Annotated in this window: 48 protein-coding genes, 1 tRNA gene and 3 pseudogenes (1 of these 52 running past the window's edge); 20 read left to right on the forward strand and 32 right to left on the reverse strand. The window is 57.3% G+C overall.

What is annotated here, in order from left to right; all coding sequences use genetic code 11:
- Positions 1–123 precede the first annotated feature (123 nt).
- Both ACJ8MK_RS20585 and ACJ8MK_RS20590 read right to left on the reverse strand, forming a co-directional pair.
- Positions 124–270 (reverse strand): annotated as a pseudogene (locus tag ACJ8MK_RS20585) (helix-turn-helix domain-containing protein); the annotation flags it as partial.
- A 61-nt stretch (positions 271–331) separates the two neighbouring features.
- A pseudogene (locus tag ACJ8MK_RS20590) lies at positions 332–589 on the reverse strand (transposase); the annotation flags it as partial.
- A gap of 229 nt (positions 590–818) precedes the next feature.
- Here ACJ8MK_RS20590 and ACJ8MK_RS20595 point away from each other — a divergent pair.
- Positions 819–1,829: pseudogene (locus ACJ8MK_RS20595) on the forward strand (DUF3362 domain-containing protein); the annotation flags it as partial.
- A gap of 63 nt (positions 1,830–1,892) precedes the next feature.
- Here the strand turns inward: ACJ8MK_RS20595 and ACJ8MK_RS20600 are convergent.
- The 3 genes from ACJ8MK_RS20600 to yqhD all read right to left on the reverse strand — a co-directional run bounded on the left by ACJ8MK_RS20600 (position 1,893) and on the right by yqhD (position 4,916).
- Entirely contained in the window at positions 1,893–2,498 is a 606-nt protein-coding gene (locus ACJ8MK_RS20600; protein ID WP_442518022.1) for a transglycosylase SLT domain-containing protein, read from the reverse strand.
- 142 nt (positions 2,499–2,640) lie between these two features.
- The gene (gene dkgA, locus ACJ8MK_RS20605) at positions 2,641–3,465 is read right to left on the reverse strand and encodes a 2,5-didehydrogluconate reductase DkgA (RefSeq protein WP_033654835.1); all 825 of its coding nucleotides are present in this window, start codon (positions 3,463–3,465) and stop codon (positions 2,641–2,643) included.
- Between the two features lie 287 nt (positions 3,466–3,752).
- The gene (gene yqhD, locus ACJ8MK_RS20610; RefSeq protein WP_033654836.1) at positions 3,753–4,916 is read right to left on the reverse strand and encodes an alcohol dehydrogenase; all 1,164 of its coding nucleotides are present in this window, start codon (positions 4,914–4,916) and stop codon (positions 3,753–3,755) included.
- Positions 4,917–5,142: 226 nt separating this feature from the next.
- Between yqhD and ACJ8MK_RS20615 the strand changes: the two genes are divergently transcribed.
- Complete coding sequence (locus tag ACJ8MK_RS20615; RefSeq protein ID WP_194243347.1) at positions 5,143–6,030, forward strand: AraC family transcriptional regulator; 888 nt, start codon at positions 5,143–5,145, stop codon at positions 6,028–6,030.
- A gap of 67 nt (positions 6,031–6,097) precedes the next feature.
- On the opposite strand, the gene ACJ8MK_RS20620 is transcribed toward ACJ8MK_RS20615, so the two are convergent.
- On the reverse strand, positions 6,098–6,760 hold the full coding sequence (locus ACJ8MK_RS20620; protein WP_033636044.1) for a DedA family protein: 663 nt from the start codon (positions 6,758–6,760) through the stop codon (positions 6,098–6,100).
- 130 nt (positions 6,761–6,890) lie between these two features.
- Positions 6,891–8,102: a cystathionine beta-lyase gene (gene metC, locus ACJ8MK_RS20625; protein ID WP_033654838.1), complete on the reverse strand. Its 1,212-nt coding sequence runs from the start codon at positions 8,100–8,102 to the stop codon at positions 6,891–6,893.
- A gap of 431 nt (positions 8,103–8,533) precedes the next feature.
- Between metC and exbB the strand changes: the two genes are divergently transcribed.
- Complete coding sequence (gene exbB / locus ACJ8MK_RS20630) at positions 8,534–9,511, forward strand: tol-pal system-associated acyl-CoA thioesterase (protein ID WP_080289921.1); 978 nt, start codon at positions 8,534–8,536, stop codon at positions 9,509–9,511.
- 3 nt (positions 9,512–9,514) lie between these two features.
- Positions 9,515–9,937 carry a TonB system transport protein ExbD gene (gene exbD / locus ACJ8MK_RS20635; protein WP_004937307.1) on the forward strand — a complete coding sequence of 141 codons (423 nt, stop codon included), beginning with the start codon at positions 9,515–9,517 and terminating at the stop codon, positions 9,935–9,937.
- 55 nt (positions 9,938–9,992) lie between these two features.
- Here exbD and ACJ8MK_RS20640 read toward each other — a convergent pair whose 3' ends face one another.
- From ACJ8MK_RS20640 to ACJ8MK_RS20675, 8 genes are all read right to left on the reverse strand, one after another.
- A complete protein-coding gene (locus ACJ8MK_RS20640) occupies positions 9,993–11,027 on the reverse strand; it encodes a LacI family DNA-binding transcriptional regulator (RefSeq protein ID WP_041036713.1) in 1,035 nt (344 codons plus the stop codon).
- Between the two features lie 30 nt (positions 11,028–11,057).
- Positions 11,058–12,467 (reverse strand): glycoside hydrolase family 32 protein, encoded by a 1,410-nt coding sequence (locus ACJ8MK_RS20645; RefSeq protein ID WP_442518043.1) that lies wholly within the window; start codon positions 12,465–12,467, stop codon positions 11,058–11,060.
- Positions 12,467–13,837, reverse strand: a complete 1,371-nt coding sequence (locus ACJ8MK_RS20650) for a sucrose-specific PTS transporter subunit IIBC (protein ID WP_033636041.1) — start codon at positions 13,835–13,837, stop codon at positions 12,467–12,469. Before ACJ8MK_RS20650 ends, ACJ8MK_RS20645 begins: the two co-directional genes overlap by 1 nt.
- A 63-nt stretch (positions 13,838–13,900) precedes the next feature.
- Positions 13,901–15,310, reverse strand: coding sequence for a carbohydrate porin (locus ACJ8MK_RS20655; RefSeq protein WP_439066147.1), 1,410 nt, complete (start codon positions 15,308–15,310; stop codon positions 13,901–13,903).
- Positions 15,311–15,505: 195 nt separating this feature from the next.
- Positions 15,506–16,432 (reverse strand): aminoimidazole riboside kinase, encoded by a 927-nt coding sequence (locus tag ACJ8MK_RS20660; RefSeq protein ID WP_442518023.1) that lies wholly within the window; start codon positions 16,430–16,432, stop codon positions 15,506–15,508.
- 179 nt (positions 16,433–16,611) lie between these two features.
- Positions 16,612–18,138 (reverse strand): p-aminobenzoyl-glutamate transporter, encoded by a 1,527-nt coding sequence (gene abgT, locus ACJ8MK_RS20665; protein WP_028127596.1) that lies wholly within the window; start codon positions 18,136–18,138, stop codon positions 16,612–16,614.
- 100 nt (positions 18,139–18,238) lie between these two features.
- Positions 18,239–19,690 (reverse strand): M20 family metallopeptidase, encoded by a 1,452-nt coding sequence (locus tag ACJ8MK_RS20670; RefSeq protein WP_126191993.1) that lies wholly within the window; start codon positions 19,688–19,690, stop codon positions 18,239–18,241.
- Entirely contained in the window at positions 19,687–21,003 is a 1,317-nt protein-coding gene (locus tag ACJ8MK_RS20675; RefSeq protein ID WP_103774276.1) for a M20 family metallo-hydrolase, read from the reverse strand. The genes ACJ8MK_RS20670 and ACJ8MK_RS20675 overlap by 4 nt, the downstream gene beginning before the upstream one ends.
- A gap of 272 nt (positions 21,004–21,275) precedes the next feature.
- Between ACJ8MK_RS20675 and ACJ8MK_RS20680 the strand changes: the two genes are divergently transcribed.
- On the forward strand, positions 21,276–22,172 hold the full coding sequence (locus ACJ8MK_RS20680) for a LysR family transcriptional regulator (RefSeq protein ID WP_025304273.1): 897 nt from the start codon (positions 21,276–21,278) through the stop codon (positions 22,170–22,172).
- Between the two features lie 27 nt (positions 22,173–22,199).
- Here ACJ8MK_RS20680 and ACJ8MK_RS20685 read toward each other — a convergent pair whose 3' ends face one another.
- From ACJ8MK_RS20685 to ACJ8MK_RS20740, 12 genes are all read right to left on the reverse strand, one after another.
- A complete protein-coding gene (locus ACJ8MK_RS20685) occupies positions 22,200–24,323 on the reverse strand; it encodes a TonB-dependent receptor family protein (RefSeq protein ID WP_103774277.1) in 2,124 nt (707 codons plus the stop codon).
- A 160-nt stretch (positions 24,324–24,483) separates the two neighbouring features.
- On the reverse strand, positions 24,484–25,620 hold the full coding sequence (locus ACJ8MK_RS20690) for an ABC transporter substrate-binding protein (RefSeq protein WP_033655227.1): 1,137 nt from the start codon (positions 25,618–25,620) through the stop codon (positions 24,484–24,486).
- A gap of 86 nt (positions 25,621–25,706) precedes the next feature.
- Positions 25,707–27,854 (reverse strand): phosphocholine-specific phospholipase C, encoded by a 2,148-nt coding sequence (locus tag ACJ8MK_RS20695; protein WP_442518024.1) that lies wholly within the window; start codon positions 27,852–27,854, stop codon positions 25,707–25,709.
- 123 nt (positions 27,855–27,977) lie between these two features.
- Positions 27,978–28,817 (reverse strand): NADPH-dependent 7-cyano-7-deazaguanine reductase QueF, encoded by an 840-nt coding sequence (gene queF / locus ACJ8MK_RS20700; protein WP_033649092.1) that lies wholly within the window; start codon positions 28,815–28,817, stop codon positions 27,978–27,980.
- A complete protein-coding gene (locus ACJ8MK_RS20705) occupies positions 28,795–29,691 on the reverse strand; it encodes a queuosine precursor transporter (protein ID WP_004937338.1) in 897 nt (298 codons plus the stop codon). The genes queF and ACJ8MK_RS20705 overlap by 23 nt, the downstream gene beginning before the upstream one ends.
- A complete protein-coding gene (locus tag ACJ8MK_RS20710) occupies positions 29,692–30,306 on the reverse strand; it encodes a helix-turn-helix domain-containing protein (RefSeq protein ID WP_033636033.1) in 615 nt (204 codons plus the stop codon).
- Between the two features lie 529 nt (positions 30,307–30,835).
- The gene (locus tag ACJ8MK_RS20715) at positions 30,836–32,137 is read right to left on the reverse strand and encodes a cytosine permease (RefSeq protein ID WP_033649111.1); all 1,302 of its coding nucleotides are present in this window, start codon (positions 32,135–32,137) and stop codon (positions 30,836–30,838) included.
- Between the two features lie 20 nt (positions 32,138–32,157).
- Positions 32,158–32,847 (reverse strand): helix-turn-helix transcriptional regulator, encoded by a 690-nt coding sequence (locus ACJ8MK_RS20720; protein WP_060422946.1) that lies wholly within the window; start codon positions 32,845–32,847, stop codon positions 32,158–32,160.
- A gap of 27 nt (positions 32,848–32,874) precedes the next feature.
- Complete coding sequence (locus tag ACJ8MK_RS20725; protein WP_004937348.1) at positions 32,875–33,285, reverse strand: GNAT family N-acetyltransferase; 411 nt, start codon at positions 33,283–33,285, stop codon at positions 32,875–32,877.
- 426 nt (positions 33,286–33,711) lie between these two features.
- The gene (locus ACJ8MK_RS20730; protein ID WP_442518025.1) at positions 33,712–34,626 is read right to left on the reverse strand and encodes an alpha/beta hydrolase; all 915 of its coding nucleotides are present in this window, start codon (positions 34,624–34,626) and stop codon (positions 33,712–33,714) included.
- A 603-nt stretch (positions 34,627–35,229) separates the two neighbouring features.
- A complete protein-coding gene (locus tag ACJ8MK_RS20735; RefSeq protein WP_060426977.1) occupies positions 35,230–36,114 on the reverse strand; it encodes an ATP-grasp fold amidoligase family protein in 885 nt (294 codons plus the stop codon).
- A 50-nt stretch (positions 36,115–36,164) separates the two neighbouring features.
- A complete protein-coding gene (locus ACJ8MK_RS20740) occupies positions 36,165–37,460 on the reverse strand; it encodes a lysine N(6)-hydroxylase/L-ornithine N(5)-oxygenase family protein (RefSeq protein ID WP_442518026.1) in 1,296 nt (431 codons plus the stop codon).
- 885 nt (positions 37,461–38,345) lie between these two features.
- Between ACJ8MK_RS20740 and ACJ8MK_RS20745 the strand changes: the two genes are divergently transcribed.
- Positions 38,346–39,104, forward strand: coding sequence for a winged helix-turn-helix domain-containing protein (locus ACJ8MK_RS20745; protein WP_033636029.1), 759 nt, complete (start codon positions 38,346–38,348; stop codon positions 39,102–39,104).
- On the forward strand, positions 39,094–39,579 hold the full coding sequence (locus ACJ8MK_RS20750; RefSeq protein WP_033636027.1) for a hypothetical protein: 486 nt from the start codon (positions 39,094–39,096) through the stop codon (positions 39,577–39,579). Before ACJ8MK_RS20745 ends, ACJ8MK_RS20750 begins: the two co-directional genes overlap by 11 nt.
- Before the next feature lie 136 nt (positions 39,580–39,715).
- On the opposite strand, the gene ACJ8MK_RS20755 is transcribed toward ACJ8MK_RS20750, so the two are convergent.
- On the reverse strand, positions 39,716–40,492 hold the full coding sequence (locus tag ACJ8MK_RS20755) for a transcriptional regulator (protein WP_060422954.1): 777 nt from the start codon (positions 40,490–40,492) through the stop codon (positions 39,716–39,718).
- Positions 40,493–40,999: 507 nt separating this feature from the next.
- Between ACJ8MK_RS20755 and ACJ8MK_RS20760 the strand changes: the two genes are divergently transcribed.
- The 11 genes from ACJ8MK_RS20760 (at position 41,000) to ACJ8MK_RS20810 (ending at position 50,774) form a co-directional block, all read left to right on the forward strand.
- Complete coding sequence (locus ACJ8MK_RS20760) at positions 41,000–41,545, forward strand: fimbrial protein (RefSeq protein WP_033655232.1); 546 nt, start codon at positions 41,000–41,002, stop codon at positions 41,543–41,545.
- A gap of 91 nt (positions 41,546–41,636) precedes the next feature.
- Positions 41,637–42,179: a fimbrial protein gene (locus ACJ8MK_RS20765; protein ID WP_230204736.1), complete on the forward strand. Its 543-nt coding sequence runs from the start codon at positions 41,637–41,639 to the stop codon at positions 42,177–42,179.
- Positions 42,180–42,223: 44 nt separating this feature from the next.
- Positions 42,224–44,764, forward strand: a complete 2,541-nt coding sequence (locus ACJ8MK_RS20770) for an outer membrane usher protein (protein ID WP_442518027.1) — start codon at positions 42,224–42,226, stop codon at positions 44,762–44,764.
- A gap of 14 nt (positions 44,765–44,778) precedes the next feature.
- On the forward strand, positions 44,779–45,534 hold the full coding sequence (locus ACJ8MK_RS20775) for a fimbria/pilus periplasmic chaperone (protein ID WP_193146635.1): 756 nt from the start codon (positions 44,779–44,781) through the stop codon (positions 45,532–45,534).
- A gap of 56 nt (positions 45,535–45,590) precedes the next feature.
- On the forward strand, positions 45,591–46,124 hold the full coding sequence (locus ACJ8MK_RS20780) for a fimbrial protein (protein ID WP_077791485.1): 534 nt from the start codon (positions 45,591–45,593) through the stop codon (positions 46,122–46,124).
- A 35-nt stretch (positions 46,125–46,159) separates the two neighbouring features.
- On the forward strand, positions 46,160–46,822 hold the full coding sequence (locus tag ACJ8MK_RS20785; RefSeq protein WP_442518028.1) for a fimbrial protein: 663 nt from the start codon (positions 46,160–46,162) through the stop codon (positions 46,820–46,822).
- 13 nt (positions 46,823–46,835) lie between these two features.
- The gene (locus ACJ8MK_RS20790; RefSeq protein WP_442518029.1) at positions 46,836–47,339 is read left to right on the forward strand and encodes a fimbrial protein; all 504 of its coding nucleotides are present in this window, start codon (positions 46,836–46,838) and stop codon (positions 47,337–47,339) included.
- A gap of 46 nt (positions 47,340–47,385) precedes the next feature.
- On the forward strand, positions 47,386–47,898 hold the full coding sequence (locus ACJ8MK_RS20795) for a fimbrial protein (protein ID WP_033655236.1): 513 nt from the start codon (positions 47,386–47,388) through the stop codon (positions 47,896–47,898).
- A 62-nt stretch (positions 47,899–47,960) separates the two neighbouring features.
- A complete protein-coding gene (locus ACJ8MK_RS20800) occupies positions 47,961–48,944 on the forward strand; it encodes a fimbrial protein (RefSeq protein ID WP_442518030.1) in 984 nt (327 codons plus the stop codon).
- 224 nt (positions 48,945–49,168) lie between these two features.
- Complete coding sequence (locus tag ACJ8MK_RS20805; RefSeq protein WP_080441624.1) at positions 49,169–50,137, forward strand: fimbrial protein; 969 nt, start codon at positions 49,169–49,171, stop codon at positions 50,135–50,137.
- Between the two features lie 94 nt (positions 50,138–50,231).
- Positions 50,232–50,774 (forward strand): helix-turn-helix transcriptional regulator, encoded by a 543-nt coding sequence (locus ACJ8MK_RS20810; protein WP_442518031.1) that lies wholly within the window; start codon positions 50,232–50,234, stop codon positions 50,772–50,774.
- A gap of 702 nt (positions 50,775–51,476) precedes the next feature.
- Here the strand turns inward: ACJ8MK_RS20810 and ACJ8MK_RS20815 are convergent.
- Positions 51,477–51,552: transfer RNA gene (locus ACJ8MK_RS20815), tRNA-Phe, on the reverse strand.
- A gap of 705 nt (positions 51,553–52,257) precedes the next feature.
- Between ACJ8MK_RS20815 and speF the strand changes: the two genes are divergently transcribed.
- Positions 52,258–54,423: an ornithine decarboxylase SpeF gene (gene speF, locus ACJ8MK_RS20820; protein WP_101455849.1), complete on the forward strand. Its 2,166-nt coding sequence runs from the start codon at positions 52,258–52,260 to the stop codon at positions 54,421–54,423.
- Between the two features lie 50 nt (positions 54,424–54,473).
- Here speF and mltC read toward each other — a convergent pair whose 3' ends face one another.
- The 3 genes from mltC to mutY all read right to left on the reverse strand — a co-directional run bounded on the left by mltC (position 54,474) and on the right by mutY (position 56,983).
- A complete protein-coding gene (mltC, locus tag ACJ8MK_RS20825) occupies positions 54,474–55,550 on the reverse strand; it encodes a membrane-bound lytic murein transglycosylase MltC (RefSeq protein ID WP_033649581.1) in 1,077 nt (358 codons plus the stop codon).
- A 63-nt stretch (positions 55,551–55,613) separates the two neighbouring features.
- Positions 55,614–55,886: an oxidative damage protection protein gene (locus ACJ8MK_RS20830; protein ID WP_004937404.1), complete on the reverse strand. Its 273-nt coding sequence runs from the start codon at positions 55,884–55,886 to the stop codon at positions 55,614–55,616.
- On the reverse strand, positions 55,883–56,983 hold the full coding sequence (gene mutY / locus ACJ8MK_RS20835) for an A/G-specific adenine glycosylase (protein ID WP_223182207.1): 1,101 nt from the start codon (positions 56,981–56,983) through the stop codon (positions 55,883–55,885). Before mutY ends, ACJ8MK_RS20830 begins: the two co-directional genes overlap by 4 nt.
- A 177-nt stretch (positions 56,984–57,160) precedes the next feature.
- Between mutY and trmB the strand changes: the two genes are divergently transcribed.
- Positions 57,161–57,671: the 5' portion of a tRNA (guanosine(46)-N7)-methyltransferase TrmB gene (gene trmB / locus ACJ8MK_RS20840; protein WP_033654659.1), read on the forward strand. 209 nt of this gene lie beyond the right edge of the window; 511 of the gene's 720 nt are visible here — the first part of the coding sequence; it begins with the start codon at positions 57,161–57,163; its stop codon lies beyond the right edge, outside the window.

A 57,671-nucleotide genomic window follows, 5' to 3' on the forward strand; every position in this document is an offset into this window, starting at 1 on the left:
CGTACGGCCCACAGAATGATGTCACGCTGAAAATGCCGGCCTTTGAATGGGTTCATGTGCAGCTCCATCAGCAAAAGGGGATGATAAGTTTATCACCACCGACTATTTGCAACAGTGCCCATTGGGTTTTATGCCGCCGGTGTCCCTCAACATGGTGAAAATAGTTCCGGGTTTTGAATCCAGAATCTTAGCTATTTCACTAAATCCTGTCCCACTCTTCCACAAGTCGAAAACGAGCGATTTTTCTTTTGCTGTAAATGTACGTTTCATCAAACGATCCTCCGCAACCACATGTTTTCACATGGTTGTTGCGTTGACCAATTGAATCTACAGCGGCCTTTTTCAGGATATCCCGTTCTTCTTCGGTACGTTTTAGCTGTGCCCGTAGTTTCAGGATCTCGCTTTTGGCTTCCAGTAAATCCCGGGCATGCTGCTCGCTGTTATCCGGTTTGATAGCCCGTAGCCACTTGTAGAGGCTGTGGGCAGAAACGCCCAGACGGTCAGATACTTCGGCAACGGAATAACCGCGTTCCGTTATCTGTCGGACGGCTTCTTCCTTAAATTCAGGTGTAAATCGTGGTGTGCCCATATGCTCCCCCTATGCTCAAACTATAGGGCAGGATCGTCTACCGGGGTGGGGTCAGTCCAACTATAGGGCAGATTTGTCTACGGGCTCGGGGGCACTCCACACCTTTAATCAGGTGGCCAAATTTACTGTGCCACTACAGTTTTCATCTGTTTTATCAGACTTAGAAAAATGAAATCTTTCAATTCATTGATTTTAAACGCAAAAAAATTTCTAAATGATCAGAATTATAGGGTGCTCGCTCTGTTCGATCACCGAGCATGAAGGGCGCATCATCCAGAGCCGTTCGGAAGATTCGATCGTTCGTGAAATCGAAGAGATCCGCGACAAGGTGCCGGGCTTCACCGGCGTGATCTCCGATCTCGGCGGCCCGACCGCCAACATGTATATGCTGCGCTGCACCAACCCGCGCGCCGAGCAGACCTGCCGCCGCGCCTCGTGCGTGTATCCGGAGATCTGCACCTACATGGACACCAACCACGAGCCGACCATCAAGCTGTATCGCCGCGCGCGTTCGCTGGAGGGCATCAAGAAGATCCTGATCGCTTCCGGGGTTCGTTACGATCTGGCGGTGGAAGATCCGCGTTATATCAAGGAGCTGGCGACCCACCACGTCGGCGGCTACCTGAAGATCGCGCCGGAGCACACCGAAGAAGGGCCGCTATCGAAGATGATGAAGCCGGGCATGGGCAGCTACGATCGCTTCAAGCAGCTGTTTGATCACTATTCGAAGCAGGCGGGCAAAGAGCAGTACCTGATCCCGTACTTCATCTCGTCGCACCCGGGCACCCGCGATGAAGACATGGTGAACCTGGCGCTGTGGCTGAAGAAGAACCGTTTCCGCCTCGATCAGGTGCAGAACTTCTATCCTTCGCCGATGGCCAACTCCACCACCATGTATTACAGCGGCAAAAACCCGCTGAGCAAGGTGGGGTACAAGAGCGAAGACGTGGTGGTGCCGCGCGGCGATCGCCAGCGCCGCCTGCACAAGGCGCTGCTGCGTTACCACGATCCGGCCAACTGGGCGCTGATCCGCGCCGCGCTGGAAGAGATGGGGCTGAAGCACCTGATCGGCAGCCGCCGCGAGTGTCTGGTGCCGGCGCCGAGCATCGACGAGCAGCGCGAAGCGAAACGCCTGCAGCGCCATACCCGGCCGGCGCTGACCAAACATACCGATATCAATCGGCAGCGCACGCCGTCCAACCGGCCGCCACGCAAACCGATTCGCAAAGCCAAGCCGTAACGGCCACGCCGCGGGCGCAAACAAAAAGGAGAACCCTCGGGTTCTCCTTTTAACTTTTACTCATCACAGCCGATCGTAGGCGGCTTCCACTTTCATCAAATGGCGCGGCGCCTGCGGAGCGGGGTGGTATTTGCGCACGTGCCAGTTAAAGGCTTCCGGCGACAGGTTGTTGATCATCGCGATGGCCTGCTGGCGGTTGCTGGAGAAGGTGCGCAGCAGCGCGCCGGTGCCGTTGACGTAGGCGATGATGGTGGCGTAGCGCAGCGTAACTGGATTGGCGATCCCTTTAAGTTGTTGTTTTTGCAAGGTGGCCAGATAGGCGGCGCCGAGATCGATATTGGTGTCGGGATCCAGCAGATCGTCATCGTCCGGGCAACCGCGTTTGCCTTTGTAACGATAGGCGTCGCAGCCGGCGGTATCGGCTTTCAGCTGCATCAGGCCGATCGCATTGGATCTGCTCACTGCGGCGGGGTTGAAACCGGACTCCACCTGGATCATGGCGGTGATCAGCTTGGCGTCTACGCCGTATTCGCTGGCGGCGTCTTTAATGGCGCTGTCGAAGGCGTGGCGATCGTAGCTGACGCGCTGTTTCTTGCCGGCGCAACCCGCCAGCACCAGCATGATGCAAAGCACGCCCAGCCGTGATCCGTGTGAGAAAGAGAATTTCATGGTGCTCCGTGCTTGTCTGTTTTTTAACGGTATTAACCGGCGGGCGGAGCCTCCGGCGTCGTCATCATAACGTCAGGCGGCGCAAGGGAGCAATGTGCGGAAAGGAAAAGCCCCCTCCGGCGGGAGAGGGCTTGGGGAGGAATTACAGGGTATCCGGATCCGGCCCGAGGCGGTTGCCGATGTCCAGCTTGGCGATCTCGCCCAGTTCGTCCTTATCGAGTTTGAAATCAAACACCTCGAAGTTTTCGCGGATGCGCGACGGCGTGACCGATTTCGGGATCACGATCAGGCCGCTGTCCAGGTGCCAGCGCACCACGATCTGCGCCGGGGTTTTCTCGTATTTTTCGGCCAGCGCCTTGATCAGCGGCTGGTCGAACACCCCTTCACCGCCCTGCGCCAGCGGGCTCCAGGATTCGGTGGCGATGTGGTGCGTGGCGTTCCAGGCGCGCAGCTGGCGCTGTTGCAGCAGCGGGTGCAGCTCTATCTGGTTGACGACCGGCGCCACGTTGGTTTCATCCAGCAGGCGCTGCAGGTGCGGCGTATGGAAGTTGCATACGCCGATGCTTTTCACCAGGCCTTGATCGCGCAGTTTGATCAGTTCGCGCCAGGCGGAGACGTATTGATCCTGCTGCGGGCGCGGCCAGTGGATCAGGTACAGATCCACATAATCCAGCTTGAGTTTTTCCAAACTGGTTTCCAGCGCCGCCAGCGGATCGCCCTGATCGTCGTTCCACAGCTTGGTGGTGATGAACAGGTCGCTGCGCGGCAGCGAGCTGGACTGCAGCGCGGCGCCGACGCCTTCCTCGTTCTTGTAGATCGCGGCGGTGTCGATGGAGCGGTAGCCGATCTCCAGCGCTTTGCTCACCGCGCGGGTGGTCTCTTCAATACTCGCCTGCCAAACGCCGAGACCCAACTGCGGCATCAGATTACCATCGTGGAGTTTGATGATGGGTTGTTGCGTTGTCATGCGCATCTCCTTGTGTACGGATTGCGGCGCCTGCGGCACCGAAACGGCTATAGATAAATTCTAGTTGGCAAAGTGGGCGGTTGCCGGGTTTGCCAGCCTAATTTCAGCGGTGGCGGGAGGGCGATTTTCTCGCCGCTCTCCCTGCGAATGAGCGGTAAGACGGGTGGTGCGAAACGATCGGCGGCGCGCTGAGGCCCCTGACAACGCCCGGTGATCGGCCGGGCGCCGGATGCGGCGAAAAATGGCTGGCGGAGACTAAAGCCTAGCAAAAAATCGCCGTTTTGCGATTAACGCGCCGCTTCATAAATGCGGCGGCTGACGTCCAGGGTGATGTCCTGATGCTCGCCCAGGGCGGTCATGCCGTGCTGATGCAGCTTGTCGAGCAGCGCCGGAATGCTGCTGCCGTCGAGCTGATAATCCGCCATGCGGGTCGGTACGCCCATCTGCTCGAAGAAGGCGCGAGTGGCGGCGATGGCGCCGTCGATGCGGCTGTCTTCGCTGCCTTCGCGCAGGCCCCAAACGCGGTCAGCGTACTGCAGCAGTTTTGCGCGCTTCTGCGCTTTCTTCTCGTGCAGCAGCGCCGGCAGCACGATGGCCAGCGTTTGCGCGTGGTCGAGATCGTGCATGGCGGTCAGCTCGTGGCCCAGCATGTGGGTTGCCCAGTCCTGCGGCACCCCGGCGCCGATCAGGCCGTTCAGCGCCATGGTGGCGCTCCACATCACGTTGGCGCGCACCGCATAGTTTTCCGGTTCGGCCAGCGCGCGCGGGCCGTCTTCCAGCAGGGTCAGCAGCAGGCCTTCGGCGAAGCGATCCTGCACCTTGGCGTCGACCGGGTAGGTCAGATACTGCTCCAGGGTGTGCACGAAGGCGTCGACCACGCCATTGGCGATTTGGCGCGGCGGCAGCGAATAGGTCACCACCGGATCCAGCACGGCGAAGCGCGGCTGCACCAGCGGCGAGAAGAAGTGCTGCTTGTCGCCGCTGCTTTTACGGGTGATCACCGCGCCGCTGTTGGATTCGGAGCCGGTGGCCGGCAGCGTCAGCACGCAGCCCATCGGCACCGCGTCGGCGATGTGGCTGCCGACGGTCTGCAGGATATGCCAGGCGTCGCCGTTGGCGGTATAACGGGCGGCGGCGGCGATGAACTTGGTGCCGTCAACCACCGACCCGCCGCCGACCGCCAGCAGGAAATCGATGTTTTCCGCCTTCACCACCTCGACCGCTTTCATCAGAGTTTCGTAGGTTGGGTTCGGCTCGATGCCGGAGAACTCCCGCACGTCGCGGCCGGCCAGCGCGCTATACACCTGATCCAGCACGCCGTTTTTCTTCACGCTGCCGCCACCGTAGGTGATCAGGATGCGTGCGTCCGCCGGGATCTGGCCGGCCACTTCGGCAATTTGGTCCTTGCCGAACAGGATTTTGGTTGGGGTATGCAGAATGAAGTTTTGCATGGTTGATTTCTCTCTTGCTGTCAGGCGGGCGCCAACGCGGCGCAAAGGTTTCTGGCCCGTATTGTCAGCAACCTGCCGGCAGCGCACAATGCACATTCCTGTTTGGTTCTTGCCTATTTCTACAATCCTCTGTAGGAATGGTGAATTCTAAATTATGATTTATGCCGAATCGTTCTGACTGTAAGAGGGTGTTTCCGTGATTGAAATCGATGCGCAGCGCAGCCGCATGGCGCGCCAGGCGATGGCTATCGCCACCGGCAACGGCTACACGCCGTCGCCGGTGCCGCGGGTGAAGATCCTGTATGTCGATCGCCACTGCCCGCGCCAACCGGTGATGTACGAACCGGGGATCGTCATCATCTTTCAGGGGCACAAGGTCGGCTATTGCGGCAGTAAGGTGTTCCAGTACGATCCGCGCAACTACCTGCTGATGACGGTGCCGCTGCCGTTCGAATGCGAAACCTTCGCCAGCCCGGAACTGCCGCTGGTTGGATTGGCGGTCAATATCGATACCCAAATGCTGCAGGATTTGCTGATCGACATCGGCGACGACGACTACCTGATGCAACCGCGGGCGGAGAGCAACGGGGTGAACCTGGCCGAGTTGACGGAAGCGCTGCTGTGCGCCACCGAACGCCTGCTGGACGTGATGGCCAAGCCGCTCGACGCCCGGGTGCTGGGGCCGCAGATCGTGCGCGAGATCCTTTACTACGTGCTGCGCGGCACCTGCGGCGCGTCGCTGCAGGAGTTGGTCAATCGCCATACCCACTTCAGCCAGATCGCCAAGGCGCTGCGGCGCATCGAACATCAGTATGCCGACAACCTCAACGTCGAGCAGTTGGCCGGCGAGGTCAACATGAGCGTCTCGGCGTTCCACCACAATTTCAAGGCGGTGACCAACACCTCGCCGCTGCAATACGTGAAGTCGTACCGGCTGCATAAGGCGCGCCTGCTGATGGTGCATGACGGCCTGAAGGCCAGCACCGCGGCGATCCGCGTCGGCTACGAGAGCGCGTCGCAGTTCAGCCGTGAATTCAAGCGGCTGTTCGGCATGACGCCGAGCGATGAAGTCGCCCGGCTGCGCGAGGCCAACCCGCTGCTGCTGGAGGGCTGAGCCGCGTTTACGGGGGCAGTGCGATCTTGCCGGGCGCTGGTCGAGAAGGCGCTGTAGCGCGCCGGATTTAGGAAGAGGAAGCGCGCTTTTTGCGCCAGATCACCAGCATGGCGCCCAGCAGGCCGACGAACAGCAGCAGCAGCGGCAGCAGCATCAGGCCGGTCATCACCTGGCTTTCGTAGCGTTTTACCAGAGGGATTTGACTGAAAGCGTAGCCGAGGCCCACCAGCGCACAGACCCAGATCGCCGCGCTCAGCCAGTTGAACACCTGGAAGCGCGAGCTGTTGAGCCCGGAAATGCCGGCCATGGTCGGCAGCAGCGTGCGCACGAAGCCGAGGAAGCGGCCGATCAGCAGCGCCGTCAGCCCGTGGCGATTGAACAGGTTGTGCGCGCGCTGGTGGTACTGCGCCGGCAGCTGCAGCAGCCAGCTCTTCACCAGGCCGGTGTGGCCCAGCCAGCGGCCCTGGATATAGCTCAGCCAGCAGCCGAGGCCGGCGGCGGCGGTCAGAATCAGCAGGGTGGGGGCAAAGCCCATCACGCCTTTGGCGATCAGCGCGCCCGACAGCAGCAGCAGGCTGTCGCCGGGGAGGAAGGAGGCGGGCAGCAGTCCGTTTTCCAAAAACAGGGTGGTGAAAAGTACGGCGTAAACCACCCAAATTACGCTTGGATCGGCGAGGGCGATAAAGTCCTGCTGCCAAAGCGCATGAATAATCTCTCGTAATACATCCATTTTATGTCCTGTTGCATGCCGGTTGCGCCCGGGGTCACGTTCTCCAGGATGCGGCGGTTACCGTATCTGACAGTTACCCGATTAGTGTACCGCTAATAGCTTAAGCCGACATTAAACAAGGCGAAGAAAATTACCGGAATCCGTCTTGGCGCACGCCGTTGAGGCGATCGAAGCCGGCCGCCAGATCGGCGATCAGGTCTTCGACGTTCTCCAGGCCGATGTGCAGGCGCACCAGCGTGCCGGAGAAATCGACGCCGCCCGCCGGACGGATAGCTTCCAGCTCTTCCGGCTGGTTGGCCAGGATCAGCGACTCGAAGCCGCCCCAGGAGTAGGCCATGCTGAAATGGCTGAAGTTGTCCAGGTAGGCGGCCAGCTGCGCATCATCCAGCCGCTCTTTCAGCACGAAGGAGAACAGCCCGTTGCAGCCGCTGAAGTCGCGGCGGTAGAACTCGTGGCCCTTGCAGCTGGGCAGGGCCGGGTGATTGACCGTCGCCACCTCCGGCCGTGCCGCCAGCCAGTTGGCGACTTCGATGCTGCTGCGCTCGTGCTGCTTCAGGCGCACGCTCAGGGTGCGCAGGCCGCGGCTCGCCATGTAGGCGGTGTCGGCATCCACCATCTGCCCCATCAGGTAGGAGTACTCGCGCAGCCGATCCCAACAGCGCGCGTTGGCGACGGCGGTGCCGAGCATGTAATCGGAATGGCCGATCAGGTATTTGGTGCCGGCCTGAATCGAAATGTCGATGTCGAAATCCAGCGCCTTGAACAGCACGCCCGCCGCCCAGGTGTTGTCGATCATGATCACCACCTCCGGCGCCACGGCGCGGATGGCCTGCACCATCGCCGGGATATCCTGCACTTCCAGGGTGATGGAGCCGGGGGATTCCAGGAACACCACGCGGGTATTGGGCTGGATCAGCGTGGCGATATCGGCGCCAATTAATGGATCGAAATAGGTGGTGCTGACGTTCATGCGGCCGAGGATATGGGTGCAGAAATCCTGGGTCGGTTCGTACGCCGAGCCGGTGACCAGCAGGTGATCGCCGGCGCCGACGAACGACAGGATCGCATTGGCTACCGCCGCCGCGCCGCAGGGGTACAGCACGCAGCCGGCGCCGCCCTCCAGCTCCACCATCGCATCCTGCAGCGCGAAGTGGGTCAGGGTGCCGCGTCGGCCGTAAAACAGCTCGCCGTGGGCGCGCTGCGCGGTGGCGTGTTTTTTGGCGGCGACGGAGTCGAAGACCAAAGAAGAGGCGCGTTGCGTGACGGGATTGACGGAGCCCTGGGTGTAGCGCTTGCCGCGGCCGGCGCCGATCAGCGTGGTTTCGATATGTTTTGACGTCATGGTACCTGGCTCACCTCTGGTTGCTCTGCACGTGCCCGTTTGCGATAGCCCTTACGTTATCATGAGTTAATATAGCCATCCAGACGTTTTAACTTCCAGATACAGAAACGGCTATAATTGGCTGCCGACTGCGCATTTCTCGCCTCATCCTTCTGCCGAGCGGCGAGAGAGAAGCCCATTCATCGGTCGAGATGCCGTTCGGCAGCGTGGCCTTGTTGCGCCGTTGTGGGGGAAAAGTAACGAAATAACCCCATAAAAGGGGCGTTTGGCGGTGAACGGACGTGGATTGGCGCTTTGCCGCGGGGTTGGCTAAAATTTTCTCGTTTATTTGGTAAATAATAATGAGAACTACTATCAATCCCCGGTTGGTTTGATATGATCGCACGCTGAATTATTCCTTAATTTTGATCGGTAATGGGTGGAGGCACAGCGTGAAAACGGCTGGCAAGAATTTAAATCAAGGATCGTTCGGCCAGGGCCGGGCGCAGTGGGGCAAGGCCTTTGGCCGCAGCCTGATGGCTTCAATGGTGTTGGTCGTGGGGCTGGCCGGCAGCGCGCAGGCGGCGCCGGCGGCCAATCCGGCCGTTACCGAAAGCGTTGCGCCGACCACCGCGCCTGCACCTGCAGCCGCCGCGCCGGAAAGCATCACGCCGGTGAACCCGGCGCCAATGATCCAGCCACCGGAAACCCGCGGCATGGATCTGTCCGTTTGGGGCATGTATCAGCACGCCGACGCGGTGGTGAAAGCGGTAATGATCGGCCTGGTGCTGGCCTCGATCGTGACCTGGACCATTCTGTTCTCCAAAGGCAGTGAATTGCTGCGCGCCAAACGCCGCCTGCGCCGCGAACAGCTGGCGCTGGCCGACGCGCGCTCGCTGGATGAAGCTTCCGAGCTGGCGCAAAACTTCGGCTCGCAGAGCGTCAGCGCTGTCTTGCTGAACGACGCGCAAAATGAGCTGGAGCTGTCCGCAGAGTCCAGCGACAACAACGGCATCAAAGAGCGTACCGGCTTCCGCCTCGAGCGCCGCGTGGCGGCCTACAGCCGCAACATGGGCCGCGGCAACGGTTTCCTGGCCACCATCGGCGCCATCTCGCCGTTCGTCGGCCTGTTCGGCACCGTGTGGGGCATCATGAACAGCTTCATCGGCATCGCCCATTCGCAGACCACCAACCTGGCGGTCGTGGCGCCGGGCATCGCGGAAGCGCTGCTGGCGACCGCGCTGGGCCTGGTCGCGGCGATCCCTGCCGTCGTTATCTACAACATCTTTGCCCGCGTCATCAGCGGCCATCGCGCCCAGGTAGGCGACGTGGCGGCGCAGGTCTTGCTGCTGCAGGGCCGCGATCTGGATCTGGCCGCGACGGCGGAAGCCAAGCGCTCACAGCACGCACACCAACTGCGGGCGGGGTGAGTCATGGCGATGCGCTTAAATGAAGATCTGGACGACAGCGGCGAACTGCATGAAATCAACGTGACGCCGTTTATCGACGTCATGTTGGTGCTGTTGATCATCTTTATGGTGGCCGCGCCGCTGGCAACGGTAGATATCCGCGTCGATCTGCCGGCTTCTTCCGCCAAACCGCAGCCGCGGCCGGAAAAACCGGTGTTCCTGTCGGTGAAGGCCGACAAGCAGCTCTACGTTGGCGATCAGCCGGTGAATGCCGATCAGCTGACTTCGGTGCTGGATCAACGCACTCAGGCCAACAAAGAAACCACCATCTTCTTCCAGGCGGACAAGAGCGTGGACTATGAAACGCTGATGAGCGTGATGGACACCCTGCGTAAAGCCGGCTACCTGAAAGTGGGGCTGGTGGGCATGGAAGGCGCCGCCAAGTAGCGGCAGCAAAACGATAAAGGGCGCTCAGGCGCCCTTTTTTATAGATTCAGAAATATCACTCCCCGGCCAACAACGCCCGCGAACCGGCATGGCGCCAGTGGATACGGCCCGGCAGATAAAGCGCGTTCTGTTCCAGCGGCCGCTCGTCGATGAGCGCGGTGACCTGGCTGAAGCTATGTTGCGCCAGCGCCCGGCAGTCCTGCGCCACCGTGTCTATCTTCAACGTCATGCAGTCGAACAGGTAGTGATCGTCGAAGCTGCACAGGTGGATGTCGCTTTCCATCAGCTGATGCTGAGTCAGATAACGCAATACCCCTTCCAACAGGCCGCAGGCGGCGGTGAACAGCGCTTTAGGCGGACGCCCCAGTTGGGCGCACAGCTGAGCGAACATCTCGTAACCCGAGCTGGGGTGATAGCTGCCGTTGATGATCCATTCCGGTTTGCACGATACGCCGGCGCGCTCCAGGCCAAGCTGGAAGCCGGCCAGCCGATCGCGAGTCGGTGAAATGCGCGGCTGCCCGCCGAGAAAATAGATCTCATCCGGATGCTGGCGCGCGACCTTCTCCACCAGGTCGGCGGTCGAATTGACCGAGTCGGTGATCACCAGCGGCAGTTCGGAACCGGCGATCAGGCGATCCATCTGCACCACCGGCAGCCCGGCGTTGATCTTCTGGTATTCCGCGTCGTTCAACTGGCTGGAAGCGACGATCAGGCCGTCGACCTGCCGCTGCACCAGACTGTTCACCGCCATCATCTCCTGCGCCGGGTTTTCATCGGTACAGGCGATCAACAGCTGCAGACCGGCCTCGCGGCACAGCGTTTCCAGCTCGCGCGAGATCACCGCAAAGCCGTAGTTGGTCATCTCCGGCACCACCAGCCCCAGCGTGTGGCTGCGGTTGGAGCGCAAAGAGCGGGCGTGGATGCTGGGCTGATAATGGTGTTCGTGCGCCAGCGCCAGAATGCGATCGCGGGTGTCGTCGGACACCCGGTATTCCTTGCTGCGGCCGTTCAGCACCAGGCTGGCGGTCGATTTCGACACCCCGGCCAGCGTGGCGATGTCACTGATGGTAATGCGTTTATTTTTTTTCACTGACGCCGTCTGAAGTCATCGGAGGATGCGTCATTCTAGCATGCATGGCGTCAGCGGCCAGTATTCCAACGCCAGCGGCGCGCTCCCGTTCAGCCGCAATTGCGGTTCAGCTGCCGGGAAGTAGCGCGCGCTCATCACCGCCTCGCCGTGGTTGATGAAAATCTCCACGCTGGAACGATCGAACAGCAGCTGCAGATGCGTGACCGGGCCGCGCCAGTAACGGTGCTCCGGCCTACCGTCGGCCAGGGAAGCACGCGTCAGCTGCAGCCGTTCGCCGTCCCAGCTCAGCGTCATGGCGTCGCCAAAGGCGGCGCTGAACGCGCCCTGCGGCGTCAGCTGCAGCTCCGCGGCGCCCAGCGCATAGGTGGGGGCGTCATCGGCGCGGCCTTGCCAGTCTTCTCGCTCGCCGCGCAGCTGTTGCAGCTCGCGCGCCGGGCGTTGGTGGAGGCGGCCATGCCGCAGCGACAGCTCGCGTGGGCAGGTCATGGTGTGGATCCAGCCGTAACGGCGCGTCGGATGGGCTTCTTCATCTTGCTCGGGCACGCCCATCCAGCCGAACAGCAGGCGGCGGCCATCTTCCGCCAGCGTCGTCTGGGGCGCGTAGAACTCGAAGCCGGCGTCCAGCTCGCGAAATTCGCCGTGGCTGAAGGCCGCCTGCCGGTAATCCAGCTTACCGAGCAGATAGCCGGCCTGATAACGGTTGAGATAGCGTTCCGGCTGCGGCGCCAGCCCCTGCGGGCAGCAGATCAACACGTCGTCGCCGTCCAGCGAGAACAGGTCCGGGCACTCCCACATGTAGCCGAATTCACCCAGGTCGTTCAGGCCGGAACCGGCGATCTCCCCCAGCGCTTGCCAGTCGCGCAGATCGCAGGAACGCAGCAGCAGCACCTTGCCGCGATCCTGCAAGTCACGCGCGCCGAGCACCATGTACCAGGCATCCTGATGACGCCACACTTTCGGATCGCGTACGTGGCCGCTGTAGCCCTCCGGCAGCGGCAGCACCGGCCCGAGTTTGCGGTATTCGCCCCGATCGCTTTCCTGAGCCAGGCATTGGTAAGCGGTGCGCGAGCCGTCGGGGAATTTCACGTTGCCGGTGTAGATCAGCGTGATTTTGTCTTCCGCCACCACCGCCGAGCCGGAGTAACAGCCGTGGCTGTCGTAACAGGCGCCCGGCGCCAGGGCGATCGGCTGATGTTCCCAACGCAATAAATCGGTCGATTGCCAGTGTCCCCAGCACTTGTTGCGATGATCGCAGCCCAGCGGGTTCCACTGATAGAACAGGTGATAAACGCCGTTGTGCTGGATAAAGCCGTTGGGATCGTTCAGCAAGCCAACGCTGGGCGCCAGATGCCAGGCCGGGCGGTGCGGATCGCGCAGTGCGCGTGTCTGGCCGTTCATTACCGCCCGCAGCGCCTGTTTGATTAAGCTGAGTTTTTCCATCATTGCGCGTCCGTTTTATATTTCAGCAGCAGGGAGAGCACGAAGGCGCTGCCAAAAGCGATCGCCAGGCCGATGATATAGCTGACCAGCGAACTGGCCTGCACGATCGCCATGCCGGGGATCGCCGTCAGCCCGACCGCGTTCATGCCGACGTGGTTGGCCACCACCCAGGCGCCGCCGAGCGCGCCGCCCGCCAGCGCCGCCAGGAACGGTTTCACGAAGCGCAGGTTGATGCCGAACAGCGCCGCTTCGGTGATGCCGAGCATGGCGGAAAAGGCCGACGGCACCGCGATGGCTTTGATTTTGGCGTCGCGGGTTTTGAAATACACCGCCAGGCAAGCGCCGCCCTGCGCGATGTTGGCCATCGACCAGATCGGCAGCAGGAAGTTGACGCCGATATTGGGATTGCCGAGCAGCCCGGCCTCTACCGCATGGAAACTGTGGTGAATGCCGGTGATGACGATAGCGGAATAGAGGCCGCCGAACAGCAGCCCGGCGAACCAGCCCGCATGGGCAATCAGCGTGCTGAGCACGAAGGAGATGCCGTCGCCCAGCGCGCGGCCGGCGGGGCCGATAAACAGCAGGGCGACAAAGCCTGAGATGACCACCGTCAGGAACGGCGTCAGGATCAGATCGAGCGCGTTGGGGATCACCTTGCGCAGCCGCTTTTCCAGCACGCTCATGAACCACACCGTCAGCAGCACCGGGAACACGGTGCCCTGATAGCCAATCATGGCGATCTCCAGACCGAAGAAGTTCATGGTGTGGAACCCCTCGGCGACGCCCCAGGCGTTGGTCAGCGCCGGATGCGTCAAAATGCCGCCGAGCGTGGCGCCCAGATAGGGGTTGCCGCCGAATTCGCGTGCGGCGGTGAAGCCGATCAGAATCGGCAGGATAATGAACGCCGCCGAGCTGAACATATCCAGCATGATGAACAGCGCGCTGTTGGCATCGGCCCAGCCGTAGGTTTTCACCATGCCGAGCAGCCCCATCAGCAGGCCGGAAGCGACGATCGCCGGAATGATCGGCACGAAGATGTTCGACAGCAGGCGGGCGATGCGCTGCAGCGGGTTGAGCTTTTTCGCCGCGATATCGGCGGCTTCAGCCTTGCTGGATTCGCTGACGCCCGCCGCCTTGATGAATTCCGCATGCACCTTGTTCACCAGCCCGGTGCCGAAGATCACCTGGATTTGACCGGCGTTGCTGAAGCAGCCTTTGACGCCGTCCAGTTTGCCGATGGCCTCTTTGTCCACTTTGCTGTCGTCCACCAGCACCAGGCGCAGGCGCGTGGCGCAGTGGGCGGCGCTGGCGATATTCTCTTTACCGCCAAGCAGCGGCAACAGCGCGTTGGCGGTTGCGGTAATGTCCATGTTGTCCCCTTGCTAAATAAAAATGCCGCCGCGCCGTTTGCGGCGCAGCGCCGTGAATCGATGTCAGAAGAAATACTTGAATCTGGCGCGCATGCCGTAACGCTGGTCGTTGTCGCCGTTGGCGATCTTGTTGTCGGCGTTGGCCTCCAGCAGCGACACATAGGCGCCTAAATACAGATTGAAATTCTTCATATTCATAATGTCAGGTATCTGATACGACGCGTGAACGGTGTGGATGTCGTAGTTGCCCGGTTCGCTGAGCGGGTTGTGGATATCGGCGGCGATCCCGGCGGTATTGAACTCTTTGATATTGTTATGGGCATAGATATAACCCAGTTCGAAGCGCCGCCACAGCACGTTGACGCCGGCGGTGAAGTCTTGCTCGCCTGAGGCATCCAGATAGGCGGTGCTCAGGTTGGCCACCACGCCGTTGTCCGGATCGGTGGCGCTGTTGTTCCAGCTCATCGTCATGCCGTAGCCGTTGCGCTTGGACTGATCGACGAAACGGCCCTGGCTGTCCCGATAGCCGTAGGCGTTATTCACCACGTTGCTTTCCATCGCCGCCGCGATGCTGAAGGCGTCTTTTTTCCAGGCGATCACCGGCCGTAAATAGGCGACGTTTTTCTTATTGTCCAGGGCGTTGCCGTGGTAGCTGTTGTCCTGGAACAGCGAAGTGCCGTCCTCCACCAGCGTGTTCAGCTCGAAATAGACATCACCGGCGTATTTGCTCAGCATCAGGTTGCCGCCGCTGCTGCTGCGGCCGCGGCCCTCTTTCATCATGTAGATATAGCCGAAGCCGTCGGCGTACAGATCGTTGGCTGTATTGCCGGAGTATTGAATGAAGGTGTCCTGATTCAGCGGGAACATGTCGTAGGCTTCAAAGCGGCCGATTTTGGTTTGCCAGTTCTTTTCATTGCCGAAGAAGAAGGCGGCGTCGTCCAGGTTCATTTTGCCGGTCATGTCCGCCAGCGGCTGCACGCTGAAGCCGGAGAAGTTGCCGTCCGGATTGCGGCGGTAGCCGTCCAGCCCGACCAGAATGCGGCCGTTGATATCCCAACGTTCTTTGTCGCCGGGCTTCCAGTCCTTGTGGTCGCTGCCTTTCAGCGACGTCAGTTGGCCGCTGCGGCTGGCGCCGTCCAGATTGAACTCCACATCCCCGTACAGCTTCAGGTCATTGAATCCGCTCAGCTGCAGCGCGCTGGCCGGGGCAACCGGCGTTTCCGGCGTGGCGGCCTGCTGCGCAATCTGTGCGGTTTGCCGTTCGGTGTTGGCGGTGCGTTGTTCCAGCTGTTGCGCCCGACGTTCCGCCGCCGTCGCGCGGGTTTCAGCCTGTGCGGCGCGCCGTTCCGCCTGCGCCAGACGTTGTTCCAGCGCGTTGAGACGCGCCTCGATGCTGCCGCTGCCCGAGGCCGCTGCGCTGGAAGCGGAGAGGAAAAGCCCTGTTGTTATCGCCAAATAGCTGAGTTTTTTTATCATCGTCTATCATCCGGGTAAGGGTTGTTATTATTGTTTGCTAAATTGCTAAACCGGTTTTTCATGACGAAAGATAACGAGAGCGAAGCGAGCTGGCAACTCAGTTAGCTAACCCGATTCAGCTATTGTGATCGAGCGCGCAAATCGTGGGTAAAAGAGCACGGCGAACCTGCGGATCGCCGTGAATGCTGAAGATCAATGCAGGAAAGCGGCCAGCTCGTCGGCGCGGGGCAGGGCGGTCATGGCGCCTTTGGCGGTGGTGGCCAGCGCGCCGCAGGCCTGGGCCTGGGCGATAACCGCCGGCCATTGCGCTTCCTGCGGCAATTCGTGAAGGCGCGCCAGCGCCGCTAACAGCCCGGCGACGAAGGCGTCGCCGGCGCCGGTGGTATCGACCGGCACGATCGATGGCGCGTGGAAATGGCGCAGACGCTGCCCATCGTGTACGCAGACGCCGTCGCCGCCCAGCGTCACCAGCAGCAGGCGCAGCGGATAGGTTTGCATCATCCAGCGAATGGCGTTCTCCAGATCGTCAAGATGGCTGATGAAAGCCAGCTCTTCGCGCGACAGTTTCACCACGTCCGCCAGCAGCAGCGCCTTTTGCAGGCAGGGGCGCAGCGCTTCCGGCTGGCGCCAGACCTCTTCGCGGATGTTGGGATCGAAACTGACCCGGCCGCCGGCCGCCCGAATGCGTTCCATCGCGGTAAAGGCCGCGCTGCGGCTGGGCTCCTGCGAGAGCGCGATGGAGCAGAGGTGCAGCCATTCGCCCCGTTGGAAAGCCGGCAGATCGTCGGGTTGCAAAAACAGATCGGCGCTGGGCTGCACCATAAACGTGAATGAGCGCTCACCCTGCAGATCGAGATCCACCACGACCGTGGAGGTGTGGTGTTCGGGATCCGGCCGCATATGGCTGATATCCACCCCTTCATCGCTCAGCACCCGCTGCAAAAAGGCGCCGAAGCTGTCTTGCCCCACTCGCCCGATAAAAGCGCTGTCGCCACCGAGCCGGGCGATACCCACCGCCACGTTAGCCGGCGCGCCGCCGGGGCATTTGAGATAACCGTTGGCATTTTCCGGCACCAGGTCGATCACGGCGTCGCCCAGTACCCATACGCGATTCATCATGCTTAATCCCTGTTTTTGTCCTTGTCAGGTGGGGTGCTAAAATAGAAGAACCGGTTTAGCAAGGCAATGAAATAATGCGCTGGGGCGTTGGGAGGGTGAGGAAGATCAATTTTTTTCGGGGATCGGGGGGAAGAGAACCCGCCCCGCGAGCCGGCTCGGGGGCGAGGTAGCGGGGCGGTTTAGCCCAGTTTCGGATACACGCCCGGGCCGATTGGCAACCCAAGCGCATACCAAACCAGCAGCAGCAAAATCCACACGCTGAAGAACACCACAGGATAGGGCAGGATCAGCACGTAATAAGTGCCGAGCTGCGCGTCTTTGCGGTAGCGCTGCAGGAAGCCGAGGAACAGCGGCAGGAACGGCGACATCGGCGCCAGCGGCAGCACCGCAGAGTCGGCGATGCGAAAGATCATCTGGGCGAACGCCGGGTGGAAACCGAGCAGCATAAACATCGGCACGAAGATCGGCGCCAAAATTGACCAGATCGCCGAGCCGCTGGCGATGAACATGCACAGGAAGGCGGAGAGGAACATCAGGCCGAGAAATGCCGGCGCGCCACTCATGCCGGCGGCTTCCAGCATATCGGTCAGGCCGACGGCCATAAACTTGCCCATGTTGCTCCAGTTAAAGAACGCCACGAACTGCGACAGCGGAAACACCATCACGATAAAACCCGCCATGCTTTTCATCGGATCGAGCAAGTGGTGGGGAATGTCATCCGGCCGCCGGATCTGTTTGGTGACTACGCCATAGGTAATGGCGACGGTGAAGAAGAACAGGATGATGATCGGCACAATGCCCTTGATGAACGGAGAAGGGATCACCGAACCGGTGTTCGGGTCACGCAGCGGCGCGGCCTCCGGCACCACCAGAGCGGCGATGATGGCGATAAACACCAGCGCGGCGATGCCGCTCATCATCAGCCCCCGGTTTTGCAACGGGGTCAGCGCTGCGATTTTGTCTTCGGCGCCGCCTTGCCACTTCGGCAGCCGGGGCTCGATAAACTTGTCGGTGAGCAGCGCGCCGGCGATGGTCAGCACGATCACGGAGGTGGCCATAAAGTACCAGTTGTCGATTACGCTAACGTGAACCGCGCCATCCACCGCTTTGGTGGCTTCGGTGCTGATGCCGGAAAGCAATACGTCGGTGGTGACGATCAACAGGTTGGCGGTAAAGCCGGAGGCGACGCCGGCGATCGCCGCCAGCAGTCCGGCTATCGGGTGGCGGCCCACCGCCACAAACATCAGCGCGCCAAGGGGCGGCATCACCACCAGCGCGGCGTCCGACGAGATATGGCTGAAGAAGGCGATAAACAGCACCATATAACTGGCGTAGCGGGCGCTGACGCGCGAGGCCATTTTGTACATCAGCGCCTGCAGCAGGCCGACCTTTTCCGCCAGGCCGGCGCCTATCACCAGCGCCAAAATAGCCCCCAGCGGCGCAAAGCTGCTGAAGTTATGGATGATGTTGGGAAATATCCACTGCATGCCCGCCACGCTCATCAGGTTATTGACCTTGATGAGCTCGCCGGTGGCCGGATTTTTCACCGCCACGTCGAGCCAGGAAAACAGCGCGGTGGCCAGCATAAGCACCAGGATCAAATAGACGAACAGTAAAAACGGATTGGGGATCTTATTGCCGATGCGTTCCACCCAGTAAAAAACGCGTCCGGGGCTTTTATTGATTGGCGTTGTGGCCTCACTCATGATTTTACCCTCTGTGTTTGCTCTGTTGTGTGATTGTTATTATTTGATTTATTTATAATTATGCTTAGTGGCCCGGTTCTCCGGGCCCTGTCTGTTCATGCTATTTCAATGGGGAGGGTTTCACCCCCTGCGGGATTGGGCAGCGGTACGGCTGTTCGGCGCGCCGGCGTTCAAACTCGCTGCGGCAGCGCGCCAGCAGAGCGCTGTCGCTCAGCAGATCGATGGCGGTCGCCGCCATCACCTTGCCGGCCAGGCACATACCCTTATGGGCGATAGCGGTGCGGCCCTGCGCCACCAGTTGCCAGGTGTGCAGAGGGGTGCCGAGTGCGAAACAGGGGCTAAAGCATTGGGCAGTCGGCGCCACCCAGCTTACGTCGCCAACGTCGGTAGAACCGTACAGCAGGTCGTCGGATTCCACATAAGGAGCGACCTCGTCCATCAGCACCTTTTCTCCCAGCAACTGCACCCACTCGCGCCCGGCTGCGCCGCCGGTGCGGGCAATGTTGAGTTTGGCGTTGCGCAGATCGTCGCGACTCAGCGTCTGGCGGATTTCCTCGGCGAAGCGGCGTTCGGCGTCGCTGTACTCGGGCAGACCGAAATCACACAGGTTTTGATACATCGCGCGTTCCAGGCTGCGGTTCGGCACATAGTTGGAGCAGGCCTTGTCGAAGCGCACTTCCATCTGGGTGTCAGTCATCAGCGCTGCGCCCTTGGCGATGTTAATCACCCGTTGGTAAATGTCCTGCGCCTGGTCGAGCTGCGGCGCGCGGATCAGGTACAACACCTCGGCGTCGGCCTGCACCACGTTGGGGGAGCTACCGCCGGTGTTGGTGACCGCGTAGTGCAGCCGCGCTTCTTGCACGATATGTTCGCGCAGGAAGTTGGCGCCGGTATTCATCAGCGTCACCGCGTCCAGCGCGCTGCGCCCCAGGTGCGGCGAGTTGGCGGCATGGGCGGCGACGCCCTTGAAGTGAAACGCCGCCTGAATGTTGGCCAGCGTACTGGTATTGAACATGCCGCTGAAGCCTTCCGGGTGCCAGGTGAGGGCGGCGTCGACGTCGTCAAACAGGCCTTCGCGCACCATAAAGGTTTTGCCGGAGCCGCCTTCTTCGCCCGGACAACCGTAGAAGCGCAGGGTGCCGGTCAGCCGGTTTTGCTGCATCCACGCCTTGGCGGCGAAGGCGCCCGCCAGCGCCGCGGTGCCCAGCAGGTTGTGGCCACAGCCATGGCCGTTGCCGTTTTCCACCAGCGGCTGCGGCGTGGCGCGGCCCGCCTGCTGGCTCAGCCCGGCCAGCGCGTCGTACTCGCCCAGCAGCGCGATGACCGGGTGGCCGCTGCCGTAGCTGGCGATAAACGCCGTCTCGATGTCGCCCACGCCGCGTTCGACCGAGAAACCTTCCTGCTCCAGCGCATCGGCCAGCAACGTGGCGGAATAGGTCTCGTTGAAGCGCGTTTCCGGGTGGTCCCAAATCGCGTCGCTCAGCGCGCTGAAGCGGGGCCGGCGTTGGTCAATGTAGTCGTCGATAAATGCCTGCAGTGCTGAGTTGCTCATGCTTCGCTCCCGAATGTCGGCAGGTTCAGCGCCAGCGATGCCAGCGTTTTCACCGCCACCGCCATCACCTGCTCGTTGAAGTCGAATTTTTCGTTATGGTGCCCGGCGCTCAGCTCGGTGCCGAAAATGACGTATGAGGCCTGGCCGCCGCGGGATTTCACCCGCTCCATCATGTAGGTGGCGTCTTCTGAACCCGCAGCCTGTTCGCGGCGATCGACCACCGAGGTCAGCTCGGTTACCTGCTGTGCCTGGCGGCGGATGTAATCCACCCACGGTTGGGTTGGTTTGCTGCTCTGCGCAGCGCCCATCAGCGCGATGTCGCAGGCGACGCCGTGCATCTTGGCTGCGCCTTCGATGGCGTTCAGCGCCTGCTGATAGACGAACGCGTTGATCTCATTGGTGGCGCCGCGCGTTTCCACCTTCATAAACGCCCGATCGGCGATCACGTTGCGGCCGGTGCCGGCCTGCAGCACGCCGACATTGATGCGCGTGCTGCCTTCGCTGTGGCGCGGGATGGCGTAAAGCCCCAGCGCAGCCTGGGCCGCTGCCAGCAGAGCGTTGCGACCGTCTTCCGGCCTGGCGCCGGCGTGGGAGGCGACGCCGCGGAAGGTGACGTCCAGCTTGCTGGTGGCCATAAAGCTGTCGCTGCCGCACACCAGCTCACCGGCCGGCACGCCGGTGCCGATATGCACCGCGGTGAAGAAATCGACGTCGTCCACCACGCCGGCCTCCACCATCGATTTTGCGCCGCGGGTGCCTTCTTCCGCCGGCTGGAAGATCAGTTTGACGGTGCCGCTAAGCTGGGACTCCAGGCTTTTGAAGACGTGCGCCAGCCCCAGGCCGATGGTGGTATGGCCGTCATGACCGCATGCATGCATCATGCCGCTGTTGCAAGAGGCGAAGCCTTCACGGAACGGCAGGTGTTCGGGTTCCAGCAATTCGTTGAGATCGAGGGCGTCCATATCCACGCGGTAGGCGATGGTTGGGCCGGGGCGGCCGGTATCGAGCGTTGCGACGATGCCGGCGAAGCCGCCGGAAAAGTGCGGCAACCATTTTTCCAACGCCCCCTGATTGCGGGCGCGCTGTTCCTGCGCTTCCAGCTCATCGGACGAAGGCAGCCCCATGCGAGACTCTGCCTTGATGACCTCGCGGCCCAGCTGCAGGCGATAACCCAGCCGATCGAGTTCTTCCGCCACCAGGGTAGCGGTGCGGAACTCAAACCAGCCGGACTCGGCATAGCGATGGAAGTCGCGGCGCCAGGCCTGCAATTGCGGGTACAAATCGGCCACCAACATCGAAAGCGAATTAGTCATAGTGATATCTCATAAGTTATCGCGCGCTGGATCGCTCCAGGCAGCAGTTATGCTCTGAACTGAAATCAGACGGTGAAGTTATTGCAAAGAAAAAGGTGTATTTGGTTACTAACTGCCGTGAATGGCGCTTATTGGCGCAGAAAATGCGCTTAATTAAGCGAAATAAGAATTTGGTTATTTATTATGTTTTTTCCGAATGTACACAATGGAATCTGGCTAAATAAGATGCCAATATCTTGCTATTGATAAATAACGGTTATCGCCTTTCGCCTATGCCAGCCTCGATAAAATTGCACCAATTGCGTGCATTTGTGGACGTTAGCCGCCAGGGCAGCATCCGCGCCGCCAGCCGCACCTCACGCCTTTCCCAGCCTGCACTGACCAAGGCCATTCAGGAGCTGGAAGAGGTGCTGGGCGCCAAGTTGTTTATTCGCCGTAGCCAGGGTGTGGTCTTGACCGACTGCGGCGATAACTTTTTCCAGCATGCCAGTCTGATCCTTGAAGAGCTGCGGGTGGCGCAGGAAGATATCCAGCAGCGGCTGGGGTTGGCGGGCGGCACGGTGAATATCGGCGTCGGTGGCAGCATTGCGCGCACCGTGATGCCGCAGGTGGTGACCCAGTTTCATCGTGAGTATCCCAACGTGAAGGTGCGCATCGTCGAGGGGCAGCTGGTATCGATGATCCCTGAACTGCGCCAGGGCGAGCTGGATTTTACCGTCAATACCTACTATCCCAGCAGCCTCGACAACGAGTTGCAGTACGAACGGCTGATGGAAAAAGAGTATCGGGTGGTGGTGCGCAAAGGGCATCCGATGGAGGGGGCGACCTCGCTGAAACAGCTGCAGCACTGCGACTGGACCATGCCGACACCGAAAGGCAGTTATTACCGGTTATTGCACGATCTGTTCGGGGACTTGGGCATGGCGCCGTCGATCAGCGTGACCTGCGAGACCTTTATGGCTTGTACCAGCCTGGTGGCGCAGAGCGATTTTGTTAGCATTCTGTCGGTGGACGTGATTTCGGATCCGATTCTGGGCAAGCATTTGGTGCCGCTCGAGCTGGAAGAGAGTCTGCCGAAAGCGACGTTTTATCTTATCCAACGCAAGGACACCACTTTGACGCCGATGGGCGCGCACCTGGCGCGCCTGTTTCGCCTTTACTGTCGGTGATACCGAGGCCCCGGCGGGGCCTCGGTATCAGAAGGCGATCGACCCCTGCACGAAGAAGGTGCGCGGTTCGCCGACGTACTTGCCGAAGTTATTGTCGTTGGAGCGGGTGAAGTAACGCTGATCGAACAGGTTTTTCACCCCGGCGCCCAGCGTCAGGTTCGACAGCTGCGGCCCGAAGTTATATTCCCCGCGCATATTCCACACCATGTAACCGGCGATATCGCCGAACTGACCATCGGCGCTTTCCTGCGTGACGTACTCCGGCCCGGTGCCCGGCGAATGCTGTTTGGACTGCGCGTAGCCGTCCAGATTCCATACCCAGCTGCCGGTGGCGTAGCGCGTGCCGACGGTATAGACCTGGCGCGAGTAGAACGGCAGGTCTTTACCGGCGAAGTCGCCCTTATCGGTGCTGGCCTTGGTGTAGGTATAGCTGGTGTAGACGCTGGCGCCGTCGAGCGCCCGGTTCAGCTCGCTGAGATCGTAGCTGAGCGCCAGCTCGATGCCTTTGTGCTTGGTGGCGCCCATATTGGTCCAGCCTACGTCGTTGCTGATGTATTGCAGCTGGTTATCGAAGTCGATGTAGAACAGCGTGGCTTCGGCTTTGACCACGGTATCGTCGTAGCGGGTGCCGAATTCATAGGTGTGCGCTTTTTCCGCCGTCAGCCCCGGCGCCGGCTGGTTGCCGTTGCCGCCTTTGGTCAGCTGGAAATACTGCATGCTGCCGAACGAGGTGTTGGCGTTGGCGAACAGCTTCCAGGCGTCGGACAGGTGGTACATCACGTTCAAGGACGGCAGCGGTTCGCTGTAGCTTTTCTCGCGGCTGATGTTGTTGAAGGCATCGTCCACGTGGGTGCGGATGCTTTCATAACGCAGGCCCGGCGTGACCGTCCAGTTGCCGACGTTGATGGTGTCGTCGATATAGAACGCGTTGGCCGCGGTGCCGCCGGAGGTGTGCTGGTAATAGTCCGGGGTCTCCGGCGTCGAGCCGATATCCGCCGGGTTATACCAGGCCGAACGCGACGCCTTTTCATCCATGGTTTCATTCAGGTAACGGTAACCGAGGGTGATTTCGTGCGCCATATCCCAGAAGCGGAAGACCTGCGAATAGCTTGGTTCGATAGCCCAGGTTGAATAGTGACGCGGATAGGAGACCATGCGCCGCTGGCCCGCGTTTTTGCCGGTACCTTCCGATTCGATGTTGCTGCCGCGATAACTGTCGGTGAAGTAGGTCAACACTTCGAACTGTTTGTCGTCTTCCTGATGTTTGTACTTGAACGACATATCCTTGCGGCGGCCTTCGAACTGGTCCCACGGCCGCGTGGATTGGAACGGGTTTTGCGCGTATTGCGCGGCACTCAGCCCGCCCGGCATGCCGGCTTTGGCGTCGTAGTAGTGGAAATTGGCCAGCAGCTCGTCGCGATCGCTGAACGCATAACGCGTTTTCAGCATGAAATCGTCGATGTCGGTGTTGTCGTTGTTGTCGCGGTAGCCCTGACCGTGCAGGCCGGAGTAGAGCAGCTCGGCGCCGAAGCCGTTGTCTGCGGTGCCGCCCACGGAGGCGCTGGTCAGGGTCTTCAGGCCGCCGTGGCTGGCACCCTGGGTTTGTACGCTGGCGGTGCCGCCAAACGTTTTGGGAATGTCTCGGGTAACGAAGTTGATCACGCCGCCGACGTTCTGCGGCCCGTAGCGCACCGCGCCGCCGCCGCGCACCACGTCCACCGATTGCAGATTACCGATAGACAGCGGGGCCATCGACAGCTGCGGCTGGCCGTAAGGCGCGACCGCCAGCGGGACGCCGTCCATCAAAATGGTGGAGCGCGGAGAAAGACGCGAAGTCAGGCCGCGCACGCCGACGTTGAGCGAGATGTCGCTGCCGCCGGTGCCGTTGCTGTCGCGCACCTGCACGCCGGGTACGCCGCGCAGGCTGTCGGCGATGGTTTGGTCGCCCTGTTCGTGCATCTGCTGCTGGGTGACGATGGAACGCGCGCCCGGATGGTTGAGCAGCACCGAACTGGTATCAGGGTTGTCCAGCCAGTTGCCGACGACGGTCACGGTATCGGTATCGTTCTGAGATGAATTATCAGTAGCAAGGACAGGGAACGTGACGGCGATGGCAGCCGTCAGCAGGGAAAGCCGAAAAAGAGGTGACATAATAATGCCTTAAGAGTTTCAGACCCGGATGTGTTTTTTTAGAAAAGACAATCTTAATGATAATTATTGGCAAGTAAATAGAATTGTTACGGGATAGTTAAGTGGGTAACTAAATAATGAATGCGGGAAACAGAGCCCGGCTGGCGGGCCCTGGCGGGGGTTATTGCGGCGTAAGCCAGAAGACGCCGCTGTAATCCAGCGCGGTGAATTTCTGATGCACCATTTCGATATCCGCTTGCGGATCAATATCTTTAAACAGCGCCGGGTGCAGGAATTTGGCGATCGCCTCAACGGCGATAAAGTTGAGCGGCGTGTCGTAAAATTGATGGTAAATCGCCATCACGCGTTTTTCTTTCACCGCTTTCAGCACGTTAATGCCGGTGCGATCCAGCAGATGCGCCAGTTTCTTTTGGCTGGTGGCCATATCGGTAGCGTAACCCAGCGGCACCGCCAGCGTGCCGCGATGCCCGCGGCTCCAGTCGGCGCCGGTCAGCAGATAGAAATCCGGGTTGCTGCTGATCACCTGCTCGACGTTCACTTCACCGCCCATGTCTGAAAACAGCTTGCTGCCGATATTGTTGCCGCCGGCGGTATCGATGAACTGCCCGAAGCTGCCTTTGCCGAAGGTGTTGCAGCACTGTTCGCCTTTGATGCCGGCGCTGCGCTCGATGAAGACGCTGGGGCGCTGCTCCGGTTTCAGCGTGGCGACGCGCTGGCGCACCAGCTCGAGGCGCTGCTGATAGAGGCGAATAAAGGCGTCGGCGTTGGGCTGCTCGTCAAACACTTTACCCAACAGCGCCATGCTGGCGACGGTGTTGGTCAGCGGCTGCTGGCGAAAATCGATGATCAGCACCGGGATGCCGACTTTTTCCAGCTGGGTCAGTACGCCGCTGTCTTTCAATTTGCTCAGCAGACCGATGTCGAAAATGATCAGGTCCGGTTGGCGCACCACCGCGCTTTCCACGCTGAAATCACTGGTGTAGGGGTTGTCGAAGGTAGGGATTTGCATGACCTGCGGAAATTTTTTCGCATAGGCTTCAACCAGATCCGGTGCTTTGACCTTCAGCGAGTTGTCCCAGGCGATGATGTTTTTCAGCGGCTGCTGCGGGTGCAGAATATTCAGCGCCAGCAGCGCGCGGGCATCGGCCAGAATAACGCGTTTGGCCGGTTGCGGCAGGGTGACCTGACGGCCGGCGACATCGGTGACGACGATAGGCGCGGCTTGAGCGGCGCCGGCCAACAGCAAAACGCAGGCGGCCAACCAGCGGCCGGCTTTGGCGATAAGAACAGCGGGCATGAAGATCCTTGGGTAATCGGCTGGGAACGAGAACGCAATGATAAGCGATATCCTTTCGCTTTTTGAACTCCCTTGATGCCGATCGATTACCCCTGGCCCATCAGCGGGTCGCTGACGCTGTGTTCGCCATCCTCCAGCCGCCCCGCCAGGCGGCGCAGCCAGCCGTCGGTGCCTTGCAGCGTAAGGTCATACCAACCGCCGCTGGCGCGGGCGTCAAACGCTTGCTGGTGGCTGCCGCCCGCCGGCAGCGTGATAGGCCACGGCCCTTGCTGCGTGTAGGGGCAGCGTTCGAGGGTAACCGCTATCGCTTCGGTGCCCGGATTGTTCAGCTGCAGCAGCAGGCTGCGGCCCGTCGGGCGCAAACGCACCTCCGGCTGCGGCCGGCTCAGGGCGCCGCGCAGCTCGCGGTGAAAGCCGTTGGGGCCGAGCAACCACAGATGGTACTCATTCTCCGCCAGCCAGTCGTCGCTGACCGCTTTACCCGCCTCGACGGTAAAACGGCGCGGGATCTGCGTCAGATCCCGCCGATCGTAGACGTGAAACACCGCTCCCTGCTCGCCGGTATTGAACAGGTTCAGCGTCACGCGGCGCTGCTCGGCCGCGACGGTGGCTTCGACGTGCAGCTGGTACGGCAACGCGCGGGAAGGGCGTGCCAGGCGGCGTTGATGGGGCAAACGCTGGTGGGCGGGGGATGGCAGCGGCACCTGCGGCAGCTGTTCCTGGCGCAGGCGCAGGCCGTCGGCGGCGTGGCGGCTGGTGGCGGGCAGGCTCGGCAGCGCTTCGCCGTTAGGATCGACAAAGTTGAACGCCGAGGTGAGATCGCCGCACACCGCGCGGCGCCAGGCGCTGATGTTGGGTTCATGCACCTGAAAGCGCTTTTCCAAAAATTGCAGCACCGAGGTGTGATCGAAGACCTGCGAGTTGACCCAGCCGCCGCGGCTCCAGGGCGACAGCACCAGCATCGGCACCCGTGGGCCGGGGCCGTAGATGCGGCCGTCCGGCGGCGGTTGATCCTGCGAACCGGGCGGGGCCACGTGCTGGAAGATCTCGGTGTCGAACGGCACGGTCGATTTACCGGCGAAGCTGCCGTCTTCGCGCAGCGACGGCGCGGAAGGCGAAGGCATATGGTCAAAAAAGCCGTCGTTTTCGTCGTAGTTGACCAGCAGGACGGTTTTACTCCACACCTCCGGGTTGTCGGTCAGCGCGTTGAGGATCTCTTGGGTGAACCAGCCGCCCTGCACCGGGCTGGAGGGATCGGGGTGTTCCGAATAGGCCGCCGGCGCGATGATCCAGCTGACCTGCGGCAGTTTGCCCTGCTGCACGTCGGCGCGGAATCCGGCCAGCATGGCGTCCAGATCGTTGCCGTCGGCGGCCGGCAGGGTGTTGCCGTTGCCCTTGTACAGCGGCGCGGCCTCGTTGAGCGCATCGCTGTAGGGCACGAAGGCGTTGAAGTCTTTCGGCGGCCGCGCCGGATTGCCCACCTGAATGCTGGCGGCGCGGTATTGGCGAAAACCCGCCAGCGGGTTGTCGGTAAAGTTGTCCGGCAGGAATTGATACACCTTCCAGCTGACGCCGCTTGCCTCCAGCCGTTCCGGATAAGTTGTCCACTGGTAGCCAATCTCCGCCGGGCCGGGGCTGTCCCACTCGTTGACCACCACCGCCACGTCGGCGGCGGACGGGCCGTTGGTGCCGGTCCAGTGGAACAGCCGGTTGGTGTTGGTACCGGCGTGAATGGAGCAGTGATAGGCGTCGCACAGGGTAAAGGCGTTGGCCAGCGCGAACTGGAACGGCAGCTCCTGCTGGCGGTAGTAGCCCATCGAGGCCGGCGTTTTGTAGGTGGGCCAGGCGCTCATGCGGCCGTGATCCCAGGCGGCTTGCTCATCCACCCACGAGTGCGGCGTGCCGGTGACGCGCTGGGCGTTGCCGCGTTTGCTGTCCAGGTGGTAGGGCAGCACCAGCCGCTCGGCGCCCTGCTGCTGCCAGACGTGGCGATCGCCGGGCAGTGGAATGGTGAAGCGATCGCTGAAGCCGCGCACGCCAGGCAGGGTGCCGAAGTAGTGGTCGAAAGAGCGATTCTCCTGCATCAGGATCACCACGTGTTCGACGTCGCGCAGGGTGCCGGTGCGGTTATTGGCGGGAATGGCCAGCGCTTTGCGAATCGAGGCCGGCAACAGTGAGAAAGCCGATCCGATGGCGGCAGCCCGCAGGATGTCTCTGCGTGAAAGGTCAGGCATGCGTCGTTAATCTCCGTCAGTGTGCTTTGAAGATAGCCGCTGACGACGATAATGGCGAAAAATAACAGGGAGATGAATGCGAGGGAAACAATGCTCCCCGGCGGGAGCATTGGGGGATAACGCTTACTGTCTGATCAGGCGGCCGAGCGCCGGCGCCGTTTCGAAATCGCTGCGGAAGGGGTTGATGTCCAGGCCGCCGCGGCGGGTGTAGCGCGCGAACACGCTGAGTTTTTCCGGGCGGCAGCTCTGCTTGATGTCGTTGAAAATGCGCTCGACGCACTGCTCGTGGAATTCGTTGTGCTGGCGGAAGGAGATCAGGTAGCGCAGCAGGCTTTCGCGATCGATTTTGCGGCCTTCATAGCGGATCACCACGCTGCCCCAGTCCGGCTGGTTGGTGACCAGGCAGTTGGATTTCAGCAGGTTGGAAGACAGCGTCTCCGACACCGGTTCCCCTCTCTCGGCCGCGCCGCTCAGGTATTCCGGTTTGAAGGCGAAGTCGTCGACCGCGATATCCAGATCGTCGATATTGATGCCCGGCAGGCGATCGATCTGCGCCGGGTAACCTTCCAGCCCCGGATAGAGTTTGACGGTGACCTGGCCGTTGGCCGCCTGCGACAGATCTTGCTGCATGGCGGCGCTCACCTGTTCCACGCTGTCGAAGCGCGTTTGGTTGAAGCTGTTGAGATACAGCTTGAACGACTTGGATTCGATCAGGTTCGACGAGGAGTGCGGGAAGGTAAATTCGCCGATGCCTACCACCGGCTTACCCTTGGCGTTGAGCCAGGACAGCTCGAAGGCGGTCCACAGATCAAAGCCGCTGAACGGCAGCTGCCGCTCGTCCACGCCGATCAGATCGCGGCCGCGCGCGCGCGGCAAGGCTTCGAGCAATGCGGGAGCATATTGATCCGGATAATCGGAGTTGGCGCCAAGATGGGTGATCTTATCTTGCTTTTGGATATGCATATTCATTGCCCTTTGCTTGTTCGGTATTGATGTAGCGGTTAAACAGACTGCGGGTGGCGTAGATCGGCCCGACGCCCAGCAGGGCGTAAACCACCTTGATCAGGAACTGCGACAGGATCATGGTTTTGATGATGTCCCAGCTCAGCACGTTGTAGAACGCCAGCGTACAGAACACCACGCTGTCGATGGCCGAAGCCACTACGGTACTGGTGATCACGCGCACAAACAGGTAGCGGGAGTTGGTCAACTCTTTGATTTTGCAGAGCAGGTAGGAGTTGACGTTCTCGGAGATCAGATAGGCCGCCGACGAGGCCACCAGCACCGCCATGATGCTGTGTACGATGCCGTTGTAGGTCTCGCTGTACTCCCATTGCGGAATGCTCGGCACCAGCGTCGTTACCCAAACTCCCAGGACGAAGGTCAGGTTGGCGATAAACGAGATGATGATGGTGCGCCTGGCCAGCCGCAACCCGTAGAATTCGTTGAGAATGTCCACCAGAATGAACGTGAGCGGGTAGATGAAGATCGCCGGCGGCGTGATGAGATTCAGCACCGGGATTTGGATCGGCTTGACGCCGCACAGCGTTGAGAAAATATAAATCACGCTGAGCGCCACGGTAATAATCAGGTAGGCGTACCAGGATCGTTCATGGCGATCGCTGAGCTCGTAGGCGGTTTTTTGTTGGTTGTCGCCATAGAGTTTGCGGTACAGCGCCTGCAGCTCGTGCCGGCTCAGATCTTCCGATATTTCGCTGTCGGCCAGCTCATTCAGCCCCATGGTAATGGTTTTGCCGGTGGCCAATACCATGACATTGGCCGCGATGGTGCCATGCCGGGTGAAGCCCAACAGCTTGAACTTCTGATTCGGTTCCATTTATAACCTTTCTCCAACGATGTAACCCAGGAATTGCACGGTGTCCTGAGGGCGTTTGTCCATGCTTTCGCTGTCTTTGTCGTCAACCACAAAGAAGCCGCTTTTTCCCGAGTGATACAGCAAAGGCGAATCGCAAATCAGTACCGGCGGACGTTTTATGATGATGATCTCGCCGGGAATAAATGACCCTTTAATTTCGGTCTCTATTTTCATTGCCAACATGTTCGACTCATCGCCGAAGAAATAAGTCAGAGGAAACTCGGTGACCAGTTGCCCGATCTTGCGCTGCGAGACGGCCAGATAGCGCGACTGCGGGATCACCGGAATGGCGGAAGGGTTCTTGTTGCCCTCGGTGGACAGCGTCTCGTTGAGCAGCTCCAGCTTTTCCAGATCGTAGTCTTCGATCTCTTCACAGGAGACACCGAAGAAATCGGAGATCCGATTCACGGTGGATTGCTGAACGTTGTTCACTCTTCCGTCAAGAATTTTGTAGAGAGTCGTGCGCGTCAGGCCGCTGCGATTGGAAAAGGAAGCCTTGGTTTCACCGCGGGTACGCATCAGATATTCAATATTTTTAATGATGTTGATTTTGCGCTGTGCGTTGGTGGTTTTCATTGGCTGTCCTTACAAACATTACGCAGGCTTCACTATATCCTACGCACTGGCGTTGTCCAGATAAAAAGGCGCGGACGCGCGGGTAACAGGCTGATTATTGGCGGTAATTATTGTTTCTCGTCAGCCGTTTAGCGCAGTGATGTCAGCGGGGATGGCCTGCTTTCTCTGTGCGAAAGATAAAGCCGTGTAAATCAATTGATTAGGTTTTTCTTATGGAAAAGTGAACACAAAAGCCGGTTTTATGTTTACTTTTATGTTGACCAAAACCGATTTCATGGGCTACTGTTCATGCAAGCTGAAGTTTTTCTTTATGATCAAACACGGAAGCCAACAATTTTTATAATAAAAAGCCCAGAGGGGGCGTTGCCACACTCTGAGCATAATGGATAGCTTGCTACCGACACCAGGGACCCTAACTACCACGGCCGTTTGTCTACGCGATCGGCCTATTCTTTTGCACTGAATCTCCCTTTTCGAGCATCAAACACTCCCCCGTTACCGGAGGAGTGCATTAACGCGTGCGCGAAAATCAGAGCGATTTCTGTGAGGCCAGCGGTTTTTGCGCCCGGCTGAAGGCCAGTTTGAGCACCCAATACAGCAGGCTGGCGGCCACCAGAGAGTTGATGGTCGGCACGCCCCATTCGGTCGCCAGGCCAACGGCGCCGCCGACGATGCTGGCGACGATCGCCGCCCAGCCGATGGTCGGCGTTTCGCTCGGCAGCTGGCCGGTACGGCGGCTCTCGTCCAGGATCTTGCGGTGGCTGCGCAGCAGGTAATAGTCCACCAGCATGATGCCGATAATCGGCGGGAAGACCACGCCAAGCACCGTCAGGAAGTCGACAAAGCGGTCAAGAATGCCCAGCACCGACAGCGTGGTGCCAAGAATGCCGATCACCAACGTGGTGTAGGTGTACTTCAGCTTTTTGCCGGTGATGCCTTCCACCGCGTTGACGATGCCCAGCGAAGAAGAGTACAGGTTGAGATCGTTGACGCGCAGGGTGGAGAACACCACCACCAGCAAACCGGCGCCGCCGGCCGCTTGTGACATGATGGTGACCACATCGGCGGTGCCCAGGGTTTTGGCGATCAGGATCGCCAGGCCGTTCACCACGAACTCGCCGGCGATGATGGTGAAGAGCGTGACGCCGAGCACGTGCTTGCCGTTTTTGGAGTAACGAGTCAGATCGGGGGTCATCAGGCTGGCCACGATGGCGCCGCCGACGACGATGGTGATGCCGGCGCTGATGGTCAGCGGTTCACCCGGCGGCGCCAGCTGGATGATCTCCTGCAGGTTATGGCCGGAAAGCGCGGTCACCGAAATATAGGCCACCAGCATGATGAACATCGGCACCGCGATACGGGCGGCGATGCGCAGCGCCTTGAAGCCGAATGCCACCAGGATGGTCAGCAGCGTGCCCGAGAGCCCGGCGGCCAGGCCGAAGCCCAGCTTATTGCCGAGCGCGAAGTCGAGCGACTTGGCGAAAATGGCGTTCTGAATGCCGAACCAACCCAGCAGGCTGACGGCCACCACCACGCCGATCAGCACCGAGCCCAGACGGCCGAAGCCGCACCAGCGCGCCAGCAGGCTGCCGGAAATGCCTTCGCGCATGCCCGCCAGCCCCAGGCCGTAGGTCACCACGCCGAAGATCAGGCTGCCGACGAAAATGGCGGTGAAGGCGTCAATCAGCGTCATGGAGTTGCCGAGCACGGCGCCGAGCATGAACTGGTCCAGCGCGGTCAACATGCCCATATGCACGATGGCCACGCTTAAAAACGAAACTCGTTTATCCTGCGGCACCCGGGTGAGCGGATAATCTTCGATCTTTATCACGGTGAGATCTTCCTTGCGGTTCAAATAAACTGAATGCCTTTGGTTATCAGGCGATCGGGAATGTAGTTATCCAGGTTGGCGTATTTGCAGTATTCCTCAAATTGCTGCTGAGTATGCACGTTGGCCTTCTGGTAAATGTTATAAATGCGGTTTTCGATGGTCTTATTGCTGACGTTATAGATTTTGGCGATCTCTTTCACCGTAAATCGTTGCAGCATAAGGAAAATGACATCGAGTTCGGCACGGGTGAACAGCTCGTTATTGACTTCGGTGGTCAACACGCTGGGTTTTTGCTGATTGATGTATTTCAGCGGCGACAGGCTGTTCATCGGCTTGGCGTTCCAGATCACGCCAATCACCTGTTTGTCATCGTTGTACACCGGCAGCTTTTCGCTGATAAACGGCGTCAGGCTGTCTTTGCCGTACCAGTAGTGCGTTTCTATGACCGTGACCCGATCGCGCGCCGCTTCGGTCATCTTGTCATGCTCGATAAAGTCGGCGGCGGAGTCGGCCCAGTCGGCGGGGAATTCGTGGTCATATTTACCGGCGACGTCGAAATTCAGCGGCGTATTGGTATAGAGATAAGCGGCGCGGTTCATATAGAGGTGGCGGGACAGCTGATCTTTGATGCCCCAGGGTTCGCTCAGGTGCTCCATCATGGTGATGAGGCCCTTAAAATAAGATTCATTATCTTTATGCGATGAACCCATACCCACCTCTGTGCCGCTCAGGCTGCGTTACAGGCTTTTAGCCAGGTAATGGCGGGTGTGGCGATGCGCATAGTCGCCCAGCTCGCCGTAGACCCGGTAGCCCAGTTTTTCGTAGAAGCCTCTGGCCTGGAAATCGAAGGTATCGACATAGGCCATATGGCAACCGCGCTTGCGGGCTTCTTCTTCTGCCAGCTCCATCAATTGGCGGCCGTATCCGCTTTTGCGGCATTGATCGCCGACCCACAGATACTGCACTTCCAGGCCGCCCCACCAGGTGCGCGCGACCAGGCCGCCGACGATCTGCTGGTTGTCGTCGGTGACGGTCAGGAACAGCGGGTGAATGTCTACGGGCTGGGTTTTGTGATTGTGCGCCCAAAGGCTGTCGATAACGAACTCTTCATCCTGCGGGTTGGGTTTGTCGGTGATATTAATATTCATTTTTAATATAATTCCCTGATTTAATTATTCAAAACCGAACTAGGCGCTTTCGCTCCAACCGCTTCTAATATCACTTTAATTAATGTATTTCAAGGGTGGTTTTCACCCTTTTCCACCCGGTGAGCGAGCGCTTATAGTAGGCGTCACAGGGAGAAGAAAATAGTGAACAGGCGGTATTAAAACGCTGAAATGCCCTGCCAACACCATCTATTCCTACTTGCGCCTCACCAGGGCCCCACCGGGAAAACTGCAGTACTGTATGGCTCCACCGGATAGAGCAAGCTCACTTGCCGACGGGGGAGCCACTTTGTTTTTTGACGCCCCCATCCGCGATCACCCTTCACCGTCTCAGATAGTAAACACTCTTCTCATCAGAAGATATGCACCGCAGATGAAAATGTGGCCGATACCTTCTGAGACGCGGATTCAGTCCTCTGCGATGACGCTGCTCAGCGCCGGCTCGATGGCCGCGCCCAGCATGGCGCCGTGCCCTAAGGCGGGCCACTCCCGATAGCCGACGGTGAGACCGCCGAGCTGCGCCAGCTGTTCGGCCAGCAAATGCGTTGCATCTGCCGGCAGAGTGGGGCTCTTCACGCCGGGCGGAGCCGCGCGATCGCGTTCCGCCAGGCCAACCCACAGTTGCAACCTTGTCGCCGGCACCGCACGTCGTTCCGTCATCTGCTGCGCTTCTTGCAGGATCATGCCGTTACCCCACCACAGTGAGGGTTCCACGGCGATGTAGCGCTGGAAGGCGGCGGGATGGGTGAACAGCGTGTGCAGAACGAAGAGCCCGCCGTAGGAGTGGCCCCACAGCGTTTGCCGCTGAGGATCGACCACCAGTTTGGCGGCGATAGCCGGTTTGATCCGAGTTTCAATCAATTGCAGGAACGCATCCGCGCCCCCGCCGGCCCGCGGCGCTTTCTTCATGCCTGCCGGCAGAGGGAGCGTATAGTCGTAGGCGCGGCCGGCGGCATCGATGCGCAGATCGTTGTCATAACCGATCATCACCAGCACCGGCGGCCGCTTCGCCGCTGCCAATTTGGCCAGTAAGGCGGCGTTCAACTCCATCAGCACCGCATTGCCGTCGAGGAAATAAACCGTTGGATAGCCGTCAGGCGCAGGCGCCCGACGCGGCTGGGCGATGCGCACGCGGTAATGCCGTTGGCCATCGGCGGAGGTGAAGCGCAGATCGCTGAAATGATAATCCGCAGAATCGCTATCGGCTACGGTAGTGCCGATCTTGCGTTCCAAATCGGGCCTGGCCAGCACGGAGCCCGGCAGCCAAAGGCCGATGGCGAGCGCCAGAAGCGCGGAGATAAAATGCCGGTTGGACAAGAACATGCGGATCAATATCCTCGAAAAAGGCCGATAGTAGCATCCGTTCGCGTCAGGCAAAAACCTACCTTTAGGGTGGACATTCCGGCCGCGAAACCCGGAAGCGCGCCGCCAGTTGCTTTGCCGGGTTAATAGCAACTCATTGTTATTATTGGTAAGTCAGGAATAAGAAGGATTAGTATTAATTAGAAATGGTTATGATTCTTATGAGGGAAGAAACGGCGAGGGCGGATGAAAATACACGGTTATCAACGATTTTGAGCAAAAAAAGCCCTATAAAATAGGGCAAAGACACACAACAACACCAGGGAAACTTTCCGGTATCTTATATTATAGCTTCCTATACATATAGAACATTTTATTATAAATATGTAAGTGATTCTTATTAATCGTTTAATGCCATTATTTTTCAAATGGTTATGTGGTCTGGCTGAGGTATTGTTCTTGGGGCGGGCGTGGGCTGCCAGGGATTGCCGGCAGGGGTTTTGCTGTAACGGTGGCATGAACCGGCGAGATCGGCGGCCCGATAACCCTCAGGGCAATACCGGCCGGCAGGCCGCGAACATGCCGGCAGGTATTGCCGATCTTCACCGTGGGGCCAGGTGAAAATCAGTGCTGTTGCAGCGTCAGCATCTCGCCAAGCAAAACATCGGTCGGCGGCAGGATATCCGTATCCAGCCCGGCGGAAGGGGTAAAGGTCAGCTCGCCAAAAATGATTCGGCCTTGCGAGATGTAGAAATCAACGCGAACAAACTCGAAGGGCGCGGACAAGCGTGAGGCGTACTCAAACAGCTCATCGTAACCCTCTGGCTTCACGAAGGCGTCTATTTCTTCCTGGCTCAAGGCCAGGCAGTCATCGCTGTAGCACAGAAACTTGAAATCTTTGTCAAAGAAGTAATACTTCGGCGACCCGGTATCCCTGCCGACACACAGTAAGGTGCAGTAAGGCACGCCGCGGAAGCAATAGATCTTATAGTCTTCAGGCCCGTGACCATTGGCCGATTCGATATACTTCTCGCCAATGATCTTTTTTTGTATCCCTTTGTAGTTGAGTTCTACATAGGTTTTCCAATAATCGTCTTTCATCCAGCCGTCGATCAATTTTTTGGCGCTCGTGATATTCAGCAATTTTTTATTCTGGCAAATCAGGTTATACCCGGAACCGTGATTCCCTTTGATCACAAATTTGTCCGGCAACGTGTCCCACGGAATATCGTTTACTGAATCGCAGGCAAAGTACAATTCATTCAGGATCTCTTCGCACCCCTTTTCTTTGATGTACTCTCTCACCGCATATTTATCTGCGCATTGCTTTACCAACGCATTGTGACTATAGCCATTCAACTTCAGGTGATTGATCTTTTCATTCCAGGTGGACGGCGTCTGCAAGTTTAACGGTTTGCCAAACGCTTTTTTGTAGAGCAATCTGGCCTTGAATTCGGGGGCCAATACGGCCAGCTGCTTTATAATAAATTTAATAATTTGTCTTTTCATATACGTCATTCCATCATAGCGCTGTGATAATGATTAAGGCGTGCTCGCGATTAAAACGTGGGAGAGACACCTTCACTTCGCCATTGAATTGCACTCGGCGTTGTACTCAGATCAAACGGCTGTTGTTCTAAAGCGCGATTAAGAATACGGGCCGATCGCCACGCCATCAGGCTCAACTGCGGATCGGCAATGCCGTGATGATGCATACTGGCGTTCATGGCGAATAAGCAGTTCTCCGCAGGGCCTTCCCACTCAAAGGTAAAGTCGGGGGTGATGCGGTATTCGCCATCCGCAGTGGTCAGCAAACGGTGGGCCAAAGGCTCAAGGAACTCTGGCGTTGCCGATTGGTAACCGGTGGCAAAGATCACCACGTCCGCCTTGAAGGCTTCTTCGCCGTGATCGAGATGATGGCGCGTTTCGAGTTGGTAGGCGTTATCCAGCGTGTGTTTCACGGCCGTCAGCGAACGGCTGGGCAGCAGGCGCACCCATAATTTCTCGCGCAGGACGTCGAAGCGGTGGTACATGGCGCGATAAATCGCCAGCAGCGACTCACTGGTGATGCCGTCTGAGGTCATCTTCTGTTCGGCCAGCATATGCCGCTTGGCCGCGCTATCCAGTGAGTAAAAGCTCTCGACGTAATCGGGCGTGAAATATTCGTTGGCAAAGGCCGCTTCATCGAGCGCGTTGTAATTGTTGCGGCGCGATATCCAGTCGAGCTGTTCCGGTTGCCCCCATTCCCCTTTAAAAATATTCAGGAACAGATCGGCCCCGCTCTGGCCGCCGCCGACGATCGCCACGCGTTTGCCTGTCAGATCGGGGTTGCGCAGCATCATTTCGCTGGCATGGAAACAGCGATCGCTTTGCACCGTCACGCAATCAGGCAACTTTATTTTCTTGCCAATCCCAATGCTGACGTGCCTGGCGTGGAAGACCTTATTCGAGGTGGTCACCACGAACTGACGCTGCCGATCGTCAAACTCGACCCGTTGAACGTCTTGATTAAATGCTAATGAGCGCATGCCGCCGGCGGCCCAGGAGAGGTAATCGGCGAACTCTTCACGCGATGCGGTGCGCTGTTCCGTGGTCAGGAAACGGTAGAACTTCCTGTTTTTTACCAGATAGTTGAGAAAGCTGTACCGGTTGGTTGGGGCAACCGCGCTCACCAGGTCTTTTAAAAAGTTGGTCTGCATGCTGCAATCCGCCAGGATCATCCCTGGGTGCCAGGAGAAATGGGGTTTGCGTTCCAGGAATTGCCCCGTAAATCCCTCTATTTCACTCCCTAAGGCCGCCAGGCTAAGATTCGACGGGCCAAGGCCAATACCGATGATATCCAAACGCTGATTCATTAATAAGCTCCAGTATAATGAGAATAATACCCAGAAATACGGCTGCAGAAGGGCGGCTTATAGCAACCAGGCTGCCTCTTTCTTATAAGTAAGCTTCACGAATTAAATGTAATTAAAAGGTGTGCGGGCCAAAAATACCGCATTATTTAAATGCCCGTTTAGAATTCGGTAGCTCATCAGGTAAAGGCTACGGGCGTATTTCTTTCCATGAAAGTCCCAATGAAAGCTTGCGTGTGTTTATAATTAACTCGTTTAGGTATAAATCCGATAAAGTCTTATTTATCATTCCATAAAAACGCCAACCCAGGGAAAAGAAAAGCCGTTGGGTTTTCATCAGTTGTTCTCGTGTCGACGCTGGTCTGCGTTCGTCTTATGTCTCTGGGATCAAGTATTCGTTGCCTAGAATAGCCCTAAAATGCGTCCTGGGAAGGTGAAATAACATGATATTAGAAGCAGAGGGCGTTTTGAAAATATGAAATTAAAAGTGAAATTATGAAATCAGCTTATCATAATTTATTTTTTGTCATATAATTCAACGTGTTGAGTTGTTATTCGTAATGGCGTGGCTAGCCAGTGAGCAGGGGTTCTTCCTGCTGCAGTGAGCCTCTTCCTTCGCTGTATCCCTCCTGAATCCTAAGCATTCCCTCTCTGCGGGCACTGATCGGCTGAGCAAAGATTGCTCATGCTGCATGCAAAATGCGCTGTTCGTTTAGTGGACACCGGCTCAATGCCGGCGGAAGGTCAGAGAGGCTGGCTGTCACGCTCGACGTGGTTACGTTGTGAGAAAGACTTGTCTAACCGCGCGGCGGTTAATTGTTCGTGTGATAGGAAGATTCTTATGTTTCAGCTATAATCCGCGCCAGGAGTAGGTCTAAGAGAGCGATTATGAGGTTCTTAATCAATAACCGAATTATCTTCGATGAGGATAACTCGACGCTGGCGTTGGCGGAGGAGAACCTCGAACCGGTGACGCTCACCACGATAGCCAATCGTCTGCTCGCGCTGTTGGTAAAAAATAACGGCATCTTGATTAGCCGGGACTTTATTTTTTCCACCGTCTGGGACGATCATGGCAAAACGGCCTCGAACAGTAACCTGAACAACTATATCGCCAGCCTGCGTCGTACATTTGCCGGCTTGGGAGAGAGCGAAATTCTGGTTACCGTGCCGAGGCAGGGATTTATGTTTACCGCCGCCAGCATTCATTCCGTGGCGGACAATATGACGCAGGACGAAAGCGTTCCTGCCGCGCCTTTACCCGTCCGGCGCCGTTGCGATGCCATTTTACCTAAGGTAACGCTGCTGTTTATCGGGATTGCGTTGGTATTGGCGGGCGTTTACTTTTTTACCGAACGTTACGACACCGCTTATCAGACCCAGATCGCCAGCTACAAATCTTGCCGCGTGGAGACGCTGAACGCCAGCGAGCGGATCGACGAGCGGTATATTGCCGACGCCCTGGAAAGGCTCAAAAGCCGTGGTTTTGATTGTGATGTACCGGCAACGGTTTATTACTCTCGATTGACATACCATTATACGAACTACAAAAAGCTGATTGATTTCATCTCGTATTGCCCGAAACACCGCGTTAAGAATATGGATGCGCACTGTGAAGATGAGTTTGAGGTGATCAATGAAGGTTAGCTCGCGCCGTGCTTTCTACCTGGCATTATCTGCTGCTATTGCCCTTGTTATTGTTATATTGATTTATTTATTGACCGCCTCGCGAGATTTCCCTGAGTGCAATGCGTCTTTATCGACGACGCGCATGACGCCGAATGGGACGGTAACCAGCGGTTTGTACGTGAACATCGTGCGTTCGGGATGGCGCCGCGCGACCATTACGCTTAACGGTTTAGCCTATCGGGATGGAAAGAAGCAGGTGATAGCCCGCGTGCTCGAAACGAAGTATCACTATCATCGTGGGTACTACTATGTCGCCATTGAAAAGAAAATCCTTCAATCCATGGATAACTTCACCTACTCCGATGCGCAGACGTTTCTGTTGGGTGAGGAAAAACATTACTATGTTTTAAAAATTGCCAAATTGAATGATGACAATTTTATTATGTACTACGGCAGGCAGCCTGAGCTGCTGTGTTCCGTAACCAGAAAATGATGGGAACATCCCATAATGAGACGATTATGGGATGTGGTTGGTGATGGCGTGTATAGCAAATAACGGCAGGTTGAACGTGTCCGTGAACGGACATCTTGCTGTTTTTGTATCACTGGTAGTGAAAAACGTTACTCAATTATGGAATATAAACCACTTCGCAAGGTTGGCGGCCTGCGTTTTCTCGGCAGGATACGAGCATTTTCTCTTCAAACTGCCTGTTGTCCTGCGTGATTTTGTTGTAGTAATAAACTTTAGTCTTTTTCTGGCAATTGACATAGGCCTTTACCATGTCGGTTACCGTTTCCTTCTCTGGGTAATCCCACCCCATGTTGTATATTTGGCAACCCGCGAACTGAGTGCCGCTGAATAGGTTGTTACGCACGGAGTACTGATGGCTGGCCATGATCAATGCAGCGATGCTGATGAATAGGATGAGATTAACCCATTTATTCCAACTCTGAAACTGCCGCCAGGCCGATAATAATTTTCCGCTACCACGCCCTCTGGGGGCGGCTTGCCCCGGCGGTTGCGTGGGAACAACGGTTTCCTCCATTATGTTTTGTTCTTTTTCCGGTTCGGCAGTGGCGTGTCGGCTAATTTTTTTTGCAACGAACTTAAAGCCTTGCCGGGGGTAAGTGATTATCAACTCCGTCTCGCCAAGTTGTGCCAGATGGCGACGCAATAGTGAGATATAGTTATTCAAGTTGCTGTTTGTTCCTTTTAGTCCTCGTTCTTCCCAGACCTCTTCAAGTAATTGTTGACGCTTAATCAACATTTCATTGTTCCTGACGAAAATAGAAAGCAAACGGCAAGCCGCGGCCGCTAGCGGCTGCATATTTTGCGGGGCATTGACGCTCTCCAGGGTTCCTTCGTATTCATTGAACTTAACCCTTCCATTTATAATGAAAATCATAGGAATTCTCTCATTTTTTGTTTCGGGAAGGGATTTTGCGCTGAGAGGTTATATTTTTCAATAACCCAGATTCTCTGTGTTTTCCAATAATACTGATATCTGTCACTAAGTGATAATTTATCCATAATGAATTTTTTATGGAGATCTAATTATTGAACTAAAAGATGTCATTTTTAGATTCTATGTGTAATTTAATGGCATTATTTGGTTTTTAATATCGTATTTGTCGTGTTTGATGAAATAATATTTCAAGATTGCGACGGGGGCGCTAAAGTGGCTTCACCCCGGCGATGGAGGATTTCATCGGTTGGGAAAAACAGGAGAGTAATTGGTTTATTCCTTGAATAGTATGTGGCTGACCTATTAACCATGGTTATCCACTACATCAGTAATAGCCGCGTGAAAAGGCGGCTTGGTTTTTAAAGCATCAGGCCAGGCCGTTGATACACATTACTCATTGTTAAGAAAATACCTTATGTATTAATACGATTAAGGATAATTGGTTATATGAAACTGAATAAAATCATGCTGGCTGCCGTCATGGCGTTTGGTGTTTCTTCTCTGGCTCATGCTGCTAATCAGGGCAGTGGCACTGTGACCTTCAGCGGTTCCATTATCGATGCGCCATGCTCCATCGCACCTGAGTCTCTGGATCAGACCGTTGAGCTGGGTGCCATCTCCAACGTGGCGCTGAAAAACGGTAGCAAGGCATCGACCCCGCGCGATTTTCATATTCAGCTGGAAGGCTGCGATCTGAAAACGGAAGCGCCAGGGAAAAATAACACCGTTACGCTGACGTTCAACGGTACCGCTTCGGAAACAGACAAAAAACTGCTGGCTATTACCGGTGAGGCGAAAGGCGCGGGTATTGCTATTACCGATGCTAACAAGAACCTGATCGAACTGGGCAAAGCTTCCAATGCGATTGAACTGCAAAATGGCCGTAACAAACTGAGCTTTGCTGCTTATCTGCAGGGCAGCTCGGCTTCTGATTCGGTCATCGTTCCTGGGGAATTCCAAGCCGTAGCCGATTTCACTCTGGCATATCAGTAATCTATTACCCGGTGAAATACGCGTGATTATCGGCATGCGGGGGAACTCGCATGCCATTTATAAATAAACGTTATTTCAAAAGGGAATGGTAATGAAACTTGGTTTAACAGGTGTGAAAAGAGTTCTCCTGTTTTTGGGAGTACTAAGCGTTGAGGGAACAGCTATATCTTCCCCTCTTTTTCAGGGGCGGATAAACATGCAGGGCGCCATTAATGATGCTGCTTGCGCCATTGCTACAGAGAGCCGTGAACAAGTTTTTGATCTGGATGTTACGTCATTTTCGGATATTTATCCGGGCGGCCAAGGAAAAGAAACCCCCTTCAGTATCCATCTGGTGAATTGTATTTCAGCGCTGGGGAGTAACTCAATATCTGAATGGAGACAGTTTCAGATAACTTTTGACGGCAATGTTGATGGGCAGATGTTTGGTGTGGGGGGGAAGGCGTCGGGTGTGGCACTGGCTATCAGCGATGCGGATGGCAATATCGTCAGGCCGGGAATACCTCTGCCGCTAAGTAATAATTCATTTAAAAATGGTCGATTGGATTATGTCATGAAGTTGATGACTAACAGGCAGCCATTTAGATCGGGTGAGTATTTTACTTCGGTGAGATTCAAAATGGATTATTACTGAGTCGGCCGGCTATTTCAGGGACGTTTATAGTAAAGGGTTTGAATATGATGTTTTTGTCTGCAGGAAAGCCGTTTCGTTTACCCATTCTGAGCGTCTGGATAGCGCTGGCATTGGGCAGCCTGGTGACCAATGCTGGAGCCGTGGAGGAAATCCAATTCAATACCGACGTATTGGATATAAACGATCGCAAAAACATCGATCTGAGCCAGTTTACGCGCGGTGGTTACATTATGCCGGGGACTTACGGCATGACGGTGCATGTGAATAAAAGCGATCTTCCTGAGCAACAGGTGCCTTTTTATGTCCCTGAGGACGATCCCAACGGTAGCCGCGCCTGTGTAAACCGGGCGCTGGTGGCACAGTTGGGGCTGAAAGAGGCGATGCAGAAGGAACTGACCTGGTGGCACCAGGGAGAGTGTCTGAATGAAACCAGCCTGAAGGGCATGGAGGTGCGAGGCGATCTGGCGTCGTCGTCGCTGTATCTCAGCATCCCACAGGCTTATCTGGACTATATCTCGGAGGATTGGGAGCCGCCATCTCGCTGGGACGAAGGCATACCGGGAGTGCTGCTCGATTACAACCTTAATGCGCAGGCGCAACGTCAGTTAAAGGGCGGTACGCGGTCATACAATGCCAGCGGCAACGGCACGGCGGGCGCCAACATGGGGGCCTGGCGGCTACGGGCCGACTGGCAAGCGAGCATCAGCCATCAAAGCGGGGCCGGGCAGGGCGCGGAAAAACGGTTGGAATGGAGCCGTTACTACGCTTATCGGGCTTTGTCAGCGCTGCGTTCGAAATTGACTGCCGGTGAAGATTATCTCGATTCCGGGCTGTTCGACAGTTTCCGCTTCGGCGGCGTGAGCCTGCGTTCCGACGACAGTATGTTGCCGCCCAACCTGCGCGGCTATGCGCCGGAGGTGGTGGGCGTGGCGAAAAGCAACGCCAAGGTAATCATCAGTCAGCAAGGACGGGTACTGCACGAAACCACGGTCGCGGCGGGGCCGTTCCGCATTCAGGATATTGATGATGCGGTGTCTGGTGAATTGAATGTGCGGGTGGAAGAACAGGATGGCAGCGTACAAGAGTTCACGATGAACACCGCCAGCATCCCGTATCTGACTCGTCCCGGGTCAGTGCGCTATAAGCTGGCTTTGGGCAAACCCTCCGATATGAATCACCGTTATCGAGGGCCGCTGTTCGGCACCGGCGAGTTTTCCTGGGGGGTGAGCAACGGTTGGTCGCTGTACGGCGGTGCACTGCTGGGCGGGGATTACAATGCTGCGGCGCTGGGCATCGGCCGCGATCTGATGCTATTGGGCGCGATGTCATTCGATATCACCCAGTCGCGCGCCAAACTGCCCTACGACCGCGAGACGCTGAGCGGCGGATCATACCGGCTCAGTTACTCGAAGAGTTTCGACGAGCTGGACAGCCAGGTCACTTTCGCCGGCTACCGTTTCTCGGAGCAGAGCTTTATGAGCATGAGTGAGTTTCTGGACGCTCGTCAGTTCGGGCGACGGTTCGGCAACAGCAAGGAGATGTACACCATCAGCTATAGCCAGCAACTGCGCGAGCTGGGGCTGAGCGCGTACTTGAACTATAACCACCAGACCTATTGGGACCGGCCGGCTAACGATCGTTATAACCTGACGATGTCGCGTTATTTCGATATTGGCCGGTTCAGAAGCCTGAGTCTGTCGCTAACGGCTTACCGCAACCGCTACAACGAGCGTAACGACGACGGCGCCTATTTGTCGCTGTCGGTGCCGTGGGGCAATGGCGCCAGCGTCAGCTATAACGCCACGCTTAACCGCGGCGACAACACCCATCGGGTGAGCTATTACGATCGCCTCGACGAGCGCAGCAACTACCAGCTCAGCGCCGGCGGCTCGCGCAGCGGCGCGAATTTGAGCGGCTATTACACCCGCGATAGCGATATGGCGCGCGTTAGCGCCAACGCCAGCTATCAGCAGGACAGGTACAGCGCGATCGGCCTGTCGGCACAGGGGGGCATGACGCTGACCGCCGAAGGCGGTGCGTTGCACCGCAGCAACATACCGGGCAGCACCCGGCTGCTGCTGGATACCGAAGGCGTGAGCGGGGTGCCGGTGCGCGGCTATGGCAGCGCCGCGGCGACCAATCGCTGGGGTAAGGCGGTAGTGACGGACGTCAACAGTTACTACCGCAACAAGGCCAGCATCGATCTCGACAAGCTGGGGGATAACGCCGAGGCCACCAAATCGGTGGTGCAGGCGACGCTGACTGAAGGCGCTATCGGCTACCGCAAGTTTGCGGTGATCGCCGGGGAGAAGGCGATGGCGGTGATCAAGCTGGCGGACGGCAGCGAGCCGCCGTTCGGCGCCACGGTGCTGAACGCGCGCAAGCAGGAGACCGGCATCGTCAACGACGGCGGCAGCGTTTACCTGAGCGGCATCAACGCCGGCGAGCGCATGACGGTGCGCTGGGGCGGGGCGGGGCAGTGCGAGGTGCAGATGCCGACGCCGCTGCCGGCGGAGATGTTGACCACCAATTTACTGCTGCCGTGTCGGGCGCTGAGCGCGGGCGACGGCGGCAACGAACACTGAATTGAGGAGTTTTGATGATGAGCAAACGTCACGTTATCGGCCTGCTGGCTACCACTTCGCTGCTGGCGGGGGCTTTGACCCCTGCGGCGAATGCCGCCATCGCGCTGGATCGCACCCGGGTGGTGTTTGATGGCAGCGTGCAGTCGGTGAGCCTGAGCGTCAGCAACCAGAACAAGCAGCTGCCATACCTGGCGCAGGGCTGGCTGGAAGACGCGCAGGGCAACAAGATCCAGAGCCCACTGACGGTGCTGCCGCCGGTGCAGCGCATCGAGCCGGGCAAGCCGAGCCAGGTGAAGATCCAGGCGTTGCCGGCGGCGAAGATGCTGCCGCAGGACAGGGAGACGCTGTACTACTTCAACCTGCGCGAGATCCCGCCGAAGAGCAACAAGCCGAACTCGCTGCAGATTGCGCTGCAGACGCGCATCAAGCTGTTCTACCGCCCGGCGGCGATCGCGCCGGAACGCAATGCCGCGCCGTGGCAGGAGCAGCTGACGCTGACCAAACAGGGCGACAAATACATCGTCAATAACCCGACGCCGTATTACGTCACTATCGTCGATGCGGCCAGGGGCAAAGGTGTGGCCAGCCCGCATAATTTTGAACCGTTTATGGTGCCGCCGAAGGGGCAGATACCGTTGACGGTGAGCGCCTCCAGCGTAGGCGGTAGCCCGGTGCTGACCTACATCAACGACTACGGCGGCCGTCCGCAATTGGCGTTTAACTGTCGCGGCGGGACTTGTTCGGTGGCGCCGGAGAAAAAATCGTCTTAATGACGAGATGGCGATTGGTTGACGTCAGTACCAGTGTTCAAAGCCTAGGGGGGCAGATGAAAAGCCTGTTATTGCGCCTGACGCTCGCCCTGAGCGCGAGCATGAGTTCGTATTGTTCAGTAGCTACGACGGACAATATGTTATTGCACGGAGCGTTGGTTACGGAGCCATGTACGTTGCGAATGGGCGATGAAGATATTCAATTGGAGCTGGATCCGGTTATTGACAAATACCTCTACATGCACAGTCGCACGCCGGCAAAGCCGTTTAGCCTGACCTTACAGGATTGCGACGTCAGCGTGGGAAAAACGGTAAAGCTCACGTTTAGCGGTACTGAAAGCGCCGCCTTGCCCGGCCTGCTGGCTTTGGATGGCGGCAGCCAGGCCAGCGGCATCGCCTTAGGGATAGCGACGGCGGAGGGGAAACCCGTCGTATTGAACAAGCCAGGCCAAGGCTATGCGCTGGTTAACGGCACCAACAGTTTGCAACTGCAGGTTTACATCCAGGCGGAGGGGGAGGCGATAGCGCAAAAGAAAATCAGTCTTGGCGCATTCTCAGCCGTCACCACTTTCGGTCTGGAATATGAGTGAAGGCGGGCTGCGACAGTTACTCAGGAGGGGATGATATGACAAGGGAAAAACCGAGAGTGCATCGCTCATATTCATATGTTGCTTACGAACTCTGCTATTACGCCGTATTGGGCGGGCTGGCGCTGATGGTGCCACTCATTATTATGACAACGCTGTGGCTCATGCCTGCAGCGCAAGCGGCAAACGAGCTCGATACCTACGGCGCCGACGGCGTGCTGCATGTGAGAGGGGTTTTGACGGAAAGCGCCTGTCGGCTGGAGATGGACAGTGCCAGGCAAGACATACGTTTGGACGATATCGGCACCGCGCAGTTGCGGCGGGCGGGGGATCGTGGTGAACCGGTGGCATTTTCCTTGAGGTTACGCGATTGCCTACGCAGCGTAGGCACCGGCACCAGAGATGAACGCACCGGATCTTTGAGCTGGGCGCCTTATCAACCGGCGGTCACTATCGGTTTCAGTGCTCCTGCGGATGCGGATAATCCGCAGTTGGTCAAATTGGTGGGCGTTTCAGGCATCGGGCTGCGGGTAACGGATGCCGCGGGGCGTGATGCCCGATTGGGTGAACGCGGCGCCCCGCTATTGCTTGAGCAGGGGAACAATGTACTTACGTATAAGGTGGCGCCGGAACGAACCCCGGCGCCATTAAGGGCCGGTGCTTATGCCGCAACGATAGATTTCAGGCTGAATTATGACTGACGGAGCGAAATAAATGGCAAGTGTGAGAGGAAAACTCCGGGTGGCGGCATGGCTGTTTTTGGCATTGTCGGTTATACCCGCCGGCGCCTCTTGGGCGGATACCGCTATCTCTTTCAGCGGCACCGTGACTGCGCCGATGCCTTGCTCAATTAACGGTAAACGGGCAATAGTCACTCATTTTGGCAACGATCTAGTCACTACTCGTATCGATGGCAGTAATTACCTGAAATCGTTGGATTATACGCTGGAGTGTCATAGTAACAGCCCGAATGCGCTTCGCATGCAGCTGCAGGGCGATGTCTCTGATTTCAACCAGCATGCGTTGCGAACGACCACGATGCCTGACTTGGCTGTCGAGCTACGCGTCAACGGCAAACCTATGGCACCTAATAGCTGGTTTAAGTTTATTTATCCCGAGACGCCGTTGCTGCAGGCTGTGCCGGTTAAACGTCACGATGCGAAGCTGTCCGGCGGCTCGTTTTACGCTACGGCGACCATGCTGGTGGATTATCAGTAGCGACCGGATTGAGGCGCAAAACATATTTTCTTCAAGGAGCCCAGCGATGTGTCCGTATTGGAAAGCGATAAGAGCGAAACGCCTGAGCGCGTTGGCTCTCTTGGCATTGATGCAAACCGGCGCGGCTCAGGCTGCAGCCACCGCGGATATGGTCTTTTACGGCACGCTGAATGCCCCACCGCCTTGCACGATCAACAATGGGCAAACCGTTGAAGTTGATTTTGGCGATCGGGTAGGGGTGAGTAAGGTGGATGGTAAGAATTACCTGCAATTGATCAACTACCGCATTACCTGTGAGCAGGGCGGTGGCGGGATGGCGTTGGGATTGACGCTTTTCGGGCCAGTCAGCGGCTTTGATACGGCGGCTCTGCAAACCAACATTCCGGATTTGGCGCTCCGTATATTGCAGAATGGTCAACCGCTTGAATTAAATAAGCGCATCGATATTGCAATTGACAGCCCGCCCATGTTGCAGGCGGTGCCGGTTAAAAGAGCAGGGGCAGAATTGCCATCGGGCGAATTCAGCGTTACGGCGACGTTGTTGGCTGATTATTTTTAGAGACCGTAAAAGGCAGTCGGTTTTATTTTACTTATTGTGAATAATTACTGAGAAATGACTTCATGTATAGAACTTATTCCCCTTATGTATTATTGAGTGCGCTGCTCTTTTTATTGGTAAGTGAGGCGCAAGCCTTCACCTGTAAAACCAGTGATGGTGGAATTATTTCTTATGGGGGATCTACTACGCCTGTTCCGGTAAGAGTTAGTATTGGCCCAAACCTGGTTGATGGGAAAAACGAGTTATCCAATCTCAGTCAAATTTCCTGCAGAAATGATAGCTATGATAATAGTTTGCTGGATGTCCTGAGACTTAAATCAATGGTTGTTGTAAAGCCTGAGTTATCCTTTTTTACTATTGGCGTACAGTTAAAAGATAGGTTTTATGAGATAGCGGCAGGAAATAGTCTTAATATAGATCAAGTGGTGCTTGCTTTATGGGGAACGAGCATACTGTATCATGATCTACCTATTAATTTATATCTGAAGGTAAAGAGAGAGCCGTCGTGGGACATCGTTATAAAAAAAGGAGATGTATTAGCGCGATTCCATATGGAGCAAAGAAATAATAAACCAGGTTGCCCTCAGTGCGGCCCTTATATATGGGAGTTTGTAGCCGATAATGACGCCTACTTCGCGACAACCAGTTGCACCATCAATGGCGGCAGGCAGATGAGTGTCGATTTCGGGCCGATTACCCAGGACAACTTTACCACTACTGTAAACAGCGCGGTGATTAAGCAGAGTCAGCATATCGATTATCATTGCGAGGGCTCTAATGCCAGTCAGGATATCGCGGTTCGTTTAGTCGGTAACGCTAGCGGATTCAGTTCTGAGGTGATTAAAACCTCGAATGAAAATATTGGCATTGCCATGGTGTACAAAGGAAAGGTTGTTAAACCTAATGAAATGTTTAATTCTAAAATTGTTAACGGCATCGGCAGTGATACGTTGAGCTTCGTACCGATAAAAAAGAACATTCCTTTTAATGAGATAAAAACGGGAGCATTTTCTGGCTCTGCAACGTTAGTATTCAGCGTGCCTTGATAAGTTGCACTTACTGCAGTAAAGATACGGTTGGTTTTTATGAGTATATTACCATTGTGATGGCTAATTCGCTGGTGCTGCAGGTGGCGATGGTAAAAAACTGGGGACGGGATCTGTCCGGCGAGTTCAGCGTTATGGCGATGCCGTTGGCAGATTATCTCTGGAGACTGCAATCGTCGGTTGAATTTTTTTTCTGGTAATGAATAGGCATAAGGAATGATATTATGCGAAAAAATTACGCTCCTTGCGTATTCTTGAGCGCGTTTTTGTTTTTATTGGTGAGCGAGGCGCAAGCCTTCACCTGTAAAACAGCTGATGGCGGAATTATTCCTCCGGGTGGATCCAATACACCTGTTCAAGTGAGAGTCCATATAGGGCCTGAATTTGTTTCCGGGAAAAACCTGATATCCAACGTCAGCCAGGTTACCTGCAAGAATGATGTTTCTTCCTGGACAGATTACCTTACTCTTGCTTCAGTTATTGTCAATCTGTCCGATCTTTATCTTTTTAATGTTGGCGTGACCATTAATGGTGTTGATTATGACATACCGGAAAACGACCCTTTCATTAAAAAAAGATTGCTTTCTGTTACAGGTCTGCAAACAGTGTCGGTTCCCATGCAGATGTATATTAGAGTAAGGAAGCAACCCTCTCGGGATATTTCAATTAGAAAGGGAACTACACTGGCTATATTTTCTATGGTACAAGAAAATGATAGACAAGGATGCCCTAGTTGTGGTCCTTATATCTGGGAGTTGATTGCCGATAACGACGCTTATTTCGCGACAACCAACTGCACCATCAATGGCGGCAGGCAGATGAATGTCGATTTCGGGCCAATTAGTCAGGACAACTTTACCACTACTGTAGACAGCGCGTTGATTAAGCAGGAGCAGAATCTCGATTATTATTGTGAGGGTTCTAATGCCAGTCAGGATATTGCGGTTCGTTTAGTCGGCAACGCTAGCGGATTCAGTTCTGAGGCGATTAAAACCTCGAATGAAAATATTGGAATTGCCATGGTCTACAAAGGAAAGGTTGTTAAACCTAATGAAATGTTTAATTCTAAAATTGTTAACGGCATCGGCAGTGATACGTTGAGCTTTGTGCCAATTAAAAAGAACATTCCTTTTAATGAGATAAGAACGGGAGCATTTTCCGGTTCTGCAACGTTAGTGTTCAGCGTGCCTTGACTTCTCTCTTAGGGAAGAGGCTGCTTTTATATTAATAGAGGTTTTGGATACTCATCTTTTATATAAAAGCGTATGAGATTTAAAAGGGGAGAGAATGAGCCCAATAAAAGTTCTTATTGATGATGATAACGGCTATTTTGCCGTTGGCCTGCGGCTAATTATTGAGGAATATGCGCAGGAGTACGCGAAACGCGTGCGCTTTCTAACCTCAGATGATGAAGAACATCCCGATATCGTTTTTGTTTCATCGGCGCTGCGTATCCAGTATTGGCGAGTTTTATGGCGTTATGGCGCCGCGTCGCATATTGTGGCGATCAAGGAGCGAAAGTCCGGCATCCATGAAGACCGATCGCTTGTGCTGTTGCGCACTTGGGGAAGAGAGGCGCTCAGCGCGTTGCTGACGAATCTTTTTGCTAATTGTCATGGGGTGATACGTCCATTGGTGTCCCATCCGTTTACGTATCGCGAATGTCAGGTGATCAGCCACCTTCGAAGAGGGATGGATCAATCGCAGACGGCCAGGGAGATCGGCGTCAGTGTAAAAACGGTACATAGCCATAAACGGTCGGTGATGAAAAAACTGATGCTGAATCGCCAACGAGAATTTATGTATTGGTTAATATCGCAAGATGACTAATCTTTTTTTTGAAAATGATGGCTTACTATTTTATCAGTTTTAGAGCTTTCTTTTTCTAACAAAAGGAACTTAAGTGTTTTTTTTGCTTTCTGCAGCAATACTATTTTTATTTAGCCTGTTGTCTTTTTATAAGCATCTTAAATTAGTCAGGAAAAAACGGCTGATTATTAGCCGTCATAAAATTTTATGGTAGGAGATAACGCGTTAAATTTTAATAAACGACCAAGCCGGCTTATTCATCTTGGGTATCGGTAAGAAGCGCCGGGGTATTGCTCATTCACACCTGGAAAGGCATTTCCTCGCCGGCGGCCACTTGCTGATTAACCAACAGAATAGGCTAACCAGAGTGTTTTCCGCCTGATACGAGCCCAGGCTGGTATGCTGCACAACAACCTTTCTGCCATTGATGATTGCCTGGCTGTAACCGACCCTGATCACTATCGCTTAACGCATGGCGTACCTGACAAATAATCGAACGCAGTTCGATGGAGAGTCCGTACTCCAGAAAGCGAAAAACCCGCCATAGGCGGGTTCTTCTGAATAGGGCGACCGGACTCGGACAACCGGCGCCTGTGCCGCGTTGAACAGCGCTTTAGCGCTGGCCCGCAGGGTGAGGCCTTTGGCCGAATAATCGAACGCAGTTCGATGGAGAGTCCGTACCCCAGAAAGCGAAAAACCCGCCATAGGCGGGTTCTCTAAATATGGTGCCCGGACTCGGAATCGAACCAAGGACACGGGGATTTTCAATCCCCTGCTCTACCGACTGAGCTATCCGGGCAACGGGGCGCATTAAACCGTATTGGCCGGATGGCGTCAATCGCTTTCTGTCACAAAGCCGATCGGTTGCTCTATTTTCAGGCAGCGAACCCGGCGGGATGGGGGGCGGGGGGATATCGCCTTTCAATAAATATGCATATAAAACGTGTATTTATACCGATGACACGAGCGTGGGTTCTTATTTTTTAATTAAATAACAATGCATTATGATTTAATCAACGAGCGTTCAATCAAGGCGATTCTTGCTTGAACCCCGCAACGAATCATGCAATCATTGCGCAAATTTTAGCACTCTCCGTTCCCTGACGGTGTTCACGCTTCTTATAAGCCAGAGGGTTATTGGCATGACTGGTTTTGTTGCTCAAGCGCTGCTGCGCACCAGACACCTGACGCCGCCACCGTTCCGCCGTTGTTTCCTCCGTACGCCATCCGCCCGAATACGCCTGCCGGCCATGCGGTAAGGCCGCCTGATGCTCGCTGTTAGGCATGCGTAAAGCCAGCGCTGCGGCCCTGATTTTACTGATGCCTGTCGGACGCTGCCAAGACCAGTTTTCCCGATAGCCGCCTGATGATCGCCGATCATGAGCCGGTCACGCACGCCGCTTATGCTGCCGTGCCCGGGTATCGCTTTTACCGGGATAACCGCGTTATCTCATTACCGTGCCGGTGGCACACCCTCATCCTTCACCGTTTGAGAGTCAGCATGATGAAAGAATTGAAAATCGCGACCAGCGCCAGCCTGGTCGCCACCATTGAGACGCTGCGTCAGATCGTGCGCGTAGAGCAGACGGACTACACCGACGTGGCGGCGGTGGTGGTGTCGGTCGCCGACGTGAACGCCGGCATTCTGGCGCGCTTGCAGGCGACGGGGTTCGACATCCCGACCTTCGTGGCGGTGGAAGGGGACGAGCATCTCTCGCCGGACTATCTGCCATTCGTCAGTGGGGTCTTCGCGCTGCTGGCCGGCGCCAGCAAGCCGTTCTACATGGCGCAGCTGGAGGCCGCCGCCGACGCCTACGAGCAGGCGCTGCTGCCGCCTTTTTTCAAAACGCTGAAGACCTACGTCGAGATGGAAAATTCGACCTTCGCCTGCCCGGGGCACCAGGGCGGCGAGTTCTTTCGCAAGCACCCGGCCGGCCGGCAGTTCTTCGATTTCTACGGTGAAACCCTGTTCCGTTCCGACATGTGCAACGCCGACGTCAAGCTGGGCGATCTGCTGATCCACGAAGGATCGGCCAAGGATGCGCAAAAGCACGCGGCGCGGGTGTTCAACGCCGATAAAACCTATTTCGTGCTCAACGGCACCTCGGCGGCCAACAAGGTGGTGACCAACGCGTTGCTGACCCGTGGCGATCTGGTGCTGTTCGATCGCAACAACCACAAATCCAACCACCACGGGGCGCTGATCCAGGCCGGCGCCACGCCGGTCTATCTGGAAACCGCCCGCAACCCGTTCGGTTTTATCGGCGGCATCGACGCGCGCTGCTTCGACGAGCGCTACCTGCGTGAGCAGATCCGCGAAGTGGCGCCGGAGAAGGCGGCGGCGGCGCGGCCGTTCCGGCTGGCGATCATTCAGCTCGGCACCTACGACGGCACGATTTACAACGCTCGCCAGGTGATCGACACCATCGGCCATCTGTGCGACTACATCCTGTTCGACTCCGCCTGGGTGGGTTACGAAGGCTTTATTCCGATGCTGAAAGAGTGCTCGCCGCTGCTGCTGGAGCTGGACGAACACGACCCGGGCATTTTCGTCACCCAGTCGGTGCATAAACAGCAGGCGGGGTTCTCGCAGACCTCGCAGATCCACAAGAAAGACGATCATATCAAAGGGCAAAAGCGCCACTGCAACCACAAGCACCTGAACAACGCGTTCATGCTGCATGCCTCGACCAGCCCGTTCTATCCGCTGTTCGCCGCGCTGGACGTCAACGCCAAGATGCACGCCGGCCCCGCCGGGCGCCGCATGTGGATGGACTGTGTCAAGCTGGGCATCGAGACGCGCAAACAGCTGCTCAAGCGCTGCTCGCAGCTGAAGCCGTTTATTCCGCAGCAGGTGGCGGGCAAAGACTGGCAGGATCACGATACTGACCTTATCGCCAACGACGCGCGCTTCTTCACCTTCGTGCCGGGGGAGACGTGGCACGGCTTCGAAGGCTATGCCCAGGATCAGTATTTGGTCGATCCGTGCAAGCTGCTGCTGACCACGCCGGGCATCGACGCCGCGACCGGCCAATACACCGAGTTCGGCGTGCCGGCCACCATTCTGGCCAACTTCCTGCGCGAGAACGGCATCGTGCCGGAGAAGTGCGATCTCAACTCGATCCTGTTCCTGCTGACCCCGGCGGAGAACCCGGCCAAGATGGAACAGCTGGTGGAGATGCTGGCACAGTTCGAACGCTATGTTGCAGAGGACGCGCCGCTGAGCGTGGTGCTGCCGACGGTGTACCGCAAGAACGAGCAGCGCTACCGCGGTTACAGCATTCGCCGGCTGTGTCAGGAGATGCACGATCTGTACGTCAGCTTCGACGTCAAACAGCTGCAAAAGGAGATGTTCCGCCAGGATCATTTCCCGCCGGTGGTGATGAACCCGCAGGACGCCAACGTGGAGTTTATCCGCGATAACGTCGAGCTGGTGCCGATCGGCCAGGCGGAAGGGCGCATCGCGGCGGAAGGGGCCTTGCCGTACCCGCCGGGCGTGCTGTGCGTGGTGCCGGGCGAAGTGTGGGGCGGCGCGGTGCAGCGCTACTTCCTGGCGCTGGAAGAGGGCATCAACCGCCTGCCGGGCTTCTCGCCGGAGCTGCAGGGGGTCTACATCGAGAAAAAAGATCACGGCTGGAAGCGCATCTTCGGCTATATGATCAAGCCATAGAAAAAGGGCCGGTTCGCACCGGCCCTTCTCATTTATCCACGCGGAACGCGTTACTTCCTGCGGTAGCTCTTCTGCGCGGTATTCACTTTCACCAGATAGCGGCGCGACTCGGCGGCCGGGTGCTTGGTGGTCAGCGTCTGATACACGTCGCCCGGCTGCATGGCGTTGATGATGCCCACCGCGCGCGTTCTGTCGCTGGAGAACACCCGCAGCACGCTGCCGGCGCCGCCGTTGTAGGCGGTGATCACCGCATAGCGGCGCGAGGTCGGGTTCTGAATGCCGCCCAGGTAGTTGTTCTGCAGGATCGCCAGGTAGGCGGTGCCGGTGTCGATGTTGTTCTCCGGATCGAACAGGTAGCTGCGGCTCGGGGTGCCCCATTTGCCGCGCATCTGGAACACATCCTTGCCGGCGGTGTGCTGCATCACCTGCATCAGGCCCAGCGCGTCCGAACCGCTCACCGCATACGGGTTGAAGCTCGATTCGGTCTGCATGATCGCCAGGATCAGCGACTCGTCCACACCGTATTTTTCCGACGCCTTGCGCACCATCGGCAGGTATTTGTGCGCACGTTTGTCCAGGTGGTTCGGCACCAGCTGGATGGTGACCGAGTAGATCACGTGCAGGCCGGAGGTGCGTTTTTGCAACTTGGTCTGCAGCAGGTAATCGGCGAAGTGCGCCGCGCGCCATTCCCAGCGGATCGGCGCGCCCTTGTTATCCAGCACCTGGCCGTACAGGAACGGCTCTTTGCTGATCTGGATATCGTTGGCGTCGGAATAGAGATCGATGGAGCCCGGATCGTCACCCATCAGCAGCGTGCTGATGATCGCCTGGCGCAGGTGCGCGGCCGGATCGGTGGTGGCGATGGTCTCGATGGTAATGGCGCCGGTGTCGAAGTTGATGTGGCTGCGGGTTTGGTATTGGTCGGTATATTTGACGTAGTCTTTCGGCCCGGCGATCAGAACTTCGTTCAGACCCCAGATGTTCTCGATGTTGTGGGCGAATTGGCCCATCAGAATGTCGAAGCCGTTGGTATCTTTAATCCAGGCTTCGTTGATTTCTTCACTTTTTTTGCCGGAACAGGAGATCAGCAAAGGCGCTATTACGAGCAAAGCTAAAATTTTCTTCATCTTAAAGCCGTTTGGAAGAAGTATAAGAGGATTGAAGCGGGCCAGCGCCTGGCCCCAACAGCGTTATTCGCTCGGCGGCGTATAGCCTTCGATGTGCACGTCGTGCCCTTCGAACAGGAACTTGATCATTTCCTCTTCCAGCAGCTTGCGGTCGTCCACGTTCATCATGTTCAGCTTTTTCTCGTTGATCAGCATGGTCTGCTTCTTCATCCACTCGCCCCAGGCTTCCTTGGAGATCTCGTTGTAGATGCGCTTGCCGACGTCGCCGGGATAAAGCTGGAAGTCCTGGCCTTCGGCGTCGCGCTGCAGGAAAGTACAAAAAATGGTGCGGCTCATGCTAATTCCTCATCGATGGCGCTATCGCCATATAAGTTTTGTTGGATCGGGGGCTGCTTCGCCAGCTGTTGCAACAAACGGTCTACCGGTGCCGCCAGCCCGACCGACGGCGGCTGCGCTAAGTTATACCAGAGACCCGCGCCCTCATCCATGCCGCTGCCCGCCGCGTCGAGCGACAGCCACATCGGCACGATATCGAGGTGGAAATGGCTGAACGTGTGGCGAAACGCGGTCAGCTGTTCCAGGCGCTTGCCTTTCAGACCGCGCTGCTGCAGCCAGAGTTCCAAATCAACGCGCGCGCTGAACTGCGGGAAGCAGAACAGACCGCCCCACAGGCCTACCGCCGGGCGCTGTTCCAGCCACACGCGCTCGCCGTGCTGCAGCAATAAGAAGTAGGCGGTTTTTTCCGGCAGGGTCTGTTTGGGTTTTTTGCCGGGGTAGTTGGCCCAGCTGTGATTGGCGTAAGACAGGCAGCCGACGTTGAGCGGGCAGAGTTCACACTTGGGCTTGGAGCGGGTGCAGACCATGGCGCCCAGATCCATCATCGCCTGGTTGAACTGGCCGACGCCCTGCGCCGGGGTGACCTCTTCGCTGATTTTCCACAGCCGGTTTTCGACCTCTTTCTTGCCCGGCCAGCCCTCCACCGCGTAGCAGCGGGCCAGCACGCGCTTCACGTTGCCGTCGAGGATCGGATAGTGTTGGCCCAGCGCCAACGACAGCACCGCGCCGGCGGTAGAGCGGCCGACGCCCGGTAAATCGGCGATTTCTGCGAAGGTTGTCGGGAACTCGCCGCCGTGCTGTGCGACAATGGTCTGCGCCGCCTTGTGCAGGTTGCGGGCGCGGGCGTAATAGCCGAGGCCGGTCCACAGATGCAGCACTTCGTCCAGCGGGGCCTCCGCCAGCGCGCGCACGTTGGGAAAACGGGCCATAAAGCGCTGAAAATAAGGAATGACGGTGGCAACCTGGGTCTGTTGCAACATCACCTCGGAGAGCCATACTTGATAGGCGGTTTTCTCCAGCTGCCACGGCAGGGTCTTGCGGCCGTAGCGCTGATACCAGTCAAGCACCACCTGTGCGAATTGTTGTGCTTGCATCATGAGCAGCGTCGTTATCCGGCAGAAAATGAAGCGAGATTGCAGCATAGAGTCATGGTGCTGTAAACCGGAACTTTCCGACGCCGCACGGCGGGTACAGAAGATGAACACTTGCTAAACCAATGTATCTTTGCATAATGCGCGTTTCCCTAATTGGCAGCCAAACAGACAGAAAGCACTATGATTAATGACGTCATCTCCCCGGAATTTGATGAGAACGGCCGCGCGATGCGCCGTATCCGCAGTTTTGTCCGCCGCCAGGGGCGGCTGACCAAAGGCCAGCAGCACGCGCTGGAGAACTATTGGCCGGTGATGGGCGTGGAGTATCAGGCTGACGCTGTCGATCTCGCCGCGCTGTTCGGCCGCGACGCGCCGACGGTGCTGGAGATCGGTTTTGGCATGGGCGCCTCGCTGGTGACCATGGCGGGCAACAACCCGCAGCAGAACTTTTTAGGGATTGAGGTGCACTCGCCGGGCGTGGGCGCTTGCCTGGCCGACGCCCACGAGGCGAAGCTGAGCAACCTGCGCGTGATGTGCCACGACGCGGTTGAGGTGCTGGAAAACATGATCCCGGACGGCTCGCTGGACATGGTGCAGCTGTTCTTCCCCGATCCGTGGCACAAGGCGCGTCACAACAAGCGCCGCATCGTGCAAACGCCGTTTGTCGAATTGGTGCTGCGCAAGCTGAAGA

This window comes from Serratia sp. CY38905, from assembly GCF_052168875.1.
Lineage (GTDB): Bacteria > Pseudomonadota > Gammaproteobacteria > Enterobacterales > Enterobacteriaceae > Serratia > Serratia sarumanii.

What these genes read in the sequence shown, in the direction of transcription:
- ACJ8MK_RS20750 (WP_033636027.1), top strand. Translation starts at nt 39,094, where the DNA reads ATGAAGGTTAGCTCGCGCCGTGCTTTCTACCTGGCATTATCTGCTGCT.
- ACJ8MK_RS20680 (WP_025304273.1), top strand. Translation starts at nt 21,276, where the DNA reads ATGCCAGCCTCGATAAAATTGCACCAATTGCGTGCATTTGTGGACGTT.
- ACJ8MK_RS20785 (WP_442518028.1), top strand. Translation starts at nt 46,160, where the DNA reads ATGACAAGGGAAAAACCGAGAGTGCATCGCTCATATTCATATGTTGCT.
- ACJ8MK_RS20830 (WP_004937404.1), bottom strand. Translation starts at nt 55,886, where the DNA reads ATGAGCCGCACCATTTTTTGTACTTTCCTGCAGCGCGACGCCGAAGGC.
- ACJ8MK_RS20615 (WP_194243347.1), top strand. Translation starts at nt 5,143, where the DNA reads ATGGCGCGCCAGGCGATGGCTATCGCCACCGGCAACGGCTACACGCCG.
- abgT (WP_028127596.1), bottom strand. Translation starts at nt 18,138, where the DNA reads ATGAGTGAGGCCACAACGCCAATCAATAAAAGCCCCGGACGCGTTTTT.
- ACJ8MK_RS20695 (WP_442518024.1), bottom strand. Translation starts at nt 27,854, where the DNA reads ATGCCTGACCTTTCACGCAGAGACATCCTGCGGGCTGCCGCCATCGGA.
- ACJ8MK_RS20800 (WP_442518030.1), top strand. Translation starts at nt 47,961, where the DNA reads ATGTATAGAACTTATTCCCCTTATGTATTATTGAGTGCGCTGCTCTTT.
- ACJ8MK_RS20775 (WP_193146635.1), top strand. Translation starts at nt 44,779, where the DNA reads ATGATGAGCAAACGTCACGTTATCGGCCTGCTGGCTACCACTTCGCTG.
- ACJ8MK_RS20670 (WP_126191993.1), bottom strand. Translation starts at nt 19,690, where the DNA reads ATGAGCAACTCAGCACTGCAGGCATTTATCGACGACTACATTGACCAA.
- ACJ8MK_RS20645 (WP_442518043.1), bottom strand. Translation starts at nt 12,467, where the DNA reads ATGGAAAAACTCAGCTTAATCAAACAGGCGCTGCGGGCGGTAATGAAC.
- ACJ8MK_RS20755 (WP_060422954.1), bottom strand. Translation starts at nt 40,492, where the DNA reads ATGATTTTCATTATAAATGGAAGGGTTAAGTTCAATGAATACGAAGGA.
- ACJ8MK_RS20770 (WP_442518027.1), top strand. Translation starts at nt 42,224, where the DNA reads ATGATGTTTTTGTCTGCAGGAAAGCCGTTTCGTTTACCCATTCTGAGC.
- ACJ8MK_RS20650 (WP_033636041.1), bottom strand. Translation starts at nt 13,837, where the DNA reads ATGGACATTACCGCAACCGCCAACGCGCTGTTGCCGCTGCTTGGCGGT.
- ACJ8MK_RS20600 (WP_442518022.1), bottom strand. Translation starts at nt 2,498, where the DNA reads ATGAAATTCTCTTTCTCACACGGATCACGGCTGGGCGTGCTTTGCATC.
- mutY (WP_223182207.1), bottom strand. Translation starts at nt 56,983, where the DNA reads ATGATGCAAGCACAACAATTCGCACAGGTGGTGCTTGACTGGTATCAG.
- ACJ8MK_RS20745 (WP_033636029.1), top strand. Translation starts at nt 38,346, where the DNA reads ATGAGGTTCTTAATCAATAACCGAATTATCTTCGATGAGGATAACTCG.
- dkgA (WP_033654835.1), bottom strand. Translation starts at nt 3,465, where the DNA reads ATGACAACGCAACAACCCATCATCAAACTCCACGATGGTAATCTGATG.
- ACJ8MK_RS20805 (WP_080441624.1), top strand. Translation starts at nt 49,169, where the DNA reads ATGCGAAAAAATTACGCTCCTTGCGTATTCTTGAGCGCGTTTTTGTTT.
- ACJ8MK_RS20735 (WP_060426977.1), bottom strand. Translation starts at nt 36,114, where the DNA reads ATGAAAAGACAAATTATTAAATTTATTATAAAGCAGCTGGCCGTATTG.
- speF (WP_101455849.1), top strand. Translation starts at nt 52,258, where the DNA reads ATGAAAGAATTGAAAATCGCGACCAGCGCCAGCCTGGTCGCCACCATT.
- ACJ8MK_RS20720 (WP_060422946.1), bottom strand. Translation starts at nt 32,847, where the DNA reads ATGGGTTCATCGCATAAAGATAATGAATCTTATTTTAAGGGCCTCATC.
- ACJ8MK_RS20760 (WP_033655232.1), top strand. Translation starts at nt 41,000, where the DNA reads ATGAAACTGAATAAAATCATGCTGGCTGCCGTCATGGCGTTTGGTGTT.
- ACJ8MK_RS20780 (WP_077791485.1), top strand. Translation starts at nt 45,591, where the DNA reads ATGAAAAGCCTGTTATTGCGCCTGACGCTCGCCCTGAGCGCGAGCATG.
- ACJ8MK_RS20690 (WP_033655227.1), bottom strand. Translation starts at nt 25,620, where the DNA reads ATGCCCGCTGTTCTTATCGCCAAAGCCGGCCGCTGGTTGGCCGCCTGC.
- ACJ8MK_RS20675 (WP_103774276.1), bottom strand. Translation starts at nt 21,003, where the DNA reads ATGACTAATTCGCTTTCGATGTTGGTGGCCGATTTGTACCCGCAATTG.
- queF (WP_033649092.1), bottom strand. Translation starts at nt 28,817, where the DNA reads ATGCATATCCAAAAGCAAGATAAGATCACCCATCTTGGCGCCAACTCC.
- ACJ8MK_RS20740 (WP_442518026.1), bottom strand. Translation starts at nt 37,460, where the DNA reads ATGAATCAGCGTTTGGATATCATCGGTATTGGCCTTGGCCCGTCGAAT.
- yqhD (WP_033654836.1), bottom strand. Translation starts at nt 4,916, where the DNA reads ATGCAAAACTTCATTCTGCATACCCCAACCAAAATCCTGTTCGGCAAG.
- ACJ8MK_RS20710 (WP_033636033.1), bottom strand. Translation starts at nt 30,306, where the DNA reads ATGAAAACCACCAACGCACAGCGCAAAATCAACATCATTAAAAATATT.
- ACJ8MK_RS20725 (WP_004937348.1), bottom strand. Translation starts at nt 33,285, where the DNA reads ATGAATATTAATATCACCGACAAACCCAACCCGCAGGATGAAGAGTTC.
- ACJ8MK_RS20795 (WP_033655236.1), top strand. Translation starts at nt 47,386, where the DNA reads ATGTGTCCGTATTGGAAAGCGATAAGAGCGAAACGCCTGAGCGCGTTG.
- exbD (WP_004937307.1), top strand. Translation starts at nt 9,515, where the DNA reads ATGGCGATGCGCTTAAATGAAGATCTGGACGACAGCGGCGAACTGCAT.
- ACJ8MK_RS20765 (WP_230204736.1), top strand. Translation starts at nt 41,637, where the DNA reads ATGAAACTTGGTTTAACAGGTGTGAAAAGAGTTCTCCTGTTTTTGGGA.
- ACJ8MK_RS20685 (WP_103774277.1), bottom strand. Translation starts at nt 24,323, where the DNA reads ATGTCACCTCTTTTTCGGCTTTCCCTGCTGACGGCTGCCATCGCCGTC.
- mltC (WP_033649581.1), bottom strand. Translation starts at nt 55,550, where the DNA reads ATGAAGAAAATTTTAGCTTTGCTCGTAATAGCGCCTTTGCTGATCTCC.
- ACJ8MK_RS20730 (WP_442518025.1), bottom strand. Translation starts at nt 34,626, where the DNA reads ATGTTCTTGTCCAACCGGCATTTTATCTCCGCGCTTCTGGCGCTCGCC.
- ACJ8MK_RS20705 (WP_004937338.1), bottom strand. Translation starts at nt 29,691, where the DNA reads ATGGAACCGAATCAGAAGTTCAAGCTGTTGGGCTTCACCCGGCATGGC.
- ACJ8MK_RS20620 (WP_033636044.1), bottom strand. Translation starts at nt 6,760, where the DNA reads ATGGATGTATTACGAGAGATTATTCATGCGCTTTGGCAGCAGGACTTT.
- ACJ8MK_RS20660 (WP_442518023.1), bottom strand. Translation starts at nt 16,432, where the DNA reads ATGATGAATCGCGTATGGGTACTGGGCGACGCCGTGATCGACCTGGTG.
- ACJ8MK_RS20790 (WP_442518029.1), top strand. Translation starts at nt 46,836, where the DNA reads ATGGCAAGTGTGAGAGGAAAACTCCGGGTGGCGGCATGGCTGTTTTTG.
- ACJ8MK_RS20810 (WP_442518031.1), top strand. Translation starts at nt 50,232, where the DNA reads ATGAGCCCAATAAAAGTTCTTATTGATGATGATAACGGCTATTTTGCC.
- metC (WP_033654838.1), bottom strand. Translation starts at nt 8,102, where the DNA reads ATGACGTCAAAACATATCGAAACCACGCTGATCGGCGCCGGCCGCGGC.